Origin of the sequence: Flavobacterium sp. CF108, assembly GCF_900129795.1 — a bacterium.
Lineage (GTDB): Bacteria > Bacteroidota > Bacteroidia > Flavobacteriales > Flavobacteriaceae > Flavobacterium.
The window spans coordinates 1-57,671 of the sequence record NZ_FQWW01000001.1; the positions used below are offsets into that span (position 1 = coordinate 1).

The following is a 57,671-nucleotide window of genomic DNA, read 5'->3' on the forward strand; positions in this document are numbered from 1 at the left end:
CTCACCTCTTCCCATCCCGAACAGAGTAGTTAAGCCCGCCTGCGCAGATGGTACTGCATCATTGTGGGAGAGTATGTCGTCGCCTTTCTTTTGAAAAACCCTGTTTCCAAGAAACGGGGTTTTTTATTCTAATTTTTGCTTATTAATTTAAGTAATATGGTACCTTAGCTCAGATGGTAGAGCAATGGACTGAAAATCCATGTGTCCCTGGTTCGATCCCTGGAGGTACCACATAATGCTCGGATGGTGAAATTGGTAGACACGCTGGACTTAAAATCCAGTGAACAGCAATGTTCGTGCGGGTTCAAGTCCCGCTCTGAGTACTAAAAACTTCAATTGGCTTTGCTAATTGAAGTTTTTTTTTGCCATAAAACTAAATTTAATAGTAAATTTTATACTTTTACTTTAATGTTTTACCTTATAATCAAACTATGCAAAATATTTTTCAAAGAGAAGACTGTGATCAATTTATAAACCGCATTAATCAGCTTAAAATAGATTCACAACCACTTTGGGGTAAAATGTCTGTTGATCAAATGCTTGCGCATTGTAATGTTACGTATGAAATGGTCTATGATAACATTCATGCTAAACCAAATGTTTTTATAAGGTTGATTATGAAACTATTAGCTAAAAATGCAATAGTAAGTGAAAAACCTTATGCAAGAAATATTCATACAGCTCCACAATTTATTATTGCCGGAGATCGTGATTTTGAACTGGAAAAAAACAGATTGATCTCCTATATTCTAAAAACACAGGAATTAGGTGAAAGTGAATTTCAGGGAAAAGAATCTCTTTCTTTAGGAAAATTAACTACAAAAGAATGGAATAATATGTTTGCGAAACATTTAGATCATCATTTATCACAGTTTAACGTTTAATTTAAATTTACAATATGAGAGTTTATTTTATTCTATTTTTTCTGCTTTTAGGATTATCATCCAATGCACAGAAACAAGAAGTTCAAAAAGCTATTGAAATATTCTTTGAAGGATTTCATCAAAAAGATTCTACGAAAATAAAAACCGTTTGTGCGGATAAAATGATTTTGCAATCTATTAGTGAAAGTTCAGTAAAAGGAAACAAATTATCGGATGAAAGTGCAGATGAATTCTATAAATCTATTGCAACGATTCCTGCGAGTATGAAATTTCAGGAGAAAATTTTGAGTTATAACATTCAAATTGATGGTACAATGGCTCATGTTTGGGCACCATATGAGTTTTATTTAAACAATAAATTGAGTCATACCGGAGTAAATACTTTTACATTGTTTAAAGAAAAAGATTCCTGGAAAATTATTTACTTAATTGATACCCGTAGAAAATAATCTAATTTTTTAGAACTTCTGTGTTATAATATAAACAGATATCGGTTAGAAGGCATTCTTCACATTTAGGTTTTGGTCTGCAGGTTTCACGGCCTAAAAAGGAAATTGCCATTCCAATTTCTGACCATATACTTTTTGGTAAAACTTCCATTAAGCCTTTTTCTGCTTTATTTCCATCTTTGGCTTCTTTTATTATACCAATTCTGGGTGCAACTCTTATAACGTGTAAATCGGCAATAATTCCTTCTGCGGGTTTATTGGTTTCTCTCAAAATCACATTTGCAGATTTTCTTCCAATGCCTTTTAAAGCAGTCAATTCAGACATTGTTAAAGGAATATCCTTGTCATTTTGAATTATTTTTGCAATTTCCAAAAGCCAGTTGGCTTTGGTTGCGTGATTACGAACCTTGCTTATATAAGGAATAAAAGTTTCGAAATCGGTTTTTGATAAACTTGTAAGAGTTTGATATTTTTCAAATAAAGCTGGAGCAATGTTATTAATATTAGCATCAGAATCCTGAGCAGATAAAACAACCATAACCAAAAGCTGATAAGTATTTTGATAATCTAAAGGATGTTTTTTGTCTTTATATTTTTTTAAAATTGGTTTTAATTTAGTTTCCCAATCTATTGCTTCTCCAAATAAATCCATTTTTGTTTTCTTTAGTATTTGATATTGAAATAGTTATATATAAAGTTAACTATTTTTAATGAATTCTAAAGTTTTTTTAATAACAGTTTGATTCCCAAGTATTTTTCGGTGGCCTAATCCATCAGTTAAAAATAAAGTTCCATTTTGAAGATTTTCATGAATATGAATTCCAGCTTTTACAGGAACTTCAGGATCATCATTATCATGAATTACCAGCACAGGAATTTTGATTTTTTGTGCAGCTTTATATGCCGAAAAATAATCCATTTTTAATTGATATTTATCTTCAAAAAATAGCCTTAAACGATCGCTAAATTCCTTTTTAAGTTTCAATTTAAAAGTAAAATCATCTAAAATATCCTGTACAATATCTCCGCTTCCAATTATTACAGCTTTGTTTACTTGTAAACCATCTTTAATTGCATTTAATACCGACATTCCGCCTAATGAATGTCCAATTGCAAATTCAAAAGGACCAAATTCATTTTCAATTTCCAGAATAGAAGCAATAAACTCAGACATTATGGTTGTTTTTCCTTCTGATTTTCCATGTGCAGGTGCATCAAAGCTTACTGTAGAAAAACCATTTTGTAAAAGTTCATCGGCTATTTTAAATAATTGGGTTCCTCTGCCAGACCAGCCATGAACAAGTAAAACTTTACGCTCACTTTGATCATATTGATAAGTTACAACATTTTTATTTATGGCTGGAACATGAACAATTTTTTGAATGCTTTTGTTGTCCATTTCAAGTTCACGTTTGGGAACCTTATGTTTTATAGGCGTTGTAAATAACCTCGCTGCAAATTTAGTTGCTAGTTTGGTGGATACAAATGCGCAAATTTTGGCAGATAGTATAATTATCTGTGGAATTTTTAATGATTTAGTAGGATTAATTGCCTTTTTTGCCATTTCAATAAATCTGATTTTTAAGCAGTACTTTGCCTATTTTTTTGCTAAATTTAAAAAAAAGATAAAAATAGCATATTAATGATTGTTTCTTGAAAAATAATCACAAATTAATTTCTGAAATGGAGATATTTCATATTAGTGCAGAATGTTATCCAATGGCGAAAGTCGGCGGTTTGGCTGATGTAGTTGGTGCTTTACCAAAGTATCAGGAAAATGCTGGGCATGACGTTAGGGTTGTTGTTCCGGCTTATGATACAAAATTTAGAAGTGAAAATAATTTTGACTGTGTGCATTGGGGAACAGTTAAATTGGGAAATTTCAATTTTCCCTTTAGTGTTTTAAAAGAAAGTACAGATAAATTAGGTTACGAACTATATCTCATTGAGATTAATGAATTATTTAATCGTCCGAATGTATATGGTTATGAAGATGATATTGAACGTTTCTTATCTTTTCAAATTGCGGTTTTAGACTGGATTATCGCTCGAAATGAAATTCCGGATATAATTAACTGTCACGATCATCATACCGGATTAATTCCGTTTCTGTTGCAATTCGCTTATAAATATGAAGTACTGAAAGATGTAAAAACTGTTATAACAATCCACAATGGTTTATATCAGGGCTGGTTTGGTTTTGATAAATTATATTATCTGCCAGAATTTGATTTAAAACATGTTGGATTTTTAGAATGGAGTAATTCGATTAATTCATTGGCAGTTGCTGTAAAATGTGCGAACGCTGTAACAACAGTTTCTCCAAGTTATTTAAATGAAATTAATTATAGCGCAAATGGTTTAGAATCTTTGTTTCAATCTGTTAGAAATAAATCTAAAGGAATTTTGAACGGAATTGATATTGAAGTCTGGAATCCGTTAAAAGATCAAATGATTACAGAAAATTATTCGATAGAAAGCTTTGAAATCGGAAAACAGAAAAATAAAGAAAAACTGTGCGACCAATTTGATTTAGATCCTTCAAAGCCATTATTTAGTTTTATTGGCCGTTTGTTTGAAGAAAAGGGAGGAGATTTACTGCCTCAGGCTTCTGCTTTAGCTTTATCAGAACATTTTGAAGAAATTAATATTTTAATTTTAGGTTCAGGAAATACTGAAATTGAATCGCAATTAACCCAATTGCGTAATGATTATAAAGGCAATTACAATGTTTTTATTGGTTATAATGAAGAATTAGCGCATTTGATTTATGCAGGTTCAGATTATATTTTAATGCCTTCAAGAGTAGAACCTTGCGGTTTAAACCAAATGTATGCCATGCGTTATGGAACAATTCCAATTGTTAGGAGAACCGGAGGCTTGCGTGATACTGTTATTGATTTTGGTGATGATGGAAACGGAATCTGTCACGATCAGGCTTCGGTTGGAGATATTTGTTATTCTATAAATCGTGCCGTTAAATTGTACGATGACAAAATAAATTTTAAGACTGTTTTAAGAAGAGGAATGGCTGCAGACCATTCCTGGGAAAGTGTTTGCCAAGAATATATCGAGATATACAACCTAATAATTGAGAAAAATGAAATTTAAAAAGAAAAATGTAGTTGCTATTATTTTAGGAGGAGGACAAGGATCACGTTTGTTTCCATTAACAGAAACGAGGTCAAAACCAGCAGTTCCAATTGGAGGAAAATATCGTTTGGTCGATATTCCAATTTCTAATTGTATCAATTCTGATATTTTTAAAATATTTGTTTTGACACAGTTTAACTCCGCATCTTTAAATGCGCATATCAAAAACACTTTCAATTTTAGTATTTTCAGTCAGTCATTTGTTGATATTCTGGCGGCCGAGCAAACGCCGGATAATCCAACCTGGTTTCAAGGAACGGCAGATGCTGTTAGACAATGTATGTCGCATTTTTTGAAACATGATTTTGATCACGCTTTGATTCTTTCGGGTGATCAATTGTATCAAATGGATTTTAACGAAATGCTAGAAGCACATATTGCTGCTGACGCTGAAATTTCGATTGCAACTTTACCTGTAAATGCTAAAGATGCTCCGGAATTTGGAATTCTTAAAACCGATCATGAAAATAATATTCATGCTTTTATAGAAAAACCAAATGCTTCATTGTTGCCTGAATGGGAATCTGAAGTGAGCGAGCATATGCAGGAAAAAGGTAAAAAATACCTTGCTTCAATGGGAATTTACATTTTTAATAAACCATTGCTAGTGGAATTAATGGCAAATCAGGAAACAAAAGATTTTGGAAAAGAAATTATTCCGCAAGCCGTTGGAAAACATAAAATTCTGAGTTATCAATATGAAGGATATTGGACAGATATCGGAAACATTGAATCATTTTTTGAAGCCAATATTGGTTTAACTGCAGATATTCCGGAGTTTAATTTGTTTGATAACGAAAATAAAATCTTTACTAGACCAAGATTATTACCGCCATCAAAATTCAGAAATTCAAATATTAATCAATCTTTAATTTCTGAAGGCTGTATCATAAATGCTAAAGAAATTAAAAGTTCTGTAATTGGTATTCGCTCTAGAATTGGCGAAGGTACTGTACTGGAAAACTGCTATGTTATGGGGAACGATTTTTATCAGGATCTGGATGAAATGAATCATGACAGCAGCATTAATAAAATTCATATTGGTATTGGCGAAAACTGTTTTATCAAAAATGTATTGGTTGATAAAAATGTGCGAATTGGAAACAATGTTCACATAAACGGCGGAAGGCATCTGGAAAATTTTACCAATGAATTGTACAGTATAAAAGACGGAATTGTTGTGATTAAAAAAGGAGTTACATTATCGGATAATTTTAGAATTGAATAAAATTTGAAAAATTCCAATAAAAAAACTCCAAATTCCAATTTTAAATTATTGCCTTAAAAACCAAATATGACTAAAGTAATCACACATTCTCTATTTACTGATTTTGATATTGATTTATTCAAAGCCGGAAAACACTTCAAATTATATGAAAAATTAGGAGCGCATTTAATTGAAGTTGATGGAGTTAAAGGTGTTTACTTTGCCGTTTGGGCACCTACAGCACATTCTGTTTCGGTTGTGGGCGATTTTAATTATTGGACTCAGGGAGAACATCTTTTAAATGTTCGCTGGGATTCTTCGGGAATTTGGGAAGGATTTATTCCAGATATTTCAAAAGGTGCACTTTATAAATATAAAATTCAATCGAATATTGATGGTGTAATTACCGAAAAAGCAGATCCTTTTGCATTGTATTGCGAAAAACCGCCGCATACCGCTTCTGTAGTCTGGGATTTAGATTATAATTGGAAAGATGAAAACTGGATGCAGAATCGTCAGGAGAAAAACGCTTTAGATAAACCTTATTCTGTTTACGAAGTACATTTAGGTTCCTGGAAACGAGCAGAACATAACAGGTTTTTGAGTTATTTAGAATTGGCAGATGATTTGGTTCAATATGTAAAAGAAACTGGTTTTACGCACGTAGAATTTATGCCGATTATGGAATATCCTTATGATCCTTCGTGGGGATATCAATTAACGGGATATTTTGCGCCGACTTCACGTTTTGGGAAACCTCAGGATTTTATGGTTTTGGTGGATAGACTGCATCAGGAAGGAATTGGGGTAATTTTAGACTGGGTTCCGTCGCATTTTCCTGACGATGCACATGGTTTAGGTTATTTTGACGGATCACATTTATACGAACATCCGGATCGCAGAAAAGGATATCATCCAGATTGGAAAAGCTTGGTTTTTAATTACGGAAGAAATGAAGTTCGTGCTTTTTTAATTAGTAACGCTGTTTTTTGGCTTCAAAATTATCATGTTGACGGATTAAGAGTCGATGCCGTAGCTTCGATGTTATATCTTGATTATTCCAGAAAAGAAGGCGAGTGGGAAGCGAATATCTTTGGCGGAAGAGAAAATCTTGACAGCATAAGTTTTCTTAAAGAATTTAATGAAGTTATCTATGCTAATTTTGATGGAGTTCAAACTATTGCAGAAGAAAGTACTTCATTCCCGATGGTTTCAAGACCAACATTTACCGGAGGATTAGGTTTCGGAATGAAATGGATGATGGGCTGGATGCACGATACTTTAAAATATTTTCAAAAAGAAACGGTTTATCGAAAATACCATCAAAACGATTTGACTTTTTCTATGACATATGCTTTTACAGAGAATTTCATGCTTCCGTTTTCTCATGACGAAGTGGTTTATGGCAAAAAATCTCTTATTTATAAAATGCCGGGCGATGAATGGCAGCGATTTGCCAATTTGAGATTGTTATACGGTTATATGTTTACACATCCCGGAACAAAATTATTGTTTCAGGGAGCTGAATTTGGTCAAACTGGCGAATGGAATTTCGAACAAAGTTTAGACTGGCATTTACTGCAATTTGATTTTCATTCGGGAATAAAACGATTAATTACAGATTTAAATCAATTGTATAAATCACGTCCAGCATTGTATGAAAAGCAATTTACGGGAGAAGGTTTTGAATGGATAAATTATTCAGATCATCAAAATGCGGTTTTATCTTATATCCGAAAAGGAAACAATGAAGATGAAAACGTGATTATAGTTTGCAATTTTACGCAAGTGGTACGAGAAAATTACAGAATTGGAATTCCCAAGAAAGGCCAGTTAGAAGAAATTTTTAATAGCGATGCCGTAATTTATGGCGGAGGCGGTGTTGGAAACGGAAAATCATTAAAAATCGAATCAACGCCTTATGACGGAAGGGATTTTTCTGTTGAATTAATTTTACCGCCTTTAAGCGTAACCGTTTATTCTTTCGTTTAAATAAAATCTGACAAATATTTTTAGCGGTATTGTTTTGTCATTTTATCGTTTTTAAATTATCGAATTGTTGATTTTTTGAACTCTAATTTGAAACTCAGTCAGAAAAAACGTTTTCGTGAATAAACCTTTTATTCATAGCCCTTTACTAACTTTTTTTGTATGTTTGAAATAGAGATTATTGTTATAATTAATTCATTGGCGATATGATTACAAACACATCATTAGAATACAAAGGCGATTTATATCCATCAAAGATTGTTTCGTACGAGCATGAAGGAGATTCTATATTTTTTAATACAGATAATAAAGTAATCTTAAAAGTCACTGTTCTTAGAGACAGTTTAATTCGATTTCGCTTTACTACAAAAGGATATTTCAGCAATGACTTTTCGTATGCAATAGACAAAAGCCAGCTTCACGGGTATAATTTTCTTGAACTTACTGAGGAAGAAACCTATTTCCAGATTAGAACAAGCAAAGTAAAATGTAAAATTCAAAAAGCAGATCTTCGTGTTTGGATTTACGATTTAAATGATTTCCTGATTTTGGAAGATGAACTTGGTTTTCATTGGGAAGAAAGCTATGAATATGGTGGAAATATTGTAAAAATGAGTAAATCTTCTAAAGACGGTGAATGTTTTTACGGTCTTGGAGATAAAGCGACTCAAATGAATTTAAAAGGTAAAAGAGTAGAAAATTTTGCTACAGATCAATACGCTTATCAAAAAGAACAAGATCCTCTATATAAAGTAGTTCCGTTTTATATTGGTTTACATAACAAACAATCTTACGGTATTTTCTTCGATAATACCTTTAGAACTTTTTTTGATTTTTGTCAGGAAAGAAGAAATGTAACCAGTTATTGGGCAGAAGGAGGAGAAATGAATTATTATTTCATTTACGGTCCTCAAATGCAGGATGTTGTAACAACTTATACCGATTTAACCGGAAAACCAGAATTGCCGCCGCTTTGGGTTTTAGGATATCACCAATGTAAATGGAGTTATTATCCTGAAAGTAAAGTCAAAGAAATTACTTCAAAATTTAGAGAACTTAAAATTCCGTGCGATGCCATTTATCTTGATATAGATTACATGGAAGGATTTCGATGCTTTACATGGAATAAAAACTATTTTCCAGATCCGAAAAGAATGGTTGCTGAATTAGCCGAAGACGGTTTTAAAACTGTTGTAATCATCGATCCGGGAATTAAAATTGATAAAGATTACTGGGTTTATAAAGAAGCTCTTGAAAAAGATTATTTCTGTAAAAGAGCCGACGGACCTTATATGAAAGGAAAAGTATGGCCGGGAGAATGTAATTTTCCAGATTATACAAATCCCGCAGTTAGAGAATGGTGGGCTGGTTTATTTAAAGAATTAGTTTCAGAAATAGGTGTAAAAGGAGTTTGGAATGATATGAACGAACCTGCCGTAATGGAAGTTCCAAATAAAACTTTCCCAATGGATGTTCGTCACTTTTACGACGGAAATCCTTGCAGTCATAGAAAAGCGCATAATATTTACGGAACGCAAATGGCAAGGGCAACGTATCATGGTGTAAAACGATTTGCTTATCCAAAACGCCCATTTGTCATTACAAGATCGGCTTATTCTGGCGCACAGCGTTATACATCGTCCTGGACAGGAGATAATGTGGCAACTTGGGAACATTTATGGATTGCAAATATTCAGGTGCAGCGAATGTCAATTTCGGGAATGGGATTCACAGGTTCTGATATTGGAGGATTTGCAGAACAGCCAACGGGCGAATTATACGCACGCTGGATTCAGTTAGGCGTTTTTCATCCGTTTTGCAGAACGCATTCTTCAGGAGATCATGGAAATCAGGAGCCTTGGGCTTTTGATGAAGAAGTAATTAATATTACGAGAAAATTTGTCAGCCTGCGTTACCAATTATTACCGTATTTGTATACTATGTTTTGGCAGTATATAGAAGAAGGGCTTCCGATGTTGAAACCTTTAGTTTATTACGATCAGGAAGATACACAAACGCATTATCGTAATGACGAATTTATCTTTGGAAATCAAATTTTAGTATGCCCAATTCTTGAACCTAATGCTGTAGGTAGACGTATGTATATTCCAAGAGGTGAGTGGTATAACTACTGGACAAATGATTTATTTATTGGCGGAAAAGAAATCTGGGTTGATACCAAATTTGACGAAATCCCAGTTTTTGTAAAAGCAGGTGCTGTTATTCCAAAATATCCGGTGCAGCAATATGTTGGAGAATTAGAATTTGATGAATTAACGCTGGATGTTTATTTTAAAAATGGAAAAGAAAAATCTGTAGTTTATGAAGATGCACAAGATGGTTACGATTATAAAAAAGGCCGTTACAGCTTTTTATCTTTTAGAACAATAGGAAAAGATAAAGAACTCATAATTCAGCTTCATAAAGAAGGAAAATATGATACGCCTTACAGCAAGTATAAAATCAATTTAATTGGACTTCCTTTTAAAGTAACGGAGATTGAAATCGACAATGAAAAAATCGAATTTGACAAAGTTAGCTTTGAAGCAAATAATTTCTTACTTGTTGATAAAGAGTTTAATGAACTTCATATTATAGGTGAATAAGTAAAATTCTGATAGCGATTGAAATAATTATGTAAGATTTTGAGTAATTTTAATTGTATTTTTGTGTGTGTTTAAATTTTTAAGATCATGAAAAAACATTTAATTTCAAGCGTTTTTGCGGCTGTTTTAGTATGCAGTTGTGCAACGAATCCTATAACTGGGAAGCAAAATTTAAATTTTGTTTCGAACAGTGAATTATTTCCAACTTCTTTTCAGCAATACAGCCAGTTTTTGACTGAAAATAAAGTAATAACCGGAACAGCCGATGCTAAACGCGTAGAAACTGTTGGATTTAAAATTAAAGCCGCTGCCGAAAAATATTTAGCCTATTTAGGGCAGTCACAATATCTAAAAGATTATCGCTGGGAATACAAACTTGTTGATAATAAAGAAGTTAACGCTTGGTGTTTGCCTGGAGGGAAAATTGTAGTGTATTCAGGAATATTACCAGTAACACAAAACGAGTCTGGTTTAGCAACTGTAATGGGACATGAAGTTTCGCACGCGTTAGCAAATCATGGAGCGCAAAGAATGTCGGCTGCACAATTACAGCAAATAGGCGGTGCAGCTTTAGGAGCAGCGACAAGCGGGAAATCTGAAGCAACACAGCAAATTTTTGCTCAGGCTTACGGAATTGGATCTGAAGTAGGAGTAATGCTGCCATTTAGCAGAAGTAACGAAAGTGAAGCAGATAAAATAGGATTAACCCTTATGGCAATTGCAGGATATAATCCAGATGATGCTGTTGCATTCTGGACAAGAATGTCGGCTAAATCAGGAGGTTCGGGAACACCGGAATTTATGAGTACGCACCCGTCTGATGCTACAAGGATTGCCAATATAAAATCATTAATTCCCGAAGCTAAAGCGATTGCACTTAAAGTAGGAACAATTAAATAACAGACTATTTCAAAAATATAAAGATAGGCTGCTCAAAAAGTTGGAGCAGCCTTTTTTATTTTATATACTTCTCTGTTCCATAGGAACATTTTATTGGCAGAAAATTATATTATTATCATTGTTTACGTTCCGTAGGAACGTTTGATGTTGAAATTATTTTTTAATAATCTAATAATCATATGTTCCTAGGAACATATATACAGTTGATTACTATTTTTTCTACCAATGAAACATTCCTAATGGAATGAACAAAATAATTATAGCAAAAGAACTTCCTCGACTTTTAAGACAATTTTTTTATGCTTTAAATTCTTTATAATTTAATAATGCACGAATTCGATAATTTATATTTGATTATCATAAAAATTGGATAAATTCGTAGCGCATTAACAAAACCATTTCTATGAAAAACCTACAAAAAGGAGATAAGAAATTATTAAATGCCTGGGCATTTTATGATTGGGCAAATTCAGTTTATACACTTACAATTGCATCGGCAGTTTTTCCAATTTTTTATGAAGCATTATTTGCAAAGCGTGATCACTATATTGACGTTTTTGGACTTCATTTAAAAAACTCTGCCTTAATTAGTTTTATTACAGCGGCCGCCTTTCTAGTAGTTTCTTTTATTTCCCCATTATTATCAGGAATTGCTGATTATGTGGGAAATAAAAAATCATTCATGAAGTTTTTTTGTTATTTAGGAGCACTATCCTGTATGGGATTGTATTGGTTTGATCTTGCAAATATTTATGTGGGATTGGCATTTTACTTTCTTGGATTATTAGGATATTGGGGAAGTTTGGTTTTCTATAATTCATATCTTCCGGATATTGCTTTTGAAGAACAGCAGGATAGAATTAGTGCAAAAGGATATTCTTTGGGATACATAGGAAGTGTTATTTTGCTGATTGTCAATTTAGCAATGATTATGAAACCAGACTGGTTTAATATTTCTGGTCCAGAACCGGCAATGAAAGCAATGCGTTATTCTTTTATAATGGTAGGAGTTTGGTGGATTCTATTTAGCCAATACACATATTATTATTTACCAAAAGGAAGAAAAGAAACAACTCAAAAATTAACAAAAGATGTTTTCTTTAATGGATTTAAAGAACTTAAAAAGGTTTGGGCTTCTTTGCAGAATATTATTGCTTTAAAACGTTATTTAGGTGGTTTTTTTGTTTCTAGTATGGCAGTACAAACTGTAATGTTGGTTGCAACTTATTTTGGAGCTCAGGAAATTCAGTGGTCATCACCTGAAGAAAGTCAAAAAGGCTTGATTATCTGTATTTTGCTAATTCAATTAGTTGCCGTTGTTGGTGCTGTTTTGACTTCAAGAGCTTCTGAAAAATTTGGAAATATTCCAACATTGATTTTTATTAATGCAATTTGGGCAGTATTTTGTGCTTTGGCTTATTTCATCACATTGCCAATACATTTTTATGTTATGGCAACTGTTGCAGGATTTGTAATGGGAGGAATTCAGGCTTTATCACGTTCTACGTATTCAAAATTATTACCAGAAACGGAAGATACAGCTTCTTTCTTTAGCTTTTATGATGTAGCAGAAAAAATAGGAATTGTAATAGGAATGTGTGTTTACGGAATTATAGATCAAATAACAGGAAGTCCACGTGCGGCAATTGTTATTTTGGCAGTTTTCTTTGTTACTTCTATTTTTCTATTAAGAAGAGTACCAAAAAAGGCACTTTAAAAAATGACCTTTAAAATTATATTTAAAAGCCGGACATTGATTTAAAATCATTTGTCCGGCTTTTTTATTTTATAAAATTAAGCTTTAGTAATGTTTCCTGATCCAGAAACTTTTACATCGCGTTTTTCAGGATTTCCTGTATATTTAATATTTCCTGAGCCAGAAACTCTTGCGGTTAATTTTTCGTTGCAAGTAACTTTACTATTTCCTGAACCCGAAACATTTACATCTACATTTTTTGATTTTAAACTTCCTGCATCAATATCTCCAGAACCTGAAAGTTTTGTTGTAAAATTATCAGCAGTTCCTTTTAAGTTTACATTTCCTGAACCGCTCAAATTAAGTTCAAAATCATTTGAATCAATTGCTAAATTAAAGTTTCCTGAGCCTGATAATTTAGCTTGAAGCTTGTCGCTTTTAATAGCATCTTTAGATTGAATATTTCCTGATCCTGACAAAGCTATATTAGAGATTTTTTCAAAGGGAACGGTGATTTGTATCCCTTTTCCGTTGCTTGGCCGGATGTTTTTGAATGATTCAACATATATTTTTAAAGTATTGTCATCCACTTCCACTTTAATTGAGGACAGTAAATTTTCTTCTCCTTTAATCGTAATTTTCCCTTCTTTTCCAGCAACAAGGTTTACATCAAAAAATCCCGAAATTTTAATACCGTCATAATCTCCTGTGGTTCTGGTTTCGGTAACCACTTTACCGTTTCCTTTAATTTTATTTTGAGCGTTTGTATTGAAACTCAAAAGAAATACTGTACAAACTAATAATAGAATTGATTTTTTCATAGTCTTGATTTTTTAGATGATTAATTTTTTAATACTGACACGCTGCCGTAATTTGTATTGATATTGATTTTATTTTGTCCTTTTTTCTTGTGAAAGCCGCTTATTCTTTTCGTATTGCTTTTAATTTCAGAAACCGAAATGTCTAAAGCATTGTCAGGTTTAATATTGCTGTATCGTCCAGTTATATCAAAATCAAAAGCGTAGTTGGGATCAAATCCAAGTGATACATCTGTATATCCTGAATTTATGCTGACATTCCCCGCTTTTTCACTAATGTTTTTCACACTGATTTTGCTGTAATTGGTATCGAAATTAAAACTGTTTGAAATTTCTCCAATCGAAATGGTTAAATAATTACCGGAACCTGACAATGAATTGATCTTCTGAAATTTAAAAGTTCCGTAATTACAGCTGTATTTAATATTCTGACCATCATTTAAGGTAACATCAGTATAATTGGCATCAAGAGTAAGATTTCCCGAATCCGTAATTTTTAAGCCTGAATATCTGGCATCAATATTTCCGTTTTTGATATACTCAATACTTGAATTTTGGCAGTATGCAATTTCAATTCGGTTACTTGAACCGTTTAATCTTCCCAAGATAGTTTTTCCGTATTTACAGCTAATATCCGTTGTCGATTCTAAATTGAGCGTTGTAATATTTCCATATTTGTTAACCAGTTTTACAGAACCATTTTTAGGGATTTTAATAACATAATTAATCTCAAAACTATTATTGCTTCCTTTGCTTTTAAAAGTCGAGTTTCCAATATTAGTTATCGCAGTTACTAAGCTTTTCAGCGCTGTAATTTCAACGTCAATACTGTTTAATTTTTCGTTTACCCAGTTTTCGTTTGTGCCATTAACTTTAATAGTAATGTCAAGATCAATTTTATCTTCATCCCAAGTAGATACCGTGATATTTCCATATTTGTTATCAATATCAATTCCTGCATTAGAGTTGACGATGTAGGTCTTTTTGATACTTTTTTCTTTGGTAATAAAAGTATCATCATTTGAAAATCCTAAAAAAGGAATCAAAAGCAATAAGATTAGTAAATTATAATGTTTTTTCATTAGATGTGTTTTTTAAATTTTCGTTTTCTTCAATTCGCTTTAAAACCGTCTGCAAAAAAGAAATTCTCGTTTGAAGGTTGCTTATCATAGCGTAAATAATCTGTTTGTTTTCTCCGTTTTTCTGAACTTCTTTAATGATTTTTTCATAATCAGCATCAAACACTTTCATTTGTTTTAATGCGTCATTTATAATCTGTTCATTTTCCGGTGAATTCTTTTCTTTTAATTTAACTAGCTCATTCTCGATCAAAATATTAAAGATAGAATCGGTACGTTTGGTTTCCTGCGATGCAAATTTGAGTTCCTTTGGTTTTTCATTATTATTGTAAAATAGTGATACACCCAAAAGCACAGCAATTGATGCAGCAATGGCCCAGCCGGCAAAATTCTTTTTTCGCGGCTTTTTGTTATTCAATTTGTCTAAAAAATCAATTTGATGATCCGGATTCATTTCATGAATATCCCATTGATTTTCAAACTTGTTAAATAATTGATCTAAATCGTCATTTTCCTTTTTCATATCTCCTCTAATTTTTTTCGTAAACTTTCTTTGGCGCGGCTTAAAGTGGTTCTGCAGTTGGCGTAGCTGATATTCAATATTTCGCAGATTTCTTCCTGATCGTAGCCTTCTATATAAAAGAGCGTCAAAACCATTCTGTAGTTGTCTTTCAGGCCCGAAATGGTATCTAAAACCTGTTTCACTTTAAGTGAATTCAGATCAATACTTTCAGACAATATAGAATCGTTTTCTTCTATTTTAAAAAGCGTTTTGTTCAGGTCTTCCATCTGGAAAGCATTGTTTTTTTTATAAAAATCAATACTATAATTAATGATGATTTTTTTAAGCCACGCACCAAACGCAACTTCCTGTTTGTAATCGTTAATTTTTGTAAAAGCTTTCAAAAAACCTTCCTGCATGACGTCTTGTGCAAAATGCTCGTCTTTTACAATTCTGTAAGCCACGTTGTACATAGCTTTACAATAACGATTGTAAACTTCGAATTGGGCCTTTTGATTGTTGTTTTTACAAAGTGCGATTAATTCTTCGATATTTTGATTTGTTATACTCAAGTAATGGCTGCTAGTTTTTTATAATGACTTTGCTTTTTTTAATATGTTACAGTTTGAGATATTTTTTTTTGAAATTTTTTAATTGAAATTAATGATGTCAAATATTTTTAAATTTTATCTATAACTAAAGTATTGAATATAAATTGATTGCTAAAGTTTTTGTAATACAGAATTATTTTGTTAAAAAAATGTGAAAATCGTGATGTGTTTTTTATTATTTTTGAATCACCAAAACAAATAAATACCATGAAAAAACTAAAAAGCATTGCTTTAATGACACTATTTGTGTCTGCCTCTTTATTTTTTACATCTTGTGAAAGTGATTCTTCTGATGAAAACGAATCAAACACTTCTACAGGTGATTATTGGCCAACAGCTGTAGGCAATCAATGGATTCTGGATCAGAATGGAACAGAAACTTCAATGAAGATTATTGCTACGGAAAAAGTTAACGGAGATACCTATTTTAAGTTTGATCAGTTTGCCGGAGCCGGCAGCGGAGCAGAAGGAACTGCAAAAGCTTCCATTAAAAAAATTAATGGCGATTATTACATCAAAATGGATGAAGTTGTTTATGATTATGGAGAATATACTGGTAAAATGACGGGATATGAATTTATTTTCTTTAAAGATTATTTAGAAGTAAATAAAACATGGACAGGAAATTACAGTCAGGAAACTTCATTTAATATTCCAAACTTTCCAAAAGTAAAAACAAATGTCAGCTATACTGGAACAATTTTAGAAAAAGGAGCATCGGTTACAGTAAAGAATGTTACTTATAAAGATGTAGTTAAATTTAAATTCCGTCTTGAAGCCAAAGTAGAAGGCGGAGACGGCGCAACCGCATCAGATATTGAATACTGGATTGCAAAAGATGTTGGTGTTATTAAAATGACAATGGGAAGCACTGTGTCACAATTAGTTACTTACACATTAAAATAATAAATGGATTACAAATTAAAAAGCCGAATTTTATTTCGGCTTTTTTATGCTTTTTAATTTCGTAAAATAACTGAAAAACAAAATTTCAGACGTCACTATTTTGCATTTGGCATAATGATTGTCTATTTTTATCGCCTATCTTGTAAATGAAACACTTAATAGAATCTACAACTTTTAAGGCTGTCTTTACAAATAGTATTAAACTTTTAATGACAAAAAGACTTATATATTATTATGTCAAATCATAAAATACTCACTATTGACAATCTGTCACTTCAAGAATTTGATTCAGAAGCAGAATTAATTCCATTATTAACTCCAGAGGACGAAGAGGAAATGAACAATGAAGAACTTCCTGTTTCTCTGCCAATTTTACCTTTACGAAATACAGTTTTATTCCCAGGAGTTGTTATTCCAATTTCTGCAGGACGAGATAAATCAATTAAATTAATTAATGATGCCAATGCCGGCGGAAAAATTATTGGTGTTGTTTCTCAAATTAATGAAGAAGACGAAGATCCGTCAAAAGACGATATTCATAAAATAGGAACGGTTGCACGTATTTTACGTGTTTTAAAAATGCCTGACGGAAATGTGACCGTTATTTTACAAGGAAAAAAACGTTTTGAAATTGACGAAGTAGTTTTAGAAGATCCTTATATGACGGCTACTATTAAAGAAGTGTCAGAAGAACGTCCTGCTGAAAATGACAGTGAATTTACAGCTATTTTAGATTCTGTAAAAGAACTGGCAATCCAAATCATTAAAGAAAGCCCAAACATTCCATCTGAAGCTACATTTGCCATTAAAAACATTGAAAGCCAATCTTTTTTGATCAATTTTGTTTCTTCAAACATGAATTTATCCGTAAAAGAAAAACAAGGTCTTTTATCAATAAATGGATTAAAAGATCGTGCTTTAGAGACTTTACGTTATATGAATGTGGAGCTTCAAAAATTAGAATTGAAGAATGACATTCAGTCAAAAGTTCGTTTTGATTTAGATCAGCAGCAGCGTGAATATTTCCTTCATCAGCAAATGAAAACCATTCAGGAAGAATTGGGAGGCGTTTCGCAGGAAGAGGAAATGGACGAAATGGGAATAAAAGCGAAAACCAAAAAATGGGACGAAAAAACGCAGAAACATTTCGAAAAAGAATTATCTAAAATGCGAAGAATGAATCCGCAGTCGCCAGATTTTGGGATTCAGCGTAATTATTTAGAGTTATTTTTAGAATTGCCTTGGGGCGAATATTCTAAAGATAAATTTGACTTAAAATTTGCTCAAAAAATATTAGACAAAGATCATTTTGGTCTTGATGAAGTAAAGAAAAGAATGATTGAACATTTGGCAGTTTTAAAATTGCGAAATGACATGAAATCACCAATTATATGTTTAACAGGGCCTCCGGGAGTTGGTAAAACTTCTATCGGGCGTTCTGTGGCAGAAGCTTTAGGTCGTGAATATGTACGTATTTCTTTAGGCGGATTACGTGATGAAGCGGAGATTCGCGGACACAGAAAAACGTATATCGGAGCAATGCCGGGACGTATCATTCAAAGTTTGAAAAAAGCTGGAACTTCAAATCCGGTTTTTATTTTAGATGAGATTGATAAATTATCAAACGGAAACAGCGGTGATCCATCTTCGGCATTATTAGAAGTTTTAGATCCAGAGCAAAACAATGCTTTTTATGATAATTTCCTTGAAATGGGATTTGATTTATCTAAAGTAATGTTTATTGCGACTTCAAACAATATGGCTACAATTCAGCCTGCTTTACGTGACAGAATGGAAGTGATCAAAATGTCAGGTTATACAATTGAAGAAAAGGTAGAAATTGCTAAAAGACACCTTTTTCCAAAACAATTAGAAGCACACGGTTTAACTGCCAAAGATTTGACTATTGGAAAAAAACAATTAGAAAAAATTGTTGAAGGATATACAAGAGAATCAGGTGTTCGTAACTTAGAAACAAAAATTGCTCAGGTAATTCGTAATGCGGCAAAAGCTGTTGCGATGGAAGAGGAGTACAACAAAAAAGTTACTGACGAAGATATCGTAAAAGTTTTAGGAGTTCCAAGATTAGAGCGTGATAAATACGAAAATAATGATGTTGCCGGAGTTGTTACAGGTTTAGCCTGGACAAGTGTTGGAGGAGATATCTTATTTATAGAGTCATTAATTTCTGAAGGAAAAGGTTCTTTAACCATTACCGGAAACCTTGGAAATGTAATGAAAGAATCGGCTACAATTGCTTTAGAATACATTAAAGCAAATGCTAAAAAGTTAGGTTTAGGAATTGAATTGTTCCAAAAGTATAATATTCACCTGCACGTTCCTGAAGGAGCAACGCCAAAAGACGGGCCAAGCGCAGGTATTGCAATGCTTACTTCTTTAGTTTCATTATTGACACAAAAGAAGGTGAAGAAAAGCCTTGCCATGACTGGAGAGATTACTTTACGTGGAAAAGTTTTGCCTGTTGGCGGAATTAAAGAAAAAATCCTTGCTGCAAAAAGAGCAGGAATTAAAGAAATTATTCTTTGTCACGAAAACAAAAGCGATATCGACGAAATTAAAGCAGAATATTTAGAAGGTCTTACTTTTCATTATGTAAAAGAAATGAGCGAAGTTCTGGCTTTAGCTTTGACAGATCAAAATGTAAAGAATGCTAAAACGTTGAAATAAAATAGGTTTTAAATTTCAATTTTTAAAAATCCAAATTCCAAATTTCAAACTTTCACAAAGGTTTGGAGTTTGGAATTTTTTTATTGGAATTTATTTAGAGTTTAATTTTATTTTTGGCGTTATATAATTTTATATTTGTATTTGCGTTATTCCCATATAGGAACGCCACAAAAACAAATGCTAAAACACTATGTTTTATTTTTAATGTTACTACTTTGTTCGGTTTCGTTCGGGCAAGTTGGAGGGCGTTACACTTATCAATTTCTAAATTTAACAGCATCTCCGCGTCAGGCAGCGCTGGGAGGAAAAGTGATTACGATTTATGACGAAGATGTTAACCAGGTTATGTCTAATCCAGCAGTTTTAAACGAAGATATGGACAATCATTTAGCTTTGAATTATGGAAATTATTACGGAGAAGCTTCTTATGGAAGTGCTTCGTATGCTTATACTTATGACCGCCATGTGCAGACTTTTTATGCCGGAGTTAATTATATAAACTACGGATCTTTTGAAGGTTACGACGAAAACGGTCAGGCTACATCAGATTTTACAGGAAGTGAAGGTGCATTATCATTTGGATACGCTTATAATGTTCCTTTTACAGATCTTCATATTGGAGCTAGTGCTAAGTTAATAACTTCAACGTTAGAAAGTTATAATTCGATTGGAGGCGCAGTCGATTTGGGTTTGTTATATGTAATTGAGAAAGATGATATAAATCTGGCTTTGGTATTTCGTAATATAGGTACACAATTTAGAACGTATTCCGGAATACAGGAAAATTTACCGTTTGAAATCACTGCCGGAATTTCACAGGAATTAGAACATGTTCCTATTCGCTGGCATCTTACTTTAGAGAATTTGCAGCAATGGAATATCTCTTTTTCGAATCCCGTTCGTGGAGAAACCAATATTGATGGTTCAACAAGCAGTGAGAAGGTTTCATTTGTGAATAATGCCTTGAGGCATGTTATTTTTGGCGTAGAACTCTTCCCTAAAAAAGCAGTAAATCTGCGTTTAGGCTATAATTTTAGAAGAGGGGAAGAATTACGTGTAGAAGAACAACGTAATTTTTCAGGAATTTCATTAGGTTTTGGATTAAAGATGAATAAGTTAAAATTTAACTATTCGTATTCTAGATATACATTGGCAGGAAATACAAGTCTTTTTGGTTTAATTCTAAATCTTCAGTAATTTATATGAAATTGTTCAGTTTGTTTTTGTTTATGACTGTAGGTGTTTTTACGGGATCAAGACACTACTTCAAAGAAGAAGCTTCTATTACCAGTGTTGAAATTGAAAGAATTAACAGCAGGGTAGGCGAAATTAGAAACATGATGAAAATCGACCATAAGTACAATAATAAAATTGCATTTTTGGTTGATATGAAAGTACCTTCAGGAAAAAATCGTTTTTTTGTTTACGATTTAGAGAAAAATGAAATTATTGATCAAGGCCTTGTAGCGCACGGTTCTGGCTCTGAAACTGGTATTAACGGAATGCTTAAATTTAGCAATGAACCTAATTCAAATTGCACAGCACTTGGCAGATATGCAATAGGCAAAAACTACAAAGGTATTTTCGGGAAAGCATATAGATTAATGGGATTAGATGAAACTAATGATAATGCTTTAAAAAGAGCGATTGTATTGCACTCTTATTCTGCAGTTCCTGCTGAAGAACAAAACTATTACATTAGCCGTAGTAAAGGATGCCCAATGGTTAGTGAACAATTTTTTAAGCGTATAGAAAAGATAATTGATAGTTCTAAGTCGAATATTCTTTTAGATATTTATTATTAAAAAGTATTATTTAGAAGCAACTCAACAATACATTATTATTACAGAAAGCAATACAACTTTCTTTAATAATAGTTTTTTTTTTTGGACAAATAACAGAAATTGACAACGTTACAATTTGATTTTGTTATTGCTGTTTGAAACATTCAATTTACACAGAAAGATGTTACATTTGCAGTTATATTTTTTGACTGTTTGATAGTCATATATCGTACTTACTTAAAGAATAAAAATTAAAACATATAAAATTGAAAAAAATTACAATTGCTATCGACGGGTTTTCATCAACAGGGAAAAGCACTTTGGCAAAACAATTGGCAAAAGAACTTGAATATGTATATGTCGATACTGGAGCAATGTATCGCGCCGTGGCGTATTTTGCTATGCAGAATGAGTTTATTGGAGCTGATTTTTTTGATAAAGAAACTTTGATTCAGGCCTTACCAAATATTCAGTTAGAGTTTAGATTTAATGCTGATTTAGGTTTTGCCGAAATGTATTTGAATGATGAAAACGTTGAAAAACAAATTAGAACAATTGAGGTTTCTAATTTTGTGAGCAAAGTAGCCGAAATTTCTGAAGTGCGTGCAAAATTAGTGGAGCAGCAGCAGGAAATGGGAAAGAATAAAGCAATTGTAATGGATGGCAGAGATATTGGAACTGTAGTTTTTCCAAATGCCGAACTTAAAATATTCATGACTGCCAGTGCCGAAACCCGTGCGCAGAGACGTTTTGACGAATTGCAGCAAAAAGGCGATAATGTCTCTTACGAAGATGTTTTAAAAAATGTTATGGAGAGAGATTATATAGATACACACCGCGAAGATTCTCCGCTTGTAATTGCCGATGATGCGATTGAGATCGATAATTCGTACTTAAATAAAGAAGAACAATTTGCTGCTGTTTTAGAATTAGTAAATGATGTTGTTAAAATAGATTAATTTTTTGTAGATATTATTTTAAATGGTAGTTTTACGACTTCATTTTTACTAAAAAGACAATTTCATTATATGGGAATTAAATTAAGACTGACAATTATGAATTTTCTCCAATTCTTTGTTTGGGGAGTTTGGCTGATTTCATTAGGAGGATATATGGGGCAGGTTTTTGGGCCAATTGAAGGCGGAAGTGTTGGTTTATCTATAGGAAGAACTTATGGTTCTATGGGGTGGGCAAGTTTGTTTATGCCGGCTTTACTTGGTATCATTGCAGATAAATATTTCAGTGCACAAAAAGTTTTGGGAGTTTCGCATATAATTGCCGGGATTGCCATTTTTTTTGCAACTAAAGCAAATAATTCTCAAGAAATGTATTGGGTTATTTTTGCAACCAGCTGTTTTTATATGCCAACTATTGCTTTAAATAATTCTGTTAGTTATGCTGTTTTGAATAAATTTAAATTTGATGTTCAAAAAGCATTTACACCAATTCGTGTTTGGGGTACAATAGGTTTTATAATTGCGATGTGGATAACTGATTTAACAGATTGGAAATCGAACACAAACCAATTTATTTTTGCTTCAATAGCAATGATTATCACAGGATTGTTTTCTTTTACTATGCCGGATGTTCCTGCTGAAAATAAAAATGTAAATCAATCTTTGTCAAGTAAATTTGGATTAGACAGTTTTGTATTATTTAAACAAAAAAAGATGGCAGTTTTTTTTGTTTTTGCAATGTTATTAGGAGCAGCATTACAAGTTACAAATATGTTTGGTGATACATTTATTAGAAGCTTTGGTTCTAATCCTGAATATCATGGTACATTTGGAGTAGAACATTCTGTATTTATAATTTCATTATCTCAAATTTCTGAAACACTTTTCATTTTAACTATTCCATTTTTTCTAAAAAGATTTGGTATAAAACAAGTAATGGTATTTAGTATGATTGCTTGGGTTTTACGTTTTGCATTATTTGGAATCGGAAATCCTGGATCGGGAGTAATTTTTCTAATTTTATCTATGATTGTGTACGGAATGGCTTTTGATTTCTTTAATATTTCAGGTTCTTTATTTGTTGAAAGAGAAACGGATAGTAAAATTAGATCAAGTGCTCAAGGATTATTTATGTTAATGACAAATGGAATTGGTGCTATATTAGGTGGTGAATTTGCAGGGAGAACGGTTAGATATTTTACTACTGGTAATGTAGTCCACTGGACTAACGTTTGGTTTTCATTTGCAGGATATGCGTTTGTGATTTTGATTTTATTTGCATTTTTATTTAAGTATAAACATAATCCGAAGGAATTAGAAGATTTAAAACATTAAATAAAATATAAATATTTATAAACCCAACAGATTATTGTTGGTTTTTTTTTTTTAACCAATGATTAAATTTTATGAAATTTGAATTAGAGTTTGATAAAGATATTTACAATAAACAAATGGATTTATTGTTCGATTTAAATTGGAAAAAGAAAAAAGATTATTATAAAAATTCGCAATATCTTGGTTTAATCCTTATTATTATTGGAATTGTCTTAATATATAAAAGACCCAATATATTTGGAATTGGTTATTGTTTTGTGTTTTTCGGGCTGTCAAATCTTATACCTTTTATCTATTATTACTTCAAAATAAGATCTTTTTATAAAAGAATGGAAGATGTTAAGGTAAAGGAAATTAATGATTTTCATTATATAAAATATATGAATTTGGAATTTACAGAAAATGCATTAATAACAACTTCTGGAGATCATTTCAATCTTATTCTATGGCCAGAATTCATACATTATATTGTTAAAGAAAATAATTTGATCCTGATAACTAAAGATTATGAACCTTTTATTTTAGGCGAAATAGAAGTTGGTTTAGATAATTTCGAGAAAATAATATCTTTTGTGAAAGCAAAGTTTGAGACTAAAGAAGAAAATGGTTAAATCTTTGTCAAAGTTTAAATCTTTGACAAAGGTGATTACGCATAGTAAACCCGACAGGTTTTAAAAACCTGTCGGGTTTCGTGATTTTGAAAGTATTGCAATTAAAATAAAAATAATAACTTAGTAATTCATTTTTAAGACTTTAATGATGCTGAAACTAAAATTATTTGTTTTGCTTTTGATTGGCACTTTTGGATTTGCTCAAACGAAAGCATTATATGAGAAAAGTGTAGAAGCTTATAAAAGCAAAGATTATATTCAGTTTTTAAAATTGTCCAAACAATTGGACAGCATTCGTCCGGCGCATCCCACTTTTACTTATAATTTGGCATCGGCTTATGCTTTAAATGGAAAAAAAGAGGAAGCTTTATTAGTTTTAAAAAGAATGGTTTTGGCAAATAATACAACTGCTTTTGAAGATGATTCTGATTTTGAATCTATTAAAGATGATAATGGTTTTAAGGAATTATTACAGTTGAAGGTTTCTCAATCTAAAACAGTTAAAAATTCCGTTGAAAAACTTCGACTTTCTGAAAAAGATCTTCATCCGGAAGGATTGTTTTATTTAGAGAAACAAAAGCTTTGGCTTTCATCCAGTATTCGGAATAAAAAGATTGTTTCTTTTGATGCGTCTGGTAAATGTTCCGATTGGTTTACAGATTGTTTGTATTCGGTTTTTGCTTTAAAAGCAGATTATGATCAAAAATATCTTTGGGTGGCTTGTTCTGCAATTCCTGAAATGAATGGTTTTAAAAAAGAACTGGATGGAAAAAGTGAAATTTTAAAAATCGAAATTTCCTCTAAAAAACTGATCAAGCGATATACTATTGAAGGGAATCATGTTTTTGGAGATATTGCTGTGGGAAAAAATAATGATGTCCTTATATCAGATAGTGCTGAACCGATTATTTATAAAATTGAAAATGATAATTTAATTTTATGGAAGGATTTAAGAAATGAAGCTTTTAATCTGCAGGGGATTACATTCAATAAAAACGAATCAAAATTGTTTATCGCCGATTATTTAAAAGGCATTTGTGTAGTTGACATAAAAACCAAAAAAGAACATTGGCTGGAATTTCCAAATGAGGTTTCTAAAAAGGGAATTGATGGATTGGTTTTTTATAAAAATTCATTAATCGCAATTGAAAATGGAGTAGTGCCAATTAGAATTATGCGTTACAAATTAAATGAGTCTGAAACTAAAATCACTGATTTTACGATTTTGGATAATAATAGGGAAGAGTTTAATGAGCCTGCTTTAGCGGCTTTAGTTCATGATAAATTATATTTCTTTGCTAACTCGCCCTGGAAATTTTATGATAAAAACTTTCAACTCGACGAGAGTAAGTTCGAAAATCCTAAGTTGTTTGAACTTGATTTAGAAAAATCTTTGTAAAAATTTTAAACTTTGACAAAGATAATCACGTATAGTGAACCGACAGGTTTTAAAAACCTGTTGTGTTTCTTATTGTGAAAACGATTGTCAGGCTGAGCGAAGTCGAAGCCCATCGTTACTTAATAAAGGCTTCGACTTCGCTCAGCCTGACAAAAAAGGTCTTAAAAGTTGCTAAACGTCTCATTTAGCCCCGATAGAGCGGTTATCCTTTTATGGTGGGGTTCACCATAAAAGATAAGAGCGAAAGCGGGACTTTTGGTCTTGAAAAGGTTAAAATGTTCTGCTCCTGAACAATTGACTGATAATCATCTGAATTTATTTTGTAAGTACAAATATTTGTAGTAATTTTGCAGTCCTTTTGGCGAAGAAGAGTTTCCTTTAGGTATCAACTATTTATGTAAAACAACTTCTGTATTTTCTACTGCTTTATGAAACTCGAGAAAAACAGAATACAAATTTTTTTATCAGCATGTCTGAACAAACAAAAACACAAGAAGAGTTTTTAGCGAATTTTAACTGGCATAACTTCCAAGAAGGAATTGATGCTGTTGACGAGAAAAACTTACAAGAATTCGAAGAACTAGTATCTAAAACTTTTATTGCTACAGATCAAGAAGAAGTAGTTGAAGGTGTAGTTGTAAGAATTACAGATAGAGACGTTATCGTTGATATCAACGCAAAATCGGAAGGTGTTATTTCTTTAAACGAATTCCGTTACAACCCAAACTTAAAAGTGGGTGACAAAGTAGAAGTATTAATTGACATCCGTGAGGATAAAACAGGTCAATTAGTATTATCTCACAGAAAAGCTCGTACTATTAAATCATGGGATAGAGTTATCGCAGCAAACGAAACAGGTGAAATCGTTAATGGTTTTGTAAAATGCAGAACTAAAGGTGGTATGATCGTTGACGTTTTTGGTATCGAAGCTTTCTTACCTGGTTCTCAAATTGACGTTAAGCCAATTAGAGACTACGATGTATATGTAAACAAAATGATGGAATTCAAAGTGGTAAAAATTAACCACGAATTCAAAAACGTTGTTGTATCTCATAAAGCGCTTATCGAAGCTGATATCGAAGTACAGAAAAAAGAAATCATCGGTCAATTACAAAAAGGACAAGTATTAGAAGGTGTTGTTAAAAACATTACTTCTTATGGTGTGTTCATTGATTTAGGTGGTGTTGACGGATTAATTCACATTACTGACCTTTCTTGGAGCAGAATCAACCACCCAAGTGAAGTTCTTGAATTAGACCAAAAATTAAACGTTGTAATCCTTGATTTCGATGATGAGAAAACAAGAATTCAATTAGGATTGAAACAATTAAACGCTCACCCATGGGATGCTTTAGATGCTAATTTAACTATTGGTGATAAAGTAAAAGGTAAAGTAGTTGTAATCGCTGATTACGGTGCATTTATCGAAGTTGCTGAAGGTGTTGAAGGTTTAATCCACGTTTCTGAAATGTCATGGTCAACTCACTTACGTTCTGCTCAGGACTTCGTGAAAGTTGGAGATGTTGTTGAGGCTGTTATCTTAACTTTAGATAGAGATGACCGTAAAATGTCATTAGGTATCAAACAATTGACTCAAGATCCATGGACTGACATTACTTCTAAATACCCAGTAGGTTCTAAACATACAGGTATCGTTAGAAACTTTACAAACTTTGGTATTTTCGTAGAATTAGAAGAAGGAATTGATGGATTAATTTACATTTCTGACCTTTCTTGGACTAAGAAAATCAAACACCCATCTGAATTTGTAAATGTTGGTGAAAAACTTGATGTAGTTGTATTAGAATTAGATGTTGAAGGACGTAAATTATCTTTAGGTCACAAACAAACTACTGCTAATCCTTGGGATCAATACGAAGATTCTTTCGCTGTAGGAACTATCCACAATGGTGAAATTTCTGAAATCGTTGACAAAGGAGCTACTGTAGAATTCGGAGATGATATCGTTGCTTTCATTCCTACTCGTCACCTTGAAAAAGAAGACGGAAAGAAATTGAAAAAAGGTGATACTGCTGATTTCAAAGTAATCGAATTCAACAAAGAATTCAAAAGAGTAGTTGCTTCTCACACTGCAATCTTCCGTGAAGAAGAAGAGAAAAACGTGAAAGCTGCTGTTGAAAATACTGCATCTGCATCTACAAACGCACCAGCTGCGACTTTAGGTGATAACAATGACGTATTGGCTGCTCTTAAAGCTAAAATGGAAAAAACTGAGAAAAAATAATTCTTAGTTTTCTTTAAATAGAAAGTCCCACAGAAATGTGGGACTTTTTTTATTCATTTTGTTTCAGGTTTTCTTTGTTTCAGGTTTCCAGTTTTTACAGAATTGAACTTTATTTTATTGCAAGCAAATTTTCTTCTTCCGGAGTATAATAATCAACGATTGCATAAGAGTTAATACCTGTTATTCTCATTTCGTCTAAAATGTCGACTAAATTACCATAATTGCATTTTTTGCTTGGTTTAATAACGACTTGAACTCCTCTTTCATATTTACCTAAATTTGCAGAATATTCTAAAACCATTCTATTTCTTCTAATTAATTCTTCTCGAATTCCGTTTTTACCATATTCAACTTCTTTCGGAGTTTCAATTGGAGCAGATAATAAACCTGAATAAGTAATTAGTTTATTATTATCACCTAAGATAATTGTCATGATACGATTTTCGTCTGGTTTATTACATTCTACAATTGATCCACAACCTTCTCGTTCATTACCTAAATCCATAACTTTTGGTTTAGATAATTCACCAACAAGCATAAAAAATATAATCAGTAAAAAGGAAACGCTTACCATTGCAGTTAAATCAACTCTTGAACTTAACTTTTTACTTCTAACTTTTTGAGGCAGATTTTTCATGGATTTAGATTTAAGTTAAAAGAATTAATTTGAAGCCAATAATTTTGATTCTTCTGAAGAATATTCATTTACAATTGCATAAGTTTCGATTTTAGCAATTGCCATTTCATCTAAAATATCAACTAAATTCTTAAAATTACATTTCTTGCTTGGCTTTATAATTACGATGGGACCGTATTTCTGTTTTCCCGTTGCAGCCAAATATTCTCGTATTGTATTGCTTTTTTCAAGTAGTACTTTACGAATTCCGTTATTACCATAGCTTACTTTTTTGGGTTCTCCTAAAGGACTAAATAAAAGACCTGAATAAGTAATTATTTTATTATTATCATCTAACAAAACGGTTATAATACGTTGTGGATTGACGCCACAAGTTATAACACCATCAAATTCCTCATCGCAATGCCTTTCTGGCATACTTAAATCCATAACTTTTGCTTTTGATAATTCACCAACAAGCATAAAAAATATAATCAGCAAAAACGAAACGCTGACCATTGCGGTTAAATCAACTCTTGAACTTAGCTTTTTACTTCTTACTCTTTGAGGCAGATTTTTCATAGATTTAGATTTAAGTTAATAAGGAATTATTTGGAAGCTAATAATTTAGATTCTTCCGAAGTAAATTCATCGACAATTGAAAAAGTATCTATATTTGCTATTCTCATTTCATCTAGAATCTCGACCAAATTTTTAAAATTACTTTTTGGACTTGGCTTTATAATTACAATTACACCATTTTTAGGTTTACCTACAGATATCATGTAATCACTTACTTCTTTCTTTTTTTGATATACTTCCTTACGAATTGCATCCTTTCCAAATTCAACTTTTTTCACCGTATTCTGGTCAAATTCTAATATACCCGAATAAGTTATTATTTTATCATTTTGGTCAAGTAAAATTGTATACAAACGATTTCCTCTAGTACAGCCAGGACAGCCATGTCCGCCTTCTTTATCCGGAAGACTTAAATCCAATACTTTGGGCTTAGACAATTCACCAACAAGCATAAAGAATATAATCAGCAAAAAAGAAACGCTGACCATTGCAGTTAAATCTACTCGTGAGCTCAATTTTTTACTTCTTACTTTTTTAGGTAAATTTTGCATAATGAATTGTTTTATATCTAAAAATAATAATTAAATGTTAATAAAATTAATTTTTTATTGAATATTTTTCACAGGTTGTAATCTAATGTTTCACAGGCTTTAGCAATAAATTTTGTGTCTATTTCGATTTGAATTTTGATGAAATAAATTTTTAATCAAAACCAAAAGGTATATATCCCCGTAAATGAACATATAACTTAAAATAATAATTATGAAAACTAGAAAATTTTTAGCGCAGTCATTTTAGCCTTATCATTCGGATTTACATCTTTTGCTCAAAAATCAGTAATGGTTGGTGGAGCAGCAATGTATCCAAACAAAAATATTATTGAAAATGCCGTTAATTCAAAAGATCACACAACACTTGTAGCTGCAGTAAAAGCTGCCGATTTAGTTGAAACTTTACAAGGCAAAGGACCGTTCACCGTTTTTGCCCCAACAAATGCAGCTTTTGATAAATTACCAAAAGGAACTGTTGAGTCATTATTGAAACCTGAAAATTTAAAAACACTGCAAACGATCTTAACCTATCATGTTGTCGCAGGAAAAATGAATGCTTCTGATATTGCAGAAGCTATAAAAGCAGGAAACGGAAAAGCTACGCTTAAAACAGTAAGCGGCGGAACTCTTACGGCTTGGATGAAAGGAAAAGATTTATATGTTACCGATGAAAATGGTAATAAATCTAAAGTAACAATTGCTGATGTGAACCAATCAAACGGGGTAATTCATGTTGTTGATTCAGTATTGCTGCCTAAAAAATAATTAAGATCTCCAAAAATAGAATGCCTACAATGAAGAAGCCTTGCATTAATGCAGGGCTTTTTTTATTTCTTTGCGGTCAAAGTACTTCCCGCAGAAGCAATTACAACACACAATACAGCCAAAATTTCATAAAAGCTTAAGTTTTCCTGTAGAAAGATAAATCCGCAAATAGAAGCAGCTGCAGGTTCTAAACTCATTAAAATACTAAATGTACGCGGAGGAAGCTGACCTAAGGCTTTCATTTCTAAAGTAAACGGAATCGCACTGGATAAAAGCGCAAGAGCAATTCCCATTCCGAAGAGTTTTGGAGTAAGATTAGCTAATCCGTTTTCAAGGAATCCGAAAGGTAAAATCAAGATTGCAGCAAATAACATTCCGGTCGAAACTGCCTGACCGCCATTCATTATTTTCGAAATTTTTCCACCTAAAACTATATATGCTGCCCAGAGTACACCAGCTAAAAGCGCAAAAATAACTCCTAAAATATCTAAGCGATCATTTGTCCACGGTGCTATTAAAACAATTCCCATTGCAGCGAGTAAAACCCAGCAATAATCGATTAAACGTTTTGAACCTATAATAGCCACTAATAGTGGCCCCATAAACTCTAAAGTTACAGCCAGACCAATTGGAATTCGTTCTATCGCAAAATAAAAAATCAAATTCATTGCGCCCAATGACAAACCATAAGGAATTACAATTTTCCATTGTGCAGGCGTAATCGCTTTTAAATTTGGCCTGTAAGCCAATAATAAAATTAATGCCGAAACACCAATACGTATAGATGCCGTTCCCGCCGCTCCAATTGCAGGGAAAAGTGTTTTTGCAATCGCAGCGCCGCATTGTACACTTATAATTGCCAATAAAACTGCCGGAACAGGAGGAAGGTTGAATTCTTTATTTTTCATAAATATAATAGTGCAGAAAATAAAATCAATTATTTCTGCTGTCTAAAACAAAAGTATTTTTAATTGATTATCCTAAAGCTCGTTTAGTAACATATGCGCGATAGCCAATGATCGCCATTTGCCATTTTTTTGCTTTCGAAATATCCAGACCTTGTTTAGTAAAACTAGGCAGTAGAATTTTATTTAGTTTGGCTAGAATTTTATACATGGCAGATTTGTTTTTTCAAAGATATAAAAAAAGACTTTGTTACTCACAAAGTCTTTTTTTAGCTTTAAAAATATAATTGATTTATTCGATTTTAAGGAGCAGATTTTGATCAGGGCCATTTTCAATATTTAAGGTGTTTTTTGGAGTTTTCAACCAGCCTGTTTTGTTAATAACAAATTTAAACATCTGGTTTTTGTCTTTTTCAAATTGACTTTTCGGAATTGAAAGTTCAAATGTATATTTATCTTTTCTAATCATTTGATAGTTTTTATCTGCCGGATTCCAATTGTTAAAAGTTCCTGCAATAGAAACACTTTTTACCAAATCAGCATCTAGTGTTTTGTTATGTCTATAGGTAAAAATAACATTGTCTTTTGTTAGTTTATAACCATAAGGCATTTTTTTAGGATCTTCTTTAGAAATTAAATTTGCAGTTAGGTTGATAATAGCATTTCCTAATGCATTTCCTGTGTTTTCATTGCTGATGTTTACAATTATTGAAATACCTAAATTGCTTTCAGGGTAAACCAAAAGCATATTTTGTGTACCAAAAGCGCCACCGTGTTTCCAGCAGTTTCTGCCAAAGTTATCTACTTGTATATGATCCCAAAAGTAACCGTTCCAGGTGGTATCACTATTAAGAATATTCTTTTGAGATTCCTGAACGATTTTATTTTTAGTATTCAATTCATATATAATAAATTTGGTTAAATCACTTAAAGTAGATTTTAAATATCCAGCAGCGCCCCATAAATTATCTGAAATATTTGGCATTAATTTTTTGCCATCATATCCATTAGCAACAACTACAGATTTATCTGGATTTAGATAAGTAGAATTCATGTTTAATTTTGAAAGAATGTTTTCCTTCAATAACGTTTCATAGCTTTTATGATAAACATTTTCTAGAATGTGTGCGGCAACCTGTAGACTTCCGTTGCTGTATTTAAACTTAGTTCCCGGCAAAGTGTCTAATTTCATAGTTTTTAAATCTTCGAAGAATTTAGTTCTCGAATATTCATCGTCCATTTTCTTGAAAGCGATATAACTGCTGTCTGTCTGCTTTTTTCTTAATTCCGAAGTATCAGGTAAATCTTTACTAAAACCCGTTCTAAACGAAACTAAATCCTTAATTTTAATTGGAGTTCCGTTATATTCTAAATTTGGGTAAGAACCTGTCAAGTATTTTCGAATATCATCTTCGGGACTTATTTTTCCTTCAACAACGGCCTGTGCAACTAATAATCCGGTAAATAATTTGGTTATCGAAGCTACTTCAAAAACAGTATTATTATTGGCTTGATTTCCCTTTCCTTTGTCTATTTCTCCGTAATGTTTTGTATAGGTTTTGCCATCTTTTACAACTCCTATAGAAACGGAATTTGCTTTAGAATTTTCGAGTAAAACTTTGGCATTCTTGTCCATGAAAGCTAAAATTTCTGTTTCTGTAAACGAGCTCGATTTTTGTTGTGCAAAGCAGGAAATAAACAATAATATAAATAAAACTGAAAATGCTTTTTTCATTTTGATGAGTTTTAATGATTTTGATATTATTTATATTAAAAAACCAGTGTTTTAGGCACTGGTTTTTTATCAATTGAAGGGATGTTTAGGATTTTTTATTATTTTCCTTTTCCCATTTTTTCAATTCCTTTTCACGTTGTTTCATGTCTTTCTCAAACTGCTTCATATCTTTTTCATGTTGTTTCATGTCAAGCTGATGCTGTTTCATATCGTTTTCATACTGCTTTATGCTTCTTTCGTATTCTTTTGAATCTCTGCCATATTTGATTTCAACATCCTGGTTGAATTTATCCATATCAAAATTGAATTTTTCCATAGCAATTTCATACTTCTCCATTTGTTTTTCAAAAATGGCTTCTCTCTGAGACATAATGGCTTCAACTTGTTTTTCGTAAGCAGAAAGATCTGGTTCAAAAGCTTCCATCTTTTTCTCAAACTCAGCCATTTCTTTTTCAAATTTAGCCCAAGCTACTTTATCTTTTGGACTTGCAGGAGCAACTGGCGGTTTTGGCATTTTTGACATGTCAATAACTGGTGCAGGAGGCATTGGTCCAGTAGGGAAAACCGGAGCAATTGGTGCAACAGGCGGAGCAGGAGGAACTGGTGAAGAACGATCTTCTGGAGTAACATCATTTTCGAAGTTTCTTACTACAACGTCACTATTTTGAATTAGTACAGGGTGATCGATTTGATCATCAGTAACTAAGCTCACACTTTTTGTACCTTCTTCATCTTTGTCAATTACAATACTGCAGTCTTTTAAAGCTTTAGTACTGTTCATTTCAATAATCTGAACTTTACCGCTTTCTTTAACAACTCTAATTTTAATAGCAATTAGTTCATTATCACTGTTTCTCTTAACATTCGAAATTTCTAAATCAACATTATGTTCTGATTTTAATTTTGCGGTTAAATCCTTTAATTCCTGATCTGTAGTCGATTTTGTGATTTTATAAACTTCGCCATCTTGAATTATAGAGGCCAAAACAGCTTTTTCGGTCTTTTCTTTAAGTTCTTTTTTCTCCTGCGCAATTGTTTTAATTTGGAACAAGAGAACAAACGCTCCAAGTGCCGGAATTATGGCGTAATATTTCCAGTAATTCCATTTTTTTGATTGATTTTTGTTTAACATAACAATTCGTTTTTTGATTAATGATTGGTAAAAATGATTGGTGATGGCAACACAAGTTTCATGTGTTGTGATTTTTAAAAGCGTGTATTGATATGCTTTTTTGTCTGATATTTTTTTAGCAGCTTCATTATCTGCAATGAATTCTAAATTTTGAAGAATTGCTTTTTTGTAAAGCCAGATAATGGGATTGAACCAAAACAGAATACAGAAAACCCTCGAAATAATTACATCAACGGTATGATGTTGATCGCTATGCACTTTTTCATGCTCTAAAATACTTTCTAATTCTGATTCGCTGTACATTGATGAGTTGTACACGATATAATCAAAATAAGAAAATGGTGCAATATTTTCTTCAACATCTACAAATTTGAAATCGGCCTGCTGTTCTATTTTTTTTCCTTTTAAAACAGAATTCAGACTGTAAAAATCAATTCCGAATTTTATCATAAAAGCAGCAAACCCAAGTGCGTAAATACCTAATGAAACCAGATTCCAGTTTATTTCAAAAGATTCTTCTTCAGCTATTTGCGGATGATAATTTGGAGTATAATGAAAGTTCACTGCTGAAGAATAGTCAACCGGAACCGGCGGAACCGGATCAATCCAGACTACTTTTGTATAAACAACAAACGGTAAAACAATTGATGTTATTAAACCGGCTAGTAAAAACCATCTGCTGCTATTGAAAAAAGTTTCTTTTCGCAGTAAAAAAAAGTATGCAAAATAAAACAAAGCGATTAAACCACTTGATTTGACGATAAAAATGAAAAGTGCTTCCATAATGATTATTTTTCTTCGTTTACTTTTTTTCGTTTGGATTTTCAATCATAGCCAGGATTTCGCGTAATTCATCTGCAGAGATTTTTTCTTCTTTGGCAAAAAACGAAACCATATTTTTATAAGAGCTGTTGAAATAATTATCAATGGCTGTATTCATATACTTTTTACTGTAAGCTTCAAGAGTTACGGCAGGATAATATTGATGTGTGTTTCCAAAAGCATTATGCGCCACAAAACCTTTTTCTTCAAGATTACGAACTATTGTCGAAAGTGTATTATAATGCGGCTGATCTTCTGTAATTTCTGCCTGAATTTCTTTTACAAAAGCTTTTTTGAGCCTCCATAAAATATGCATTATTTCTTCTTCTTTGTTGGTTAGTTTTTGCATTTTCAGATTTTTAAAAAATTAGAAACGATTTTTTAATCACGAGTTTCGATCTCAATTACACCATTTGCGCCTTTTTCGCCGTATTTGGTTATCGCCTCAACTCCTTTATAAACACTTACAGATTCAATTTTTTTTGTATCAATATCTTTAACATCAAAACTGCGAGGCATTTCCTTTCCGTTAACAATTACAAGACTTTCTAATACTTTGCCATTAGTTTTTGTATCATTCGAAATTGCAATAATAGAACCATCGGTAGTTGTAATTACTTTAGTATTAGTTTTATTATCTGTATCAATAGTTACAGTAGTACTAATATTTGTGTTAGTATTACTATTAGTTTTTGTACTAGTATTAATATTATCGTTAACATTGGTATCAATTTTAGTGGTTAGTGTTTTGCTGGTTGCAGTTTTAGCATTATCAGGTTCAGAGGCATCTATAGAGCTGATTTTTTTACTAACAGCAACTTTAGTCTTTGCTTCGTCATCAGTTTGAATACCAACGCTTTTTTGGCCTTTTTCATCTGTAGTAACAATTACTCCAAAATCTTTAATCGCTTTATCGCCGTTAACCTGAATAGATTGTGCTTGCTGCTTTCCATTTTTAATAGCAACTTTTAGTGAAGTTAAATAGTTCTCAGCATTTCTTTTTACATCAGAAACTTCAAAATCAACATTGTGAAGTTTTTTTAAATTTTCTTTAATTTTTTCCAAGTCTGCATCTGTAGAGCTTTTCTTGATTTTGTAAACATCTACAGATTTAATTTCTCCCGAAACTTCTTTTACAGTTTGTTGTCTTTCTTTTGCAACTACTTCAACCTGAAATAGTAAAACAAAAGCTCCAAGAGCAGGAATTACAACATAATACTTCCAGGAATTTCTTTTTTTTGATTGATTTTTGTTTAACATGACAATTCGTTTTTTGATTAATGATTGATAAAAATGATTGGTAATGGCAACACAGCTTTCGTGTGTTGTTATTTTTAAAAGCGTGTATTGGTACGCTTTTTTATCTGATATTTTTTTAGCGGCTTCTTTATCGGCAATAAATTCTAAATTCTGAATAATTGCCTTTTTATAAAGCCATATAATAGGATTGAACCAAAAAAGCATACAAAAAGCTCGTGATATCAAAACGTCAACAGTATGATTTTGATCGCTGTGCACTTTTTCATGTTCAATAATATTTTCTAATTCTGCAGACGTGTACATTGATGAGTTGTATACGATATACTCGAAATAAGAAAAAGGAGGAATATTTTCGTTTGTATCAATAAATTTGAAATCAGCCTGTTGATGTACTTTTTTTCCTTTTAAAATAGAATTTAAACTATAAAAATCCATTGCAAATTTTATCAGAAAAACTAAAAGGCCAATACAATAAATGGATAACATAACGTAGATCCAATTTATTTCAAAAGATTTGTTTTCAGTATTTTGGATAAGATTTGTACCAGAAAAATCTATGTTTGGAATAGGAGTAGGGTTAACCCAAACAACTTTAGTATAAACTACAAGAGGAAGTACAACGGAGGTAATTAAACCCGTAAGTAAAAACCATCTATTGCTAGTAAAGAAAGTTTCTTTTCGAAGTAAAAAATAATAGGCACAGTAAAATAATGCCACTAAGCCAGCCGATTTTGCGATATAAACAAATATTGATTCCATAACTATCATTTTTCTTCGTCTATTTTACTGTTATTTATTGTCTTTTGGATTTTCGATCATTGCCAGAATTTCGCGTAATTCATCTGCAGAAATTTTTTCTTCTTTGGCAAAAAACGAAACCATATTTTTATACGAACTGTTGAAATAATTGTCAATAGCCGTTTTCATATATTTTTTGCTGTATGCTTCAAGAGTTACTGCTGGATAATATTGATGTGTATTTCCAAAAGCATTATGTGCTACAAAACCTTTTTCTTCCAGATTTCTAACAATTGTCGAAAGTGTATTATAATGCGGCTGGTCTTCCGTTATCTCTGCCTGAATTTCTTTTACGAATGCTTTTTTAAGCTTCCATAAAATCTGCATTATCTCTTCTTCTTTGTTGGTTAACTTTTGCATGTTTTCTAATTTTAATTCAAACCTACAACTATTTTTTTAGTTACACAACTATAAATATAGTTATTTAACTAAAAATTTCGTTTTATGGTAAACTAAAAGCATAGAAAAGCTATTCAGAATCAAAGTTAATGATTTGAATTATAATGATTTATGTGTAAAAGTTAAATTTATTTATTTTTCTCCAGAAGTAAAGCTTTTCTAATCCAAAGGCAGCAAAGAGTCGCCATGATTCCGATAGACGCCATAAAAAGCCAGTTTTTTTGATAGCCAAAATGGTCAGCAATTCCAAAACCAAGTTTAGTACTAAATATATGAGCCAAGCTAAAACTCATTGTATACAAAGCCATATAACGCCCTTCCTGACCACGCGGTGCACGGCTTAAAGCAAATGCATTAGAAAAAGGAAAGGTTAAGATCTCTCCAATTGAAATACAAATCATGCTGATAACCAGGATTCCGGCCCAAACATTAATCAACAATAAAAAGAAACTTAATGCCATTACAAATGATCCTATAATGATGATTTTGATTTTTGGAAAACCTTTTCTTTCCATAAAACCAACGGTTGGCATTTCTAAAGCAAAAATCAAAAGCCCGTTTAAAGTCATTAAAAGTCCGGTTTGAAATTCGTTTAAACCATATTGCTTATGATGATATAAAGGTAAAGTTGTAAAAAGCTGAAAGAAAATAATTGCAGTAACAAAACTCACAAATAAGAAAGCCCAGAATATTTTATCGTGAAATACTGATTTTACATTCAATACACTTTCGATTTTATCATCATGATCGACCTTTTTCTTTTCCTTAACTAATAAAGCAAAAATCGATATGGAAATAATACACGAAGCACCATCAACCCAAAACAAACCAGAATACCCCATTCCCATAATAATCAAACCTCCAAGAGCTGGTCCTGCAGCAAATCCTAAATTTACGGCAAGACGAACCAGCGTTAAAGCACGAGTTCTGTTTTCTGGTTTTGCATAAGCGCCCAAGGATACAAACATGGCAGGACGAAACATATCGGCAATTGTCATTAATACAAACATTGCAATACACAGCCCCCAGAAAGAGGTAATATATTGAACAAAGAAAAGTGATACTCCGCTGGTAAACAGACTGAAAACCATTATTTTGTAAAACCCGATTTTATCAGAAAGTTTCCCTCCAAGCCACGAACCCAGCATAGAACCCAAACCAAATGAAACCATAATCCAGCTTACCTGATCTAAAGAAAACTGTAAATCTTCATTTAAATATTTTGCTAAAAAAGGCAGCACCATTGTACCGGCACGATTTATAAAAGTAATTAATGTAAGTATCCAAATTTCTCTTGTAAATCCTCTAAAATTGTTGAAGTAATGGTTTGCTGCAGTTTTAAGCATTATGGGTAAGTTATTTGCCACAAAGCTAGAAAACTTTGGCACATTAAGCGGTTGCTGCTTTGTTAATTTTAAACTATTTTTGCATAAAATTTCCAAAGATGAAAAATTGTATTGCCCTTATTTTGCTTCTGGCTTTTAATTTTGGCTTTAGCCAAAGTAAATTTAGCAAGACTGAAGCTGAAAAATTCCAAAAGCAAATAAACTCAGAATATGCTGATGCTAAGACAAGTCCATTAATGGAAGAAGATTTAAAGACTTTTAAAACTTTAGATTTTTACCCAATTGATGGAAAGTATTTTGTGAACGCAAAATTTGAAAAAGCTGCAAATGAAAAAGTTTTCGAAATGAAAACTACCGGAACAAGAACACCGCAATATATAAAATACGGGACTTTATCCTTTACTATAAATGGTGTTGCAATGAAGCTGAATGTTTATAGAAACATTGAACTTTCTAAACAAAAAGAATACAAAGATCATTTATTCCTTCCTTTTTCTGATTTAACATGCGGTAAAGAAAGTTATATTGGCGGAAGATACATCGACTTAAAAATCCCAAAAGGAAAAACAATTGCAGTCGATTTCAACCAGGCATACAACCCGTATTGTGCTTATAATCATAAATATTCTTGCCCGCTTGTTCCGCTGGAAAATGATTTAAAAGTAGAAATCAAAGCCGGAGTGAAAACATTTCATTAATGGAATTCTTTAATTTTCATACCCATCAATTTACAAATCAATCTAATATAGTAGAATTGGTGAATCAATATCCGCAGGAATTTGATTCGGCGATTCTGTTTTATTCTATCGGAATTCATCCGTGGCATATTAAGGAAAGTCAAATTGATTTAGAATTGAAAATTATAGAAGATAAACTGCAAAGTGATAATTGTTTAGCAATAGGCGAATGCGGTTTAGACAAACGAATCGAAATTCCGTTAGAACTGCAGATTCTGGTTTTCGAAAAACAATTGGCCTTAGCCGAAAAATATAAAAAACCAGTCGTGATTCATTGCGTTGCTGCTTTTCAGGAAGTGACAGCAATTAAAAAGAAATTAAAAATTTCTGTTCCGATGATTATTCACGGTTTTTCAAAAAACAAACAATTGGCAGAACAACTAATTAAAGACGGATTTTATATTTCTTTCGGAAAATATTTATTGAGAAATCCCGATTTAAAAACCGTTTTTCAGAATATCCCAAACGATCGTTTTTTTCTGGAAACCGACACAATTGAAGAGGGTATTAAGCAGGTTTACGATTTAGCATCAGAATATAAAAATATTACAATCAAAGAATTACAAGATATTATCTCAAGTAATTTTGCAGAAGTATTTGGGAGAAAGTGATTAGTAATTAGTGAAAAGTAAATAGTAAATAGTAAAAAGTAAAAAGTGAAATAAGTTTGTCACCCTGAGCGAAGTCGAAGGGCGCTCCAATAGGATGTTGGGCTTCGACTTCGCTCAGCCTGACAGCAGAGAACTTGAAACTTGAAACTTTAAACTTGAAACTTTAAACTTGAAACAAAAGAAAACAAACTAAAAAAAAACAAAAAATATAATATGGCAGAGTGGACAGAAAGAGCCGAGCTTTTATTTACAAAGGAAGGATTAGAAAATTTGCGTAATGCAAATGTATTAGTAGTAGGTTTAGGCGGTGTTGGATCGTTTGCAGCTGAATTTTTAGCAAGAGCAGGAGTTGGAAGTATGACAATTGTTGATGGTGACGTTGTAGATATTACAAACATTAACAGACAATTACCAGCTTTGCATTCTACTGTGGGGGAAGCAAAAATTAAAATCGTTGGTGATCGATTAATGGATATTAATCCAGAATTGAAACTTACCCGCGTTCAGGAATTTCTATCTCCGGAAAGAGCTTTTGAAATCGTTTCTCCAGAATTTGATTATGTTTTAGACTGTATAGATAGTATTACCCCAAAACTTAATTTAATTATTGCTGCAAAACGCAAAAGAGTAAAAATCATCAGCAGTATGGGAGCAGGAGGAAAGATGCTGGCTTCTAAAGTAAAAGTGGGTGATATCTCTAAAACTATAAACTGTTATTTCTCAAAAGCAATTCGTAAGAGATTAAAAGCGGTAAATATCAACAAATTAAAAGTTGTTTTTTCATCTGAAATCCAAAACGAAAAAAGCCTAAAATTAACCGACGGAAAAAACTTTAAAAAATCTTTCTACGGAACAAACAGCTACATGCCCGGATTATTCGGCCTTCACGCTGCGGAAACGGTAATTCGCTATTTATTAAAGAAAGAGTAGAAGGTTTTGTTTCAAGTTTAAAGTTCAAAGTTTCACGTTCTAAACGATAAACTTTGTCAAAGTTACCCAAGCCCAGTAACTTGAAACATGAAACAAAGAAAACCTGAAACAAAAACTTAGAATCTTAGCACCTCAGAACCTTAGCACCTTAAAAAAAATGATTAAAACAGTAATTTTTGATATGGACGGCGTAATTGTCGATACAGAACCCGTTCATCGTTATGCCTACTACAAACAGTTTTCAGAATTAAATATTGAAGTTCCTGAGGAAATGTACACTTCATTTACCGGATTTTCGACGAGAAATACTTTTCAGAGTTTAAAAGGTTTTTTCCCAACAATTGAACATGAAGTAGAGGATTTAATTCAAAGAAAAAGAAGCCTTTTTAATGATGCTTTTGATACCAAAGAAGATTTATATCTTTTAGAAGGTGTTGAAGATTTAATTAAGGACATATACGCAAACGGAATTCAGTTGATTTTAGCATCTTCGGCTTCAAAAGTTACTATTGAGCGTGTTTTTACAAGATTTAATCTGCATCAGTATTTTTCTCATATTGTGAGTGGCGAAGATTTTCCGCAGTCAAAACCAAATCCGGCTATTTTTAATCACGCCGCTTCATTGTCGATTGCGCCAAAAGAGGAATGTATTATTATTGAAGACAGTACAAATGGTGTAAAAGCCGCAAAAGCTGCCGGAATTTACTGTGTAGGTTACAACAGCATTCATTCTAACCTGCAGGATTTATCAGAAGCTGATATTGTTATCAATCATTTTAGTGAACTGAATGCACAAAAAATATCACAGCTTACGGCTTGAATTATGTAAAATTTAACATTTGTTAGCTAATTGAATTTGTAAATTTGAACAAAAACAAACAAAAACTTATAATGAAAAAAATACTTATTGCATTAGCCATCATTTTGGCACCTTTTGCAGCTGAAGCACAAGTAAGAACGCCGCAAGCGAGTCCAAAAGCTTATATCAAACAAACAGTGGGTTTAACGGATGTTGAAGTTACGTATTCAAGACCGGGAGCCAGAGGCAGGGCTGTTTTTGGAAACTTAGTTCCTTTTGGTAAACTTTGGAGAACCGGAGCAAATGAAAATACCGTTATTAATTTTAGTGACGATGTTGTAATTGACGGTAAAACTTTGAAAAAAGGAAAATATGCAATTTATACCATTCCTAAAATCGAAAGCTGGGAAGTTATTTTTTATCTTTCTACAGACAACTGGGGATTACCTGAAAACTGGAACGACGCTTATGTTGTTTTAAAAACTACAGTTAAAGAAAACGCATTGCCAACTCCGGTTGAAACTTTTACAATTGGGATTAATGGTTTAGATCAAAACTTTGCTTATTTAGAAATGGCTTGGGAAAACTCTCATGTTGCTTTAAAATTTGAAGTTCCAACGGCTAAAAATGCAATTGCAAGTATTGAAAAAACGCTGGCTGGGCCAACTTGGAATGATTATTATGCAGCATCACAATATTTATTTTCTTCAAACGGAAATTTAGATACTGCTAAAATATATGTTGATAAAGCATTAGATATGAGTACTGATAAGCCTTACTATGTTTCAAGATTAAAATCATTAATCCAGGCAAAACAAGGAGATAAAAAAGGTGCTGTTGAAACTGCAAAACTTTCATTAGCTGCTGCAGAAGCTGCAAACAACCAAGATTATGTAAAAATGAATAAAGACAGCATCGCTGAATGGAGCAGATAATTTCTTGAAAATTTCTATATAAAAAATTCTAAAATCCAAAGCTTTATGAGTTTTGGATTTTTTTTGAAATTAACACAGACAGACTTGTCTGTATATTGAAATAATTTTTATATTTGTATATCAAATTATTGAAGATGCAGCCAAGAGAACGTATTTTAGAAAAGACTTTTATTTTATTCCATAAGCAGGGTTACAACGCTACGGGAATCAATCAGATTATAGAAGAATCGAAAGTAGCAAAAGCTAGTTTTTATCAGCACTTTAAATCTAAAGAAGATTTATGTGTGGCATTTTTAGAGCAGCGTCATTCTTTTTGGTTTAACGAATTACTAAAATTTACAAATAATATAGAAGATTCAAATTCTAAAGTTTTAGCTTCTTTTGAGTTCTTAGTTTACATGAATGAAAAAGAAAATTTTAGAGGCTGCAGTTTTCTAAATATACTTTCAGAGATTCCGCCGGATAATGTAAAGATTCTCAGTGTTATTCAAAGCCATAAAAGTGATTTGCGTAATTTTTTCAGGGATATTTTGAAAGATGAACTAATATCAGATCATGTTTATTTATTATTTGAAAGCTGTATAATTGAAAGTCAGTTATTTAAATCAAACGAGTTAATAGAACAATCAAAGAAAATAATTCAAACTTTAATTTTAAAATAATGGAACAGAAATTACCGCTGCCATCTTTCACTTTAGAAACGGCAAAAGAAAAAATTCAGCTGGCAGAAGACGCATGGAACAGCCAGGATCCGGAAAGAGTTTCAAAGGCTTATACTATTGACAGCGAATGGAGAAACAGAGATAAATTCGTAAACGGACGCGATGAAATTGTTCTTTTTTTAACTGAAAAATGGAAGAAAGAGAGAAACTATAAATTGAAAAAGGAATATTGGGCACATACCGAAAATAGAATTGCAGTACGATTTGAGTATGAATATCAAGATCTTAATGGAAATTGGTTTAGAGCGTACGGAAATGAAAACTGGGAATTTGATGCTAATGGTTTAATGCAGAAAAGATATGCCAGCATAAACGATCTTCAAATAAAAGAAGATGACAGGAAATTCAAATAAACTAATTCATACTTGGCGGTTCCGGAATTTTGATCTTTCTTTTGATTTTCTTTACAATTAAAAGATAAAAAGTAATTCCGCCCAAAATTATAAGTAAAGCAATTTGGAGCTGGCCTAAACTATTATTTTTGCTGTACATTGCATTTGCATTGGCCAGCTTTGCTTTTCCTTCTTTAATTTGAATTTGAGACAAAGATTCTAAAGTTTTTAAAGCTTGCGCACTCGAATAAGCAATTTTATTCCAGTTTTTGTTTTCGGCTTGTTTGTTGATTTCTTTACAAGAACCCAGAAAAGCATCAAAATGTTTTTTTTCGTTATTGGTTAAAACCGTTTTAGCATACAAATCATCAATATTGTGAATGATGTCTAAAGTATGAATGATTTCATTTTTTTTAATATTATCGCTTAAATCCAGTTTTTCAGCTTCGGATTTTATAAAATGAAGCTGTTTCGAGTATTGAAAAATATAATGTGCGACAACCAATCGATCTTTATAAATCGCGTTTATATTATCATTTACATTTTTAGAATTTCGGAGCGTATTGAAATTTCCCAATAAAATTATCAGCATTACAATCAGCAGGATAAAAGCTGCTTTGGTTTTATTGCTGTATTTTTTATGGTCTTTCATAACGCTCTATTTAAGTAGTGGGTTACTCAAAGATAGAGATTTTTAGATTAAGTTTGTCATTCCGAGGAACGAGGAATCGCACTCGTAACTCGACAAAGATTAGGGCTTTTCCTTGCGTAATTTCTAGTGCGATTCCTCGTTCCTCGGAATGACAAAATTATGTTTTTTTGATCTAAAAGAAAGATTTATTTGGAAGTAGATTGCTTAATAAGCGAAAGAGTTTGTCTGTTTATAATTTCAGCAGCATCTGATAAAAATCTTGGATTCGTACACTCACCGTAATTAATATAAACAAGATGATTATCATCTTCAAGATTTTCATTTTTTTCTTTAGCATATAAATAACTATCCATTCCCATAGTCAAATAAACAGGAGTTCCTGCGTTGTATAATTGAGTAGCTATATCTATTAATCTTTTTTCGGCTGCAAATTTTATATCTTCTTCTTTATAAGAATATAAAAACATACATTCAATAAGAGAACAAAATTTTCTGCTTTTTAAAGGAGGATATTTTTCAAAAATTTCAATCCCTTGATTTAAATTTTCAAAGCATTTTGTATAAAGCTGCTCAGCAATAGAATAATCTTCAACTATTTCAGTATCATTAGTATCTTGGCTTTTGACAGAAAGGCTCAAAAGAAGTAATATCATTAAAACAATTTTTTGAAGCATAATTATCTTTATAAAGATTATAAATTTATTTCAATCTAAATTTTTTACCTTCTTTATAACCAATGGGAAAAGTTGGACCTTTTACTCCAAATGGCCCTGAACCATTTTCATTATAATAATATTCTTCTTTATTATCAGTATATCGTCCGGCGCATAAAAGATTGAAAGTGGTGCTTTTTCTACTTGATTTAAGAACATTTATATCAATCCAAACAGGTATTTTATTTTTTCGATAAAGCAGTTCTACAACTTCATTATCCGTCAAATTCAATCTTATAATTCCCCCATCTTCGGGATAAATATCAAATTTATCCATATTTCCGATGACATTTGGCGGGGTAAAAATTATATTATACTTGAAATCAGTTGTTAACTTATCTTTGACATAATTTTCGGCAAATTTCAGAGCTACAAAACTTGCACCGTTTAAATGAAATAAAAACTCTTCTTTTGTCATTTTATGTCTAGAATTTTCAAACTAACATCCCCATTTAACAATTTTGATTTATGGTCTTTTAATTATCTTCTTCTAAAATCAAATCACTATTACCCTTTTTATCTCCTCTAAAAAACAAAAACTGCAAAATCAAAGCCAAGCCTATAGTTAAAATTGCACCAATAAAATTCAGCCATAAATAACCCAATTTTTCTTGTTTGTAAACCATAAAGTAATAAATGATTATAATTACAAACTGGCTTATACAGGCACTAATAAACATAGGTTTTGCCTGAACACGTTTTAGATAAAAACCAACAAGGAAAATTCCCAAGACAGTTCCGTAAAAAATTGAACCAATTATATTTACAAGTTGAATTAAATTTTCAAACAAAGTTCCTACGCAGGCAAAAAGAATTGCAATAATTCCCCAAAAAAGTGTGAAAAATTTAGTTGCATTAAGATAATGTTTCTCTGATTTTTCGGTTTTGATATTTCGTTTGTAAATATCAATTGCTGTTGTTGAAGCCAAAGCATTTAATCCAGAAGCTGTTGAAGACATTGCTGCAGAAAGAATAACCGCAAGTAATAAACCAATTAATCCTTTTGGTAAATAATGCAGGATAAAGTGGAAAAAGACATAATCTTTATCGTTGGTTTCGCTGTTACTATCGGCTCTTGAAATGATTTCTTTGGCACGATCACGCAAATCTTTTTCTTTATTCGATAAAGTGACTAATTCTTTACGAAGAATCGGATTATCATAATCCTGATTCAACTGATCGATATATAGTAAGTTGATTACTTTTTTATCTTCGGATAATTTGTCCAGCTTTTTTTCAAGAACATGATATTCTTCTTTATATGCCGATTTTTCAATTACAATTTTATTATTCGGATTAAAATTTAAAGGAACGGGATTGAATTGAAAAAATACAAAAACCATAACTCCGGTTAACAGAATAAAAAATTGCATTGGCACTTTTAAAAGCCCGTTCATGATTAATCCCATTTGGCTTTCTTTTACCGATTTCCCGGATAAATATCTTCCAACCTGAGATTGATCTGTACCAAAATAAGCGAGAGCTAAAAAGAATCCGCCCGTAATTCCACTCCAAAAAGTATATTTTTCTTCCGGATCAAAAGAGAAATCTACAATATTCATTTTATCATTTGCTCCGGCAATATGCAGTGCACTTGTAAAAGTCATATCATTTGGAAGGTAATGTAAAATCAGGAAAAACGTGATAAACATTCCTGACATAATTACAAACATCTGCTGTTTCTGCGTTACGTTTACGGCCTTAGTCCCTCCAGAAAAAGTATAAATTATAACCAAAACTCCAATTATTATATTCATACCGGTTAAGTTCCAGCCTAAAAGTGCCGATAAAATAATAGCCGGAGCATAAATCGTCAATCCCGTTCCTAAACCTCTTTGAATTAAGAATAAAATAGCGGCAAGAGAACGAGTTTGTACATCAAATCGTTTTTCCAGATATTCATAAGCGGTAAAAACTTTATATTTATGATAAAGCGGAATAAATGTGAAACAAATAACAACCATTGCAATTGGCAGTCCAAAATAGAACTGCACAAAACCCATTCCGTCATGATAAGCCTGTCCGGGAGTAGATAAAAATGTAATTGCACTGGCCTGAGTTGCCATTACTGAAAGTCCAACGGTATACCAAGGCGTTTCGTTGTTTCCTAAAATAAAATCTTCAACGTTTTTACTTCCTTTGGTTTTCCAGGAACCGTAACCAACAATGAATAAAAGTGTTACAATAAGTACGATCCAGTCAAATAGCTGCATAGGTTATGAATAAAATTGCATGATTAAGAAAAAAATCACAATATAAATGAGGTTAGCAACTAAAACGTAGGTGTAACTTTTTTTCCATTTTTTTGTTTTTTTTGCTTCCATATTTTTGAAATTATTGCTTTAAATCCTGTTTAGGAGCTTCAAGAGGCTGTTTTAGCGAAATAATATTCGACAGTAATCTGTAAGCGCCCGCAACACCTTCCGGCAGTTCTCTAAAAAAGCTTAGACCGGTGTAAATGTAATATCCTTTTCCATACGGAGCGACTAATAAAGCGCCATTTTTAGCAGATTCACCTTTGTCGTGTGAAGAAATAATAGGAGTAAAGGCCGGATCATATTCGTCTGGGTAATATAAGCCCTGTTCTTGTGTCCATCCTTCAAAATCTTTTGAAGTGATTTTATTTGGCGTATTTAAAACCGGGTGATTTGGTGCAAGGAAAGTAACTTTAGCATTTTCTTCGGTCACACGGTCGTTTGATAATTTTAATGGATATGGTGCAATTTTATCGGTTACTAATTTGCCGTATGTATTGTACTGTACAATCATGTTTTTACCGCTTTTTACAAAATTGAATAAGATATTTTGTTTGTTTGCCAAAGCGTTTACGGTGTTATAAGCACGAATTCCTGTAATAACGGTGCTGAAAGAATCTAGTTTTTCAGGAGTAATTTCTTCTGGTTTTAAAATAGAAACTTTGTAACCCATTTGGGTTAAACTTTCTGGAACTTCGTCGCCTGCACCCATAATATAAGCGATAGCATCGCCAGAAGTTTTTAAATCAATTCTAATACATTTTGATTCAGCCGGTTTTAAAACCATTTGTTTTGTAATATGATTAAAATCTATAATAGTTTCGTCTCTGTCAAAACGTTTGTTGTCAACAACAGCAATGCTTTTTGCTACAACTTCTTCTGGATTTACAGGCGGTGTAACTTCAAAGTAAAAGATTTGCTCTGTTCCTTTTTTATCTAAAGTAAACGCAATTTGTTTTGGAGAAACATTCCAGCTTTTTGGTAAATCCAGCTGCAGGTTTCCTTTTACATCATCTTTTCCGGCACGAACTTTTACTGGAACCATTTTGCTTTTGGTATCTCTAAAAATCAAAACTTTTTCAAGGATAGAAGTAGTAACTTCTGGAACTATATCCAGGAAATTATACATTTCGCCTTTTACGCCATCATTGTATTTGTAAACAACGGTGCGTTCAAACGGAATTTCGACATTGTTGATTTTAATATTAAAAATCACTTTTACTTCTCTAATAATATCAGGAATACCTATATTTTGCTGATTAGAAACGGTGTACATTCCAACCGTCGCTTTTTCTTTTAACCAATATGGCTGTGTATATTCGATATTATTTGGAAGCTGTATTTGAAGATTGATTTTTTGATCGTTATTATCTTTTAAAATGCTGTTTTGAGCTGTTGTTTTATTGTCTGGCAATGTTGTAACGCTTGTCAATTGCATTTCAACAGCACATCTGTTAATAGCTTCTAAGCTCAAACGAATACTGCTTCCCGGAGTTGCTTCTTGTTCGTTCGAAACTGCTTCAAGATATAAACCGGAACATGAAGCAATGATATTTTTTATAGCAGCCGATTTTAAATTTTTCCAATGTGTATCGTCTAAAGCCTGAATCATGATGTAAGCCTTAACTAAATCCGGAATACTTGCCGATGGATTACTGAAATTGTATTTATCAATAATTGAAGCCACTAAATCCCCAACAGGTTTTCCATTTTTAACACGGTTCCAGCTTGTGTCGATTCCGTCAAATAAATTGTCGCGGTCTTTTGGAGTTTCTCCATTAATAAGTTCAAGATATTCCGTTTCTAAACCACGAACTCCAGTACTTCCAAAACCTTGTGACTGGTGGCGGCTTCGGCTTAAAGCAGCAATTTCCTGATTCGATTTTCCAATTCCGGTATAATATACACCCGTTTCTAACTTCGTAAATTTAGATTTATTAGCGGCATCAAATTTTTCCTGACTTCCGTAAAACCACCATGAAGGATTAAAAAATTGACGTTTTACCTGCCAAGGCGAAACAAATTTTAATTGCTCCGGATAAACTTTTGGATCGTTTGTTAATTTAAAACTTTCCACACTCAACATGGCAGATGATGTGTGATGACCATGTGTAGTTCCTGGTGAGCGGTGATCAAAACGGTTAATGATGATATCCGGCTGAAAATTTCTAATCGTCCACACCACATCTGCAAGTACTTTATCTTTATCCCAAATTTCCAGGGTTTCGTTTGGGTTTTTAGAGAAACCAAAATCATTTGCTCTTGAAAAAAATTGTTCTCCGCCGTCTATTTTTCTGGCTTCAATTAATTCCTGAGTTCTAATTACACCAAGTAATTCACGCAATTGCGGGCCTATTAAATTTTGACCGCCGTCGCCGCGCGTTAATGATAAATAACCGGTTCTCGCATTCATTTCATTTGCTAAATACGAAATCATTCGGGTATTTTCGTCATCAGGATGTGCAGCAACATACAATACAGAACCTAAAAAGTTTAGCTTTTTAATTTGATTGTAAATTTCGACTGCGTTAGGCTTTTGCGGCTGTTGTGCAAATAAGGTTTGAAAACTTATAAAAAATAAAAGAAGTATTTGAACTTGTATTTTTCGCATGGTGTAGTTAAATGGTTTTGAAATGTGTCCCAAAAATACTAATTAAATCTTGGAACAAAATTTAAATGAAATGTTAATGCTGATTTTTGAGGACTATTTAGCTGATTTTTAAAATAGAAAAAGAGCGTATTAAAACTTAATACGCTCTTAAATATTTAGATGTTATCTTCTTCCGTGGCCATGACCGTGATCATCATCGTCATGATCATGTCTATCATGCTTTCCGTGGTGTTTGTCATGTTTATCGTGCTTATCATAGTGTCTGTGATCTCTGTGATCATAACGACGTTCGTTGTAACCATAAGCCGGTCTTGCTCTGTAAGGTCTTTGCGGAGCGCCGTGGTATCCTTTATAATATTTCACTCTATGACGATCGAAGTAAGTATAAGGAGTTCTTCCGTGATAATCTGTTAAAACAACTTTATAGCCTCCGTATAAATCATAATTTCTGTATTGTCTTGGTAAATAAGTTGCTCTAACCCATCTTCCTCCTCCAAAATAGATAAATTGTGATGCACGTACATCATAATAAGCTTCAATATCTGGAAGATAGTAATATTCCATTTCAGCATATCCGGCTGGTCCCCAAGCAGGAGGTGTCCCTATATTAACGTTAACTGATACCTGAGCTTGTGTGGCATTTGCAACCAAAAGAAATAATCCGGCGATTGCTATTTTAATTGTTTTCATTTTTTCTAAAGTTTAATGTTAATCTTTGTTTAAGGATTTTCATATATCGTGCCAAAAATAAAATGCAATTGTATTTCATCGGATAAATTATGTTTTTTAACGATTAAATTAAGGTTAAATATTCTGTAAAATATTGATTTTTAAAGCGTTTTGCGAAATGTAAATTTTCTAAAAAAAAATCTAAATATTTTTTGATTATCGATAATCAACAACTCTTGGTTTTGCAAGCTCAAAACTCTGCAAACCATAATCTGTAGTTTCAAATGTATTGGTTTTGAAAACATTATCACCCTGAAAAGGAATACTTGGGTAATATGACAGTGACAGTTGAAAATTACTAAAAACCAAATAGTCATTGCTTATCAATAAGCCCAAAGTAATTTTTGAATACGGTTTGCTGTCGAACATGGCATTTTTTGGACTTCCTAAAAACGCTATAGTGTAATTAAAAAACGGATTTAAACGAAATCCCCAAAGCGCATATGGAGAATACGTTTGTGTCTGCAAGGATAAAACCGTTTTACTGGTTCCATATAAGGCACTGTTAAATCCTGCGAGACCATTTCGTTCATTTATATTGAGTTCGTCTCCAATTATTTCCTCCCGATTAGCGCCAATAACAACTCTAGGGTTTACGAATTGTCGTAATTTCCAGTTTCCGAGATTAAAGAGTTTTGTAAAATAATTTGATTCAAATAAATAAGCAGTTTGATACGTTTTGGATTGATGAAAATAGGTTCCGGCTTCAAAATTCATACTCAAAAAACCTAATCGGTAATAATTACCAAAAGAAAACTGTGCACCGGCATAAGGCCTCCAAAAGGTGTTTTTATATTGATATCCAAATGTAATTCCGTAAATACGGCCAATTGGGACGTCTTCTGTCTGGCCATTTCTAAAAATATAATTGTCTTTTATAAATTTTCGCATGTTTAATCCAACGCCCATTAAAAGCAGTTTTTCATCCGAATAAAAATTTGTTGGATCATATAAGGAGTCAGGAGATTCGCTGTAATCCACATTTAAAAAACGCGCCGATGTAATTAAATTGGTAATTGCTTCATTGTCATCTTCATAAACTTTTGTGGCTTTACCGGCCCAAAAATCCTGAAAATTATTTTTAAATGTTTGAAATGCATAACTCATATCTGGAGCCTGCAAACTATCTTTTCTAAAATTTTGTCCAACAAAAACACCGCCTGCCCATTTGGTTAAAGGCGAATAGAAATCTCTTTCAATATCAATACTTTTAGTATAATTATTGTCTAGATCCATATTGTAATGCAGCGTAGTTCCTATATAGGTGTTCTTTATATTTGGAACGGTATAAGTCACATCATTACCATTTGCACCATCATTAAACCGATTGGTGTAGCGATATTCAAGCTGCTGCCCGGTACCAAAAAAATCTTTCTCTTTAAATCCTACACCAACTTTGCTGCTCGAAATTGAAAATCTCGGAATTGTACTCCAGGAATCTAAAACCCTAATGGTAACATCAACAGAATCTGATTCCGGACTGGCTAATTGATTAGTAATCCTTACTGCGGTAACATATTTTTGAGAACGAATTAAACGTTCGGATTCCCGTACTTTATAAGCATCATAAGGGGTGTTTTTTTTAAATAGGAGAAGATTGTAAATCGCTATTTTTTTTGTTTTTAAATGCAGTTTGTTTCCGGTTCGTTCTCCCCAATTTCTTGGTTTAACGGTAGAATCTACAATAGAATGTCCAAATGGGTCAAGTGTTACAATATTGATTTTTCGAATAATTTTGCCATCAAAGTTCAACGTATCAATTGGCTCGATAATCTCTCTTTTTTTAACTTTTTTTGTTCTAAACAGAAGTTTATGTAAGGTTTGGGTGAATTTATTTTTCTTAGAATAGTTTTTTATTTTAGTATAAATCTCTGTACTGTCCTTTTTGGGAGGATTCTCTTTTTTGGTTTTATCTGTCTGTGCACAAATGCTTTGAAAACAAAAGCATAAGAAAATAAAAATAACTATTTTTTTACTTGATAACATTCAGATGGATTTAAACTTACTTTAAAGGCTTATTATTTTATGAATTTAAGATAAATAACACAATTATTTTTAAAATCAACAGATTATTTTACTCTTCTGTTTTTACTCTGCGAACTCTCCATGCAAATTTTCTCGGAATATGATTTCCCATTAAATAGCCCCAAGGTTCCAGCGATTCTATTCTGTCAAATATAATTTTCAAAATGGCTAAAAGCGGAATTGCTAAAAACATTCCCGAAATTCCGGCCGCCGCACCGCCCACAATAATGCCCATAATGGAAACAAAAGCGTTTATTTCTACTTTTGAATTAATAATCAAAGGCACAAGTAGGTTATTATCAATTAACTGGACAATTACGTTGACAATTAAAATCCCTACAATTACTGACGTTTCTCCAGATCCTGTTAACGAAGCCAAAACGGTAATAATACCTGCAACTAAAATTCCTATGTAAGGAACCAGATTTAAAATTCCGGTTATCAATCCTAATAAAATAAAATACTTAATGCCAATAATCCAAAGTCCTAAACTCGTTAAAACAGAAACTATAATCATTTCGAGTATCAAACTCACGATATAATTGTTTATCGAAACTTTGATTTGTGACAAAATATCTTTTAAAACAGCATGATTTTCTTTGCTGATTAATTTAGCCAAAAACAACTTGAAATGTTCTTTATATATCAGAAACAAAAACGTATAAATTACAATAATAGTACTGTCTAAAAGCAGATCGCTTATTGATATTATGGCTGATCCTAAAGTTGCATTTCCGTTTTTTACAGAATCTTTCGTAACAGTATCGAGGTATTTTTTTTGTTCACCAATACTTACCTGGAAATTTTCTCTGATAAACTTATGAATCTCAATTAAAAAGGAGTTGGCATTTTTCTTAATAGTTTCAAAATCACTTGCCATATTGGTAACCTGATAGGAAATAAAAATAAGAATCCCGCCAATAAATGCCAGAAAAATTAAAAGGCAGACTATTGCCGCAAAATGTCTGGGAAACTTAAATTTTGTATTTAAAAAGGTAAAAATGGGCAATAGTAAAACCGCAAACAAAAATGCTAACAAAACCGGAGTAAGTATATCTTTGGTAATGCAAAAAATATAAGCAAATGAAATCAAGCTTACTAAGATACACGCAAGTTTTGCATAAAACGGCAATTTTATGGGATGAATCATTTTGAATGAAATTTTTAGATAATGTATAATTTTGGTTAAGCAAATATTATAATTTCTTTAAATTATAGCGTTTTAGCTTTTTAGTTATACGTTATAAAATTCCCATTCAAAAATTAATCAAAAAATTCTTTTTCTTCGTAGTGTGCCGGCATGATCGAAATTCCCTTTTGTAAAAGCAGGTTATTAGGGAAAATAATTTTTTCGCCTTCTTTAGTTCTCAGGCTGATATGAAAGGTGTTAATGTCTTCAATTTCAGCTTCAATAGGAAAATCTTTATCGTGAATTTTTATGGTATCGCCAATTCTAAAAGGAAATGAAAAGAACAAAATCATTCCCGAAGTAATATTGCTTAAAATCGACCATTGTGCAAACATAGCAACGCCAATAACGGTTGTAATGGATGAAACGGTTAAAAAAATATCTTCAGTATTAACTCCCCAAATCACAATTAAACTAAGTGCTACCAAAATATTCATAAGAATATGAATGTATTTGATAACCAAATTAGTTCGGTGTTCTAATAACTGACTTGAAGAGGCGTAGCGTCGGATTAATTTGGCAACAATCATTCTTAAAGCGATTAAAGCAATAATAAGAATAAAGGTTGCAAATAATTCCTGAGTATATTCTTTAAAAGAAAACATAAATAAATTTTTACACTAAAGTACTCAAATATTCGTAAACTTTAGCTGTTGGAAGTCCCATAACATTGGTATAAGAGCCTTCTACTTTTGTAACTGCCATAAAACCAAACCATTCCTGAATGCCGTAAGCTCCGGCTTTATCATAAGGTTTGTAATTTTCGATATAATATAAAATCGCTTCATCAGATAAATCTTTGAAAGTAACTTTTGTAATATCGTGTAAAAGGGTAGAAGCGGTATTGGTTTGAAAACAAACAGACGTAATAACTTCGTGTGTTGTACCAGACATTGATTTGATCATTTCAAAAGCATCTTCGGCACTTTTTGGTTTTCCTAAAGCTTTATTTTGATGCCATACAATGGTGTCGCTTGTTACTAATACTTCGTTTTCTTTTAATTCATCTTTAAATGCATCAGCTTTTAACTGTGCCAGAAAATCAGTTATTTCAACTGCTTTTAATTCTGGGGGATAAATTTCTTCCACATCTTTTAAGCGAATTTCACAATCAAGATCTAAATCCTTAAAAAACTGCTGTCTGCGCGGCGATCCCGAAGCCAGAATGATTTTATATTTTTTGAGTTTTTCTTTAAGCATAGTTTTGAAGGTATTGATGATTTAAGCTGATTATTAAGATTGACAAAATCCCGAAGAATAAAATTAATTTTAAAACAGTGCTTAAATGGTGAAAATCATTTTTTGTCTTGGCACTGAATATTTTTACAATAAAATATAATAAAGGTGCTAAAACAAAAGCAAACGCATAAAACGTAACGATCAAAAGATTATTTTCAAAGAAATACTTATTGACATAAAGCAGGCATAAAATAAACGGGATTATAGCAAATCCTAATGCAATTTTTGCAGCACGATTTTTTCCAATAGCAATTGGTAAAGTATTCATTCCTTGATTATAATCGCCATCCATATCTTCAATATCTTTAACTATTTCACGAACAAAATTGATCATAAAAGCAAAAAGTGCATAATCTGTCAAAATAGAAAAGAAACTCGCCATTTGTGCTTTATTTTCTAAAGTCGTAGCCGGAAAAAGATCAAAAACACCAATTATCAAAACGCTTATAGCAAGTAAAGCCGCCACTACAAAATTCCCTAAAATCATAATTGATTTTAAAGTTGTGGCATAAAAATAAAGCAGTGAAGCGATTAGAATAAAAAGAGAGGCAAATGTTGGTCTTAAAATAATGTTTGCCAAAATAAAACCAACAGCAACTCCGGTAACATTAAGTCCGATATAAATATTAAATGCCGCCGTTTCAGAAATTCCTTTGCCAATTACAACATCCTGAGGTTTATTAATAGTGTCTGTTGCAACATCATAAATGTTATTAATAACATAACCCGCTGCAGCCAATAAAACGGTACTTAAAACTAAAAGTCCGTATTGCCAGTCTGCTAAAGCCAGCGGAATGTCCTGCTGTTTTAAAAAAGCATAACGAAATAAAACCTGCATAAAAGCAAGCATAAGTAGATTTTTATATCGAATTAGTTTTAGGTATTTCATTTCTTGAGGTTCTAAGTTGCTGAGATGCTAAGGTTCTAAATTTTTTTTAAAGGTTCAAAGAGGCTGAGGGACAAAGGTTCAGAGGCTTTTTCTTTTGAAATCTTTGTCAAAGTTTTAAACTTTGACAAAGATAGTGTTAGTAATTTCTGAAGATTTAGAAAATAATCTAAAATCTAAAATCACAAATCTAAAATTAATTAATCGTGCTGCCCATTAAAATGTTCCATCCATTTTCCCTGTACTTTCATTACTTGTTCGATAACGTCGCGTGCAGCGCCTTTTCCGCCTTTTACGTGTGAAATGTAACGACAGATATTTTTGATTTCCGGGACTGCGTCTTGTGGGCACGCCGGCAAACTTACTAATTTCATTACGTGATAATCCGGAATATCGTCGCCCATATATAAAACCTGTTCTGGTTTAATATTGTAAGTTTCAGTATATTCTTTAAATGTTTTTACTTTATCAGGAGTTCCTAAATGGATGTCTTTGATTCCTAAATTACGAAGTCTTACGCGAACACCTTCGTTGCTTCCGCCAGAAATAATGCAGACATGGTAACCGCTTTCTACAGCTGCTTTCATGGCATAACCGTCACGAATATTCATCGTACGAAGAATTTCTCCTTCTGTGGTTACAAAAACTGAACTGTCTGTAAGTACGCCATCAACATCAAAAATAAATGTTGTAATGTCGTTCATCATTTCTTTATAACTTTTTGCCATTATGCTGTATAGATTGTGTTAGTATTTTATAAATGTTTTTTTGATTTTCGTTTGTGATAAAATTCAGGTGCGCATCGGTTGTGACTGAATCGTGGCGTTTTGCCGGACCGGTTTGAGCGTCAATTGGATCTAAGGTTTTTATTTTTTCGGCAGTTTCCTGAATCAAAGGTTTTAAAACTTCAAACGGAACTTGATGTTCTTCACAGATTTCCTGCCCAATTTGGTATAAATGATTTGTGAAATTATTGACAAAAACGGCTGCAACATGCAAAGCTTTTCTTTGCTCAGAACTTATGGCAAAAACAGCATTCGAAATACTTTTTGCAGCATCTTCTAAAATTTTATAATCATCCTGATTTTCAGTTTCTAAACAAATCGGAATTGTTGAAAAATCAACTGCTTTACTTTTAGAGAATGTTTGTAACGGATAGAAAACACCTTTTCTGTTTTTTGAATCTAAAAAGTCGATTGAAGTTGTTCCTGAAGTATGAACAACTAATTGGTTTTCAAACGGAAGCTGACTTGAAACTTCGGCAATAGCGTTATCAGAAACCGAAATAATATATAAATCAGCTTCTTTTAAAGCGGAATATTCGGTTACAATTTTATCTGAATTGAGAAGATGACTCAAAATTTCTTTTTTTCTCGAAAAAGCCTGCACAATTTCAACAAGCGAACTTGCAGAAAATGCTTTTATTAAATGCTGTGCGACGTTTCCGGAACCAATAATCGTTATTCGAATCATAATCGCAAAATTAACATTATTTTTTCTAAAGAAAATATGGTAAGGGAAAGTTTGCCCACAGATTAGACTGATTGAACTGATTTATACGGATTTATGTTTTATTT

The 57,671-nt window shown here is 32.2% G+C and carries 55 protein-coding genes, 2 tRNA genes, 1 rRNA gene and 1 pseudogene; 29 read left to right on the forward strand and 30 right to left on the reverse strand.

Features of this window, described 5'->3' with window-relative positions:
* The 5 genes from rrf to BUE10_RS00025 all read left to right on the forward strand — a co-directional run.
* A 5S ribosomal RNA gene (gene rrf / locus BUE10_RS00005) occupies positions 1 to 88 on the forward strand; the annotation flags it as partial.
* 70 nt (positions 89 to 158) lie between these two features.
* A tRNA-Phe gene (locus BUE10_RS00010) sits at positions 159 to 231 on the forward strand.
* 6 nt (positions 232 to 237) lie between these two features.
* A tRNA-Leu gene (locus BUE10_RS00015) sits at positions 238 to 323 on the forward strand.
* Positions 324 to 431: 108 nt separating this feature from the next.
* Entirely contained in the window at positions 432 to 884 is a 453-nt protein-coding gene (locus BUE10_RS00020) for a DUF1569 domain-containing protein (RefSeq protein ID WP_073481019.1), read from the forward strand.
* A 14-nt stretch (positions 885 to 898) separates the two neighbouring features.
* Entirely contained in the window at positions 899 to 1,333 is a 435-nt protein-coding gene (locus BUE10_RS00025) for a nuclear transport factor 2 family protein (protein WP_073481021.1), read from the forward strand.
* A gap of 1 nt (position 1,334) precedes the next feature.
* On the opposite strand, the gene BUE10_RS00030 is transcribed toward BUE10_RS00025, so the two are convergent.
* Together BUE10_RS00030 and BUE10_RS00035 are read right to left on the reverse strand one after the other, a co-directional pair.
* Positions 1,335 to 1,985, reverse strand: coding sequence for an endonuclease III domain-containing protein (locus BUE10_RS00030; protein ID WP_073481023.1), 651 nt, complete (start codon positions 1,983 to 1,985; stop codon positions 1,335 to 1,337).
* Between the two features lie 45 nt (positions 1,986 to 2,030).
* On the reverse strand, positions 2,031 to 2,732 hold the full coding sequence (locus BUE10_RS00035) for an alpha/beta hydrolase (RefSeq protein WP_234984690.1): 702 nt from the start codon (positions 2,730 to 2,732) through the stop codon (positions 2,031 to 2,033).
* Here BUE10_RS00035 and BUE10_RS24165 point away from each other — a divergent pair.
* The 7 genes from BUE10_RS24165 to BUE10_RS00065 all read left to right on the forward strand — a co-directional run bounded on the left by BUE10_RS24165 (position 2,716) and on the right by BUE10_RS00065 (position 12,905).
* Positions 2,716 to 2,976: a hypothetical protein gene (locus BUE10_RS24165; protein ID WP_234984691.1), complete on the forward strand. Its 261-nt coding sequence runs from the start codon at positions 2,716 to 2,718 to the stop codon at positions 2,974 to 2,976. The two genes, BUE10_RS00035 and BUE10_RS24165, sit on opposite strands and share 17 nt — an antisense overlap.
* Before the next feature lie 40 nt (positions 2,977 to 3,016).
* Positions 3,017 to 4,444 (forward strand): glycogen synthase, encoded by a 1,428-nt coding sequence (locus BUE10_RS00040; RefSeq protein ID WP_073482948.1) that lies wholly within the window; start codon positions 3,017 to 3,019, stop codon positions 4,442 to 4,444.
* On the forward strand, positions 4,434 to 5,714 hold the full coding sequence (locus BUE10_RS00045) for a glucose-1-phosphate adenylyltransferase (RefSeq protein ID WP_073482946.1): 1,281 nt from the start codon (positions 4,434 to 4,436) through the stop codon (positions 5,712 to 5,714). Before BUE10_RS00040 ends, BUE10_RS00045 begins: the two co-directional genes overlap by 11 nt.
* A gap of 66 nt (positions 5,715 to 5,780) precedes the next feature.
* On the forward strand, positions 5,781 to 7,685 hold the full coding sequence (gene glgB / locus BUE10_RS00050; RefSeq protein WP_073481026.1) for a 1,4-alpha-glucan branching protein GlgB: 1,905 nt from the start codon (positions 5,781 to 5,783) through the stop codon (positions 7,683 to 7,685).
* 203 nt (positions 7,686 to 7,888) lie between these two features.
* Complete coding sequence (locus tag BUE10_RS00055; protein ID WP_073481028.1) at positions 7,889 to 10,288, forward strand: glycoside hydrolase family 31 protein; 2,400 nt, start codon at positions 7,889 to 7,891, stop codon at positions 10,286 to 10,288.
* Between the two features lie 87 nt (positions 10,289 to 10,375).
* Positions 10,376 to 11,188 carry a M48 family metallopeptidase gene (locus BUE10_RS00060; RefSeq protein ID WP_073481029.1) on the forward strand — a complete coding sequence of 271 codons (813 nt, stop codon included), beginning with the start codon at positions 10,376 to 10,378 and terminating at the stop codon, positions 11,186 to 11,188.
* A 403-nt stretch (positions 11,189 to 11,591) separates the two neighbouring features.
* Complete coding sequence (locus BUE10_RS00065) at positions 11,592 to 12,905, forward strand: MFS transporter (protein ID WP_073481031.1); 1,314 nt, start codon at positions 11,592 to 11,594, stop codon at positions 12,903 to 12,905.
* A 77-nt stretch (positions 12,906 to 12,982) separates the two neighbouring features.
* On the opposite strand, the gene BUE10_RS00070 is transcribed toward BUE10_RS00065, so the two are convergent.
* The 4 genes from BUE10_RS00070 to BUE10_RS00085 are packed head-to-tail and all read right to left on the reverse strand — an operon-like array spanning position 12,983 to position 15,855.
* The gene (locus BUE10_RS00070) at positions 12,983 to 13,705 is read right to left on the reverse strand and encodes a head GIN domain-containing protein (RefSeq protein WP_073481033.1); all 723 of its coding nucleotides are present in this window, start codon (positions 13,703 to 13,705) and stop codon (positions 12,983 to 12,985) included.
* 20 nt (positions 13,706 to 13,725) lie between these two features.
* Positions 13,726 to 14,784, reverse strand: coding sequence for a DUF4097 family beta strand repeat-containing protein (locus BUE10_RS00075; RefSeq protein ID WP_073481035.1), 1,059 nt, complete (start codon positions 14,782 to 14,784; stop codon positions 13,726 to 13,728).
* On the reverse strand, positions 14,768 to 15,304 hold the full coding sequence (locus BUE10_RS00080; RefSeq protein WP_073481037.1) for an anti-sigma factor: 537 nt from the start codon (positions 15,302 to 15,304) through the stop codon (positions 14,768 to 14,770). Before BUE10_RS00080 ends, BUE10_RS00075 begins: the two co-directional genes overlap by 17 nt.
* Complete coding sequence (locus BUE10_RS00085) at positions 15,301 to 15,855, reverse strand: RNA polymerase sigma factor (RefSeq protein WP_053474199.1); 555 nt, start codon at positions 15,853 to 15,855, stop codon at positions 15,301 to 15,303. Before BUE10_RS00085 ends, BUE10_RS00080 begins: the two co-directional genes overlap by 4 nt.
* 246 nt (positions 15,856 to 16,101) lie before the next feature.
* Between BUE10_RS00085 and BUE10_RS00090 the strand changes: the two genes are divergently transcribed.
* The 9 genes from BUE10_RS00090 (at position 16,102) to rpsA (ending at position 27,818) form a co-directional block, all read left to right on the forward strand.
* On the forward strand, positions 16,102 to 16,800 hold the full coding sequence (locus tag BUE10_RS00090) for a hypothetical protein (protein ID WP_073482950.1): 699 nt from the start codon (positions 16,102 to 16,104) through the stop codon (positions 16,798 to 16,800).
* Between the two features lie 234 nt (positions 16,801 to 17,034).
* Positions 17,035 to 19,488, forward strand: a complete 2,454-nt coding sequence (lon, locus tag BUE10_RS00095; RefSeq protein WP_073481039.1) for an endopeptidase La — start codon at positions 17,035 to 17,037, stop codon at positions 19,486 to 19,488.
* Between the two features lie 177 nt (positions 19,489 to 19,665).
* Positions 19,666 to 20,685 (forward strand): type IX secretion system protein PorQ, encoded by a 1,020-nt coding sequence (gene porQ / locus BUE10_RS00100; protein WP_073481041.1) that lies wholly within the window; start codon positions 19,666 to 19,668, stop codon positions 20,683 to 20,685.
* Between the two features lie 5 nt (positions 20,686 to 20,690).
* A complete protein-coding gene (locus BUE10_RS00105) occupies positions 20,691 to 21,293 on the forward strand; it encodes a murein L,D-transpeptidase catalytic domain-containing protein (RefSeq protein WP_073481043.1) in 603 nt (200 codons plus the stop codon).
* A gap of 245 nt (positions 21,294 to 21,538) precedes the next feature.
* Positions 21,539 to 22,231, forward strand: a complete 693-nt coding sequence (gene cmk / locus BUE10_RS00110) for a (d)CMP kinase (protein WP_073481045.1) — start codon at positions 21,539 to 21,541, stop codon at positions 22,229 to 22,231.
* A 69-nt stretch (positions 22,232 to 22,300) separates the two neighbouring features.
* Positions 22,301 to 23,563: a nucleoside permease gene (locus BUE10_RS00115; RefSeq protein WP_073481047.1), complete on the forward strand. Its 1,263-nt coding sequence runs from the start codon at positions 22,301 to 22,303 to the stop codon at positions 23,561 to 23,563.
* 71 nt (positions 23,564 to 23,634) lie between these two features.
* Positions 23,635 to 24,174, forward strand: a complete 540-nt coding sequence (locus BUE10_RS00120) for a hypothetical protein (RefSeq protein ID WP_073481049.1) — start codon at positions 23,635 to 23,637, stop codon at positions 24,172 to 24,174.
* A gap of 145 nt (positions 24,175 to 24,319) precedes the next feature.
* A complete protein-coding gene (locus BUE10_RS00125) occupies positions 24,320 to 25,573 on the forward strand; it encodes a tetratricopeptide repeat protein (RefSeq protein ID WP_091290638.1) in 1,254 nt (417 codons plus the stop codon).
* 469 nt (positions 25,574 to 26,042) lie between these two features.
* Positions 26,043 to 27,818 (forward strand): 30S ribosomal protein S1, encoded by a 1,776-nt coding sequence (gene rpsA, locus BUE10_RS00130; protein WP_073481053.1) that lies wholly within the window; start codon positions 26,043 to 26,045, stop codon positions 27,816 to 27,818.
* 109 nt (positions 27,819 to 27,927) lie between these two features.
* Here rpsA and BUE10_RS00135 read toward each other — a convergent pair whose 3' ends face one another.
* Genes BUE10_RS00135 through BUE10_RS00145 form a run of 3 tightly spaced genes read right to left on the reverse strand, consistent with a single transcriptional unit; the run spans position 27,928 to position 29,567 of the window.
* The gene (locus BUE10_RS00135; RefSeq protein WP_073481055.1) at positions 27,928 to 28,455 is read right to left on the reverse strand and encodes an ExbD/TolR family protein; all 528 of its coding nucleotides are present in this window, start codon (positions 28,453 to 28,455) and stop codon (positions 27,928 to 27,930) included.
* A gap of 24 nt (positions 28,456 to 28,479) precedes the next feature.
* The gene (locus tag BUE10_RS00140) at positions 28,480 to 29,016 is read right to left on the reverse strand and encodes an ExbD/TolR family protein (RefSeq protein WP_073481057.1); all 537 of its coding nucleotides are present in this window, start codon (positions 29,014 to 29,016) and stop codon (positions 28,480 to 28,482) included.
* Positions 29,017 to 29,042: 26 nt separating this feature from the next.
* Positions 29,043 to 29,567 carry an ExbD/TolR family protein gene (locus BUE10_RS00145; protein ID WP_073481059.1) on the reverse strand — a complete coding sequence of 175 codons (525 nt, stop codon included), beginning with the start codon at positions 29,565 to 29,567 and terminating at the stop codon, positions 29,043 to 29,045.
* Positions 29,568 to 29,778: 211 nt separating this feature from the next.
* On the opposite strand from BUE10_RS00145, the pseudogene BUE10_RS00150 reads away from it, so the two are divergent.
* Positions 29,779 to 30,332 (forward strand): annotated as a pseudogene (locus BUE10_RS00150) (fasciclin domain-containing protein).
* Between the two features lie 62 nt (positions 30,333 to 30,394).
* Here BUE10_RS00150 and BUE10_RS00155 read toward each other — a convergent pair.
* The 8 genes from BUE10_RS00155 to BUE10_RS00190 form a co-directional block, all read right to left on the reverse strand.
* The gene (locus tag BUE10_RS00155; protein ID WP_073481060.1) at positions 30,395 to 31,240 is read right to left on the reverse strand and encodes an EamA family transporter; all 846 of its coding nucleotides are present in this window, start codon (positions 31,238 to 31,240) and stop codon (positions 30,395 to 30,397) included.
* A gap of 67 nt (positions 31,241 to 31,307) precedes the next feature.
* A complete protein-coding gene (locus BUE10_RS24170) occupies positions 31,308 to 31,448 on the reverse strand; it encodes a hypothetical protein (protein ID WP_056209078.1) in 141 nt (46 codons plus the stop codon).
* Positions 31,449 to 31,529: 81 nt separating this feature from the next.
* On the reverse strand, positions 31,530 to 32,972 hold the full coding sequence (locus tag BUE10_RS00165; protein WP_083597901.1) for a serine hydrolase: 1,443 nt from the start codon (positions 32,970 to 32,972) through the stop codon (positions 31,530 to 31,532).
* 85 nt (positions 32,973 to 33,057) lie between these two features.
* The gene (locus tag BUE10_RS00170) at positions 33,058 to 34,887 is read right to left on the reverse strand and encodes a M56 family metallopeptidase (RefSeq protein ID WP_073482952.1); all 1,830 of its coding nucleotides are present in this window, start codon (positions 34,885 to 34,887) and stop codon (positions 33,058 to 33,060) included.
* A gap of 19 nt (positions 34,888 to 34,906) precedes the next feature.
* Positions 34,907 to 35,275, reverse strand: a complete 369-nt coding sequence (locus tag BUE10_RS00175; RefSeq protein ID WP_073481062.1) for a BlaI/MecI/CopY family transcriptional regulator — start codon at positions 35,273 to 35,275, stop codon at positions 34,907 to 34,909.
* 32 nt (positions 35,276 to 35,307) lie between these two features.
* On the reverse strand, positions 35,308 to 36,945 hold the full coding sequence (locus BUE10_RS00180; protein ID WP_073481063.1) for a M56 family metallopeptidase: 1,638 nt from the start codon (positions 36,943 to 36,945) through the stop codon (positions 35,308 to 35,310).
* A gap of 30 nt (positions 36,946 to 36,975) precedes the next feature.
* Positions 36,976 to 37,344, reverse strand: a complete 369-nt coding sequence (locus BUE10_RS00185) for a BlaI/MecI/CopY family transcriptional regulator (RefSeq protein ID WP_073481065.1) — start codon at positions 37,342 to 37,344, stop codon at positions 36,976 to 36,978.
* 167 nt (positions 37,345 to 37,511) lie between these two features.
* Entirely contained in the window at positions 37,512 to 38,729 is a 1,218-nt protein-coding gene (locus tag BUE10_RS00190; RefSeq protein WP_073482953.1) for an MDR family MFS transporter, read from the reverse strand.
* Positions 38,730 to 38,827: 98 nt separating this feature from the next.
* Between BUE10_RS00190 and BUE10_RS00195 the strand changes: the two genes are divergently transcribed.
* The 7 genes from BUE10_RS00195 to BUE10_RS00225 all read left to right on the forward strand — a co-directional run bounded on the left by BUE10_RS00195 (position 38,828) and on the right by BUE10_RS00225 (position 43,816).
* The gene (locus BUE10_RS00195) at positions 38,828 to 39,427 is read left to right on the forward strand and encodes a DUF1684 domain-containing protein (RefSeq protein ID WP_073481066.1); all 600 of its coding nucleotides are present in this window, start codon (positions 38,828 to 38,830) and stop codon (positions 39,425 to 39,427) included.
* Entirely contained in the window at positions 39,427 to 40,077 is a 651-nt protein-coding gene (locus BUE10_RS00200) for a TatD family hydrolase (protein ID WP_073481068.1), read from the forward strand. The genes BUE10_RS00195 and BUE10_RS00200 overlap by 1 nt, the downstream gene beginning before the upstream one ends.
* Positions 40,078 to 40,290: 213 nt before the next feature.
* Positions 40,291 to 41,007 carry a tRNA threonylcarbamoyladenosine dehydratase gene (locus tag BUE10_RS00205; protein ID WP_053474177.1) on the forward strand — a complete coding sequence of 239 codons (717 nt, stop codon included), beginning with the start codon at positions 40,291 to 40,293 and terminating at the stop codon, positions 41,005 to 41,007.
* A 157-nt stretch (positions 41,008 to 41,164) separates the two neighbouring features.
* On the forward strand, positions 41,165 to 41,827 hold the full coding sequence (locus BUE10_RS00210; RefSeq protein ID WP_073481070.1) for an HAD family hydrolase: 663 nt from the start codon (positions 41,165 to 41,167) through the stop codon (positions 41,825 to 41,827).
* 71 nt (positions 41,828 to 41,898) lie between these two features.
* Positions 41,899 to 42,741 carry a DUF2911 domain-containing protein gene (locus BUE10_RS00215; protein ID WP_073481072.1) on the forward strand — a complete coding sequence of 281 codons (843 nt, stop codon included), beginning with the start codon at positions 41,899 to 41,901 and terminating at the stop codon, positions 42,739 to 42,741.
* A 134-nt stretch (positions 42,742 to 42,875) separates the two neighbouring features.
* Entirely contained in the window at positions 42,876 to 43,403 is a 528-nt protein-coding gene (locus tag BUE10_RS00220; protein ID WP_073481073.1) for a TetR/AcrR family transcriptional regulator, read from the forward strand.
* Complete coding sequence (locus BUE10_RS00225) at positions 43,403 to 43,816, forward strand: nuclear transport factor 2 family protein (RefSeq protein ID WP_073481074.1); 414 nt, start codon at positions 43,403 to 43,405, stop codon at positions 43,814 to 43,816. Before BUE10_RS00220 ends, BUE10_RS00225 begins: the two co-directional genes overlap by 1 nt.
* Before the next feature lies 1 nt (position 43,817).
* Here the strand turns inward: BUE10_RS00225 and BUE10_RS00230 are convergent, their stop codons facing one another.
* From BUE10_RS00230 to BUE10_RS00290, 13 genes are all read right to left on the reverse strand, one after another.
* The gene (locus BUE10_RS00230) at positions 43,818 to 44,447 is read right to left on the reverse strand and encodes an MCP four helix bundle domain-containing protein (RefSeq protein WP_073481075.1); all 630 of its coding nucleotides are present in this window, start codon (positions 44,445 to 44,447) and stop codon (positions 43,818 to 43,820) included.
* A gap of 185 nt (positions 44,448 to 44,632) precedes the next feature.
* Positions 44,633 to 45,100, reverse strand: a complete 468-nt coding sequence (locus tag BUE10_RS00235; protein WP_143055972.1) for a hypothetical protein — start codon at positions 45,098 to 45,100, stop codon at positions 44,633 to 44,635.
* A gap of 46 nt (positions 45,101 to 45,146) precedes the next feature.
* Positions 45,147 to 45,578, reverse strand: a complete 432-nt coding sequence (locus BUE10_RS00240) for a hypothetical protein (RefSeq protein WP_073481077.1) — start codon at positions 45,576 to 45,578, stop codon at positions 45,147 to 45,149.
* A gap of 58 nt (positions 45,579 to 45,636) precedes the next feature.
* On the reverse strand, positions 45,637 to 47,373 hold the full coding sequence (locus BUE10_RS00245; protein ID WP_073481079.1) for a sodium:solute symporter family protein: 1,737 nt from the start codon (positions 47,371 to 47,373) through the stop codon (positions 45,637 to 45,639).
* A gap of 121 nt (positions 47,374 to 47,494) precedes the next feature.
* Positions 47,495 to 50,026 (reverse strand): PIG-L family deacetylase, encoded by a 2,532-nt coding sequence (locus BUE10_RS00250; RefSeq protein WP_073481080.1) that lies wholly within the window; start codon positions 50,024 to 50,026, stop codon positions 47,495 to 47,497.
* Positions 50,027 to 50,188: 162 nt separating this feature from the next.
* A complete protein-coding gene (locus BUE10_RS00255; RefSeq protein WP_073481082.1) occupies positions 50,189 to 50,716 on the reverse strand; it encodes a hypothetical protein in 528 nt (175 codons plus the stop codon).
* A 195-nt stretch (positions 50,717 to 50,911) separates the two neighbouring features.
* Positions 50,912 to 52,741 carry a BamA/TamA family outer membrane protein gene (locus BUE10_RS00260; protein ID WP_073481084.1) on the reverse strand — a complete coding sequence of 610 codons (1,830 nt, stop codon included), beginning with the start codon at positions 52,739 to 52,741 and terminating at the stop codon, positions 50,912 to 50,914.
* Between the two features lie 88 nt (positions 52,742 to 52,829).
* The gene (locus BUE10_RS00265; RefSeq protein WP_073481086.1) at positions 52,830 to 53,930 is read right to left on the reverse strand and encodes an AI-2E family transporter; all 1,101 of its coding nucleotides are present in this window, start codon (positions 53,928 to 53,930) and stop codon (positions 52,830 to 52,832) included.
* Between the two features lie 113 nt (positions 53,931 to 54,043).
* Positions 54,044 to 54,574, reverse strand: a complete 531-nt coding sequence (locus BUE10_RS00270) for a mechanosensitive ion channel domain-containing protein (protein WP_073481088.1) — start codon at positions 54,572 to 54,574, stop codon at positions 54,044 to 54,046.
* Positions 54,575 to 54,584: 10 nt separating this feature from the next.
* Positions 54,585 to 55,169, reverse strand: a complete 585-nt coding sequence (locus tag BUE10_RS00275) for a Maf-like protein (protein WP_073481090.1) — start codon at positions 55,167 to 55,169, stop codon at positions 54,585 to 54,587.
* Complete coding sequence (locus tag BUE10_RS00280) at positions 55,162 to 56,097, reverse strand: geranylgeranylglycerol-phosphate geranylgeranyltransferase (protein WP_073481092.1); 936 nt, start codon at positions 56,095 to 56,097, stop codon at positions 55,162 to 55,164. Before BUE10_RS00280 ends, BUE10_RS00275 begins: the two co-directional genes overlap by 8 nt.
* Before the next feature lie 197 nt (positions 56,098 to 56,294).
* Complete coding sequence (locus BUE10_RS00285; protein ID WP_073481094.1) at positions 56,295 to 56,822, reverse strand: KdsC family phosphatase; 528 nt, start codon at positions 56,820 to 56,822, stop codon at positions 56,295 to 56,297.
* Positions 56,806 to 57,567 carry a Rossmann-like and DUF2520 domain-containing protein gene (locus BUE10_RS00290; RefSeq protein ID WP_073481096.1) on the reverse strand — a complete coding sequence of 254 codons (762 nt, stop codon included), beginning with the start codon at positions 57,565 to 57,567 and terminating at the stop codon, positions 56,806 to 56,808. Before BUE10_RS00290 ends, BUE10_RS00285 begins: the two co-directional genes overlap by 17 nt.
* Between the last annotated feature and the right edge of the window lie 104 nt (positions 57,568 to 57,671).

What these genes read in the sequence shown, in the direction of transcription:
- BUE10_RS00180 (WP_073481063.1), bottom strand. Translation starts at nt 36,945, where the DNA reads ATGGAATCAATATTTGTTTATATCGCAAAATCGGCTGGCTTAGTGGCA.
- BUE10_RS00210 (WP_073481070.1), top strand. Translation starts at nt 41,165, where the DNA reads ATGATTAAAACAGTAATTTTTGATATGGACGGCGTAATTGTCGATACA.
- BUE10_RS00235 (WP_143055972.1), bottom strand. Translation starts at nt 45,100, where the DNA reads ATGATATTACTTCTTTTGAGCCTTTCTGTCAAAAGCCAAGATACTAAT.
- BUE10_RS00245 (WP_073481079.1), bottom strand. Translation starts at nt 47,373, where the DNA reads ATGCAGCTATTTGACTGGATCGTACTTATTGTAACACTTTTATTCATT.
- BUE10_RS00265 (WP_073481086.1), bottom strand. Translation starts at nt 53,930, where the DNA reads ATGATTCATCCCATAAAATTGCCGTTTTATGCAAAACTTGCGTGTATC.
- BUE10_RS00270 (WP_073481088.1), bottom strand. Translation starts at nt 54,574, where the DNA reads ATGTTTTCTTTTAAAGAATATACTCAGGAATTATTTGCAACCTTTATT.
- rpsA (WP_073481053.1), top strand. Translation starts at nt 26,043, where the DNA reads ATGTCTGAACAAACAAAAACACAAGAAGAGTTTTTAGCGAATTTTAAC.
- BUE10_RS00170 (WP_073482952.1), bottom strand. Translation starts at nt 34,887, where the DNA reads ATGGAAGCACTTTTCATTTTTATCGTCAAATCAAGTGGTTTAATCGCT.
- BUE10_RS00025 (WP_073481021.1), top strand. Translation starts at nt 899, where the DNA reads ATGAGAGTTTATTTTATTCTATTTTTTCTGCTTTTAGGATTATCATCC.
- BUE10_RS24170 (WP_056209078.1), bottom strand. Translation starts at nt 31,448, where the DNA reads ATGTATAAAATTCTAGCCAAACTAAATAAAATTCTACTGCCTAGTTTT.
- BUE10_RS00240 (WP_073481077.1), bottom strand. Translation starts at nt 45,578, where the DNA reads ATGACAAAAGAAGAGTTTTTATTTCATTTAAACGGTGCAAGTTTTGTA.
- BUE10_RS00140 (WP_073481057.1), bottom strand. Translation starts at nt 29,016, where the DNA reads ATGAAAAATCTGCCTCAAAGAGTAAGAAGTAAAAAGCTAAGTTCAAGA.
- BUE10_RS00060 (WP_073481029.1), top strand. Translation starts at nt 10,376, where the DNA reads ATGAAAAAACATTTAATTTCAAGCGTTTTTGCGGCTGTTTTAGTATGC.
- BUE10_RS00070 (WP_073481033.1), bottom strand. Translation starts at nt 13,705, where the DNA reads ATGAAAAAATCAATTCTATTATTAGTTTGTACAGTATTTCTTTTGAGT.
- BUE10_RS00045 (WP_073482946.1), top strand. Translation starts at nt 4,434, where the DNA reads ATGAAATTTAAAAAGAAAAATGTAGTTGCTATTATTTTAGGAGGAGGA.
- BUE10_RS00080 (WP_073481037.1), bottom strand. Translation starts at nt 15,304, where the DNA reads ATGAAAAAGGAAAATGACGATTTAGATCAATTATTTAACAAGTTTGAA.
- lon (WP_073481039.1), top strand. Translation starts at nt 17,035, where the DNA reads ATGTCAAATCATAAAATACTCACTATTGACAATCTGTCACTTCAAGAA.
- BUE10_RS00290 (WP_073481096.1), bottom strand. Translation starts at nt 57,567, where the DNA reads ATGATTCGAATAACGATTATTGGTTCCGGAAACGTCGCACAGCATTTA.
- BUE10_RS00205 (WP_053474177.1), top strand. Translation starts at nt 40,291, where the DNA reads ATGGCAGAGTGGACAGAAAGAGCCGAGCTTTTATTTACAAAGGAAGGA.
- BUE10_RS24165 (WP_234984691.1), top strand. Translation starts at nt 2,716, where the DNA reads ATGCTTTTGTTGTCCATTTCAAGTTCACGTTTGGGAACCTTATGTTTT.
- BUE10_RS00200 (WP_073481068.1), top strand. Translation starts at nt 39,427, where the DNA reads ATGGAATTCTTTAATTTTCATACCCATCAATTTACAAATCAATCTAAT.
- BUE10_RS00250 (WP_073481080.1), bottom strand. Translation starts at nt 50,026, where the DNA reads ATGCGAAAAATACAAGTTCAAATACTTCTTTTATTTTTTATAAGTTTT.
- BUE10_RS00035 (WP_234984690.1), bottom strand. Translation starts at nt 2,732, where the DNA reads ATGGACAACAAAAGCATTCAAAAAATTGTTCATGTTCCAGCCATAAAT.
- BUE10_RS00190 (WP_073482953.1), bottom strand. Translation starts at nt 38,729, where the DNA reads ATGCTTAAAACTGCAGCAAACCATTACTTCAACAATTTTAGAGGATTT.
- BUE10_RS00230 (WP_073481075.1), bottom strand. Translation starts at nt 44,447, where the DNA reads ATGAAAGACCATAAAAAATACAGCAATAAAACCAAAGCAGCTTTTATC.
- BUE10_RS00225 (WP_073481074.1), top strand. Translation starts at nt 43,403, where the DNA reads ATGGAACAGAAATTACCGCTGCCATCTTTCACTTTAGAAACGGCAAAA.
- BUE10_RS00215 (WP_073481072.1), top strand. Translation starts at nt 41,899, where the DNA reads ATGAAAAAAATACTTATTGCATTAGCCATCATTTTGGCACCTTTTGCA.
- glgB (WP_073481026.1), top strand. Translation starts at nt 5,781, where the DNA reads ATGACTAAAGTAATCACACATTCTCTATTTACTGATTTTGATATTGAT.
- BUE10_RS00105 (WP_073481043.1), top strand. Translation starts at nt 20,691, where the DNA reads ATGAAATTGTTCAGTTTGTTTTTGTTTATGACTGTAGGTGTTTTTACG.
- BUE10_RS00285 (WP_073481094.1), bottom strand. Translation starts at nt 56,822, where the DNA reads ATGGCAAAAAGTTATAAAGAAATGATGAACGACATTACAACATTTATT.
- BUE10_RS00165 (WP_083597901.1), bottom strand. Translation starts at nt 32,972, where the DNA reads ATGAAAAAAGCATTTTCAGTTTTATTTATATTATTGTTTATTTCCTGC.
- BUE10_RS00075 (WP_073481035.1), bottom strand. Translation starts at nt 14,784, where the DNA reads ATGAAAAAACATTATAATTTACTAATCTTATTGCTTTTGATTCCTTTT.
- BUE10_RS00175 (WP_073481062.1), bottom strand. Translation starts at nt 35,275, where the DNA reads ATGCAAAAACTAACCAACAAAGAAGAAGAAATAATGCATATTTTATGG.
- BUE10_RS00280 (WP_073481092.1), bottom strand. Translation starts at nt 56,097, where the DNA reads ATGAAATACCTAAAACTAATTCGATATAAAAATCTACTTATGCTTGCT.
- BUE10_RS00145 (WP_073481059.1), bottom strand. Translation starts at nt 29,567, where the DNA reads ATGCAAAATTTACCTAAAAAAGTAAGAAGTAAAAAATTGAGCTCACGA.
- BUE10_RS00040 (WP_073482948.1), top strand. Translation starts at nt 3,017, where the DNA reads ATGGAGATATTTCATATTAGTGCAGAATGTTATCCAATGGCGAAAGTC.
- BUE10_RS00065 (WP_073481031.1), top strand. Translation starts at nt 11,592, where the DNA reads ATGAAAAACCTACAAAAAGGAGATAAGAAATTATTAAATGCCTGGGCA.
- BUE10_RS00115 (WP_073481047.1), top strand. Translation starts at nt 22,301, where the DNA reads ATGGGAATTAAATTAAGACTGACAATTATGAATTTTCTCCAATTCTTT.
- BUE10_RS00195 (WP_073481066.1), top strand. Translation starts at nt 38,828, where the DNA reads ATGAAAAATTGTATTGCCCTTATTTTGCTTCTGGCTTTTAATTTTGGC.
- porQ (WP_073481041.1), top strand. Translation starts at nt 19,666, where the DNA reads ATGCTAAAACACTATGTTTTATTTTTAATGTTACTACTTTGTTCGGTT.
- BUE10_RS00260 (WP_073481084.1), bottom strand. Translation starts at nt 52,741, where the DNA reads ATGTTATCAAGTAAAAAAATAGTTATTTTTATTTTCTTATGCTTTTGT.
- BUE10_RS00090 (WP_073482950.1), top strand. Translation starts at nt 16,102, where the DNA reads ATGAAAAAACTAAAAAGCATTGCTTTAATGACACTATTTGTGTCTGCC.
- BUE10_RS00185 (WP_073481065.1), bottom strand. Translation starts at nt 37,344, where the DNA reads ATGCAAAAGTTAACCAACAAAGAAGAAGAGATAATGCAGATTTTATGG.
- BUE10_RS00255 (WP_073481082.1), bottom strand. Translation starts at nt 50,716, where the DNA reads ATGAAAACAATTAAAATAGCAATCGCCGGATTATTTCTTTTGGTTGCA.
- BUE10_RS00220 (WP_073481073.1), top strand. Translation starts at nt 42,876, where the DNA reads ATGCAGCCAAGAGAACGTATTTTAGAAAAGACTTTTATTTTATTCCAT.
- BUE10_RS00125 (WP_091290638.1), top strand. Translation starts at nt 24,320, where the DNA reads ATGATGCTGAAACTAAAATTATTTGTTTTGCTTTTGATTGGCACTTTT.
- BUE10_RS00055 (WP_073481028.1), top strand. Translation starts at nt 7,889, where the DNA reads ATGATTACAAACACATCATTAGAATACAAAGGCGATTTATATCCATCA.
- BUE10_RS00135 (WP_073481055.1), bottom strand. Translation starts at nt 28,455, where the DNA reads ATGAAAAATCTGCCTCAAAAAGTTAGAAGTAAAAAGTTAAGTTCAAGA.
- BUE10_RS00275 (WP_073481090.1), bottom strand. Translation starts at nt 55,169, where the DNA reads ATGCTTAAAGAAAAACTCAAAAAATATAAAATCATTCTGGCTTCGGGA.
- BUE10_RS00030 (WP_073481023.1), bottom strand. Translation starts at nt 1,985, where the DNA reads ATGGATTTATTTGGAGAAGCAATAGATTGGGAAACTAAATTAAAACCA.
- BUE10_RS00120 (WP_073481049.1), top strand. Translation starts at nt 23,635, where the DNA reads ATGAAATTTGAATTAGAGTTTGATAAAGATATTTACAATAAACAAATG.
- BUE10_RS00020 (WP_073481019.1), top strand. Translation starts at nt 432, where the DNA reads ATGCAAAATATTTTTCAAAGAGAAGACTGTGATCAATTTATAAACCGC.
- BUE10_RS00155 (WP_073481060.1), bottom strand. Translation starts at nt 31,240, where the DNA reads ATGAAAAATAAAGAATTCAACCTTCCTCCTGTTCCGGCAGTTTTATTG.